At 51.1% G+C, this 57,671-nt stretch carries 43 protein-coding genes (2 of these 43 running past the window's edge); 18 read left to right on the top strand and 25 right to left on the bottom strand.

What is annotated here, in order from left to right; translation table 11 throughout:
• The 4 genes from AC6B99_RS05315 to AC6B99_RS05330 form a co-directional block, all read right to left on the bottom strand.
• On the bottom strand, positions 1-309 hold the 5' portion of the coding sequence (locus AC6B99_RS05315) for an ABC transporter permease (protein ID WP_496662922.1). 639 nt of this gene lie to the left of the window's left edge; 309 of the gene's 948 nt are visible here — the first part of the coding sequence; the start codon lies at positions 307-309; its stop codon lies off the left edge, out of view.
• Between the two features lie 99 nt (positions 310-408).
• Complete coding sequence (locus tag AC6B99_RS05320; RefSeq protein ID WP_496662923.1) at positions 409-2,016, bottom strand: ABC transporter substrate-binding protein; 1,608 nt, start codon at positions 2,014-2,016, stop codon at positions 409-411.
• A 28-nt stretch (positions 2,017-2,044) separates the two neighbouring features.
• The gene (locus tag AC6B99_RS05325; RefSeq protein ID WP_496662924.1) at positions 2,045-3,238 is read right to left on the bottom strand and encodes an amidohydrolase; all 1,194 of its coding nucleotides are present in this window, start codon (positions 3,236-3,238) and stop codon (positions 2,045-2,047) included.
• A gap of 69 nt (positions 3,239-3,307) precedes the next feature.
• Positions 3,308-3,967 (bottom strand): carboxymuconolactone decarboxylase family protein, encoded by a 660-nt coding sequence (locus tag AC6B99_RS05330; protein ID WP_496662925.1) that lies wholly within the window; start codon positions 3,965-3,967, stop codon positions 3,308-3,310.
• A gap of 154 nt (positions 3,968-4,121) precedes the next feature.
• On the opposite strand from AC6B99_RS05330, the gene AC6B99_RS05335 reads away from it, so the two are divergent.
• A complete protein-coding gene (locus AC6B99_RS05335) occupies positions 4,122-5,018 on the top strand; it encodes a LysR family transcriptional regulator (RefSeq protein WP_056033665.1) in 897 nt (298 codons plus the stop codon).
• A gap of 143 nt (positions 5,019-5,161) precedes the next feature.
• Positions 5,162-6,523 (top strand): LLM class flavin-dependent oxidoreductase, encoded by a 1,362-nt coding sequence (locus AC6B99_RS05340; RefSeq protein ID WP_056033657.1) that lies wholly within the window; start codon positions 5,162-5,164, stop codon positions 6,521-6,523.
• 92 nt (positions 6,524-6,615) lie between these two features.
• Here the strand turns inward: AC6B99_RS05340 and AC6B99_RS05345 are convergent, their stop codons facing one another.
• A complete protein-coding gene (locus AC6B99_RS05345; protein ID WP_056033654.1) occupies positions 6,616-6,840 on the bottom strand; it encodes a hypothetical protein in 225 nt (74 codons plus the stop codon).
• Between the two features lie 328 nt (positions 6,841-7,168).
• On the opposite strand from AC6B99_RS05345, the gene AC6B99_RS05350 reads away from it, so the two are divergent.
• The 3 genes from AC6B99_RS05350 to AC6B99_RS05360 all read left to right on the top strand — a co-directional run bounded on the left by AC6B99_RS05350 (position 7,169) and on the right by AC6B99_RS05360 (position 11,434).
• A complete protein-coding gene (locus AC6B99_RS05350; RefSeq protein WP_494862545.1) occupies positions 7,169-8,053 on the top strand; it encodes a YhjD/YihY/BrkB family envelope integrity protein in 885 nt (294 codons plus the stop codon).
• Positions 8,054-8,164: 111 nt separating this feature from the next.
• A complete protein-coding gene (locus AC6B99_RS05355) occupies positions 8,165-8,401 on the top strand; it encodes a hypothetical protein (RefSeq protein ID WP_056033648.1) in 237 nt (78 codons plus the stop codon).
• 129 nt (positions 8,402-8,530) lie between these two features.
• A complete protein-coding gene (locus AC6B99_RS05360) occupies positions 8,531-11,434 on the top strand; it encodes an S-layer homology domain-containing protein (RefSeq protein WP_496662926.1) in 2,904 nt (967 codons plus the stop codon).
• Positions 11,435-11,590: 156 nt separating this feature from the next.
• On the opposite strand, the gene AC6B99_RS05365 is transcribed toward AC6B99_RS05360, so the two are convergent.
• A complete protein-coding gene (locus AC6B99_RS05365) occupies positions 11,591-12,232 on the bottom strand; it encodes an NAD(P)-dependent oxidoreductase (RefSeq protein WP_056033642.1) in 642 nt (213 codons plus the stop codon).
• Between the two features lie 226 nt (positions 12,233-12,458).
• Between AC6B99_RS05365 and AC6B99_RS05370 the strand changes: the two genes are divergently transcribed.
• Positions 12,459-12,872: a chemotaxis protein CheW gene (locus AC6B99_RS05370; RefSeq protein WP_056033639.1), complete on the top strand. Its 414-nt coding sequence runs from the start codon at positions 12,459-12,461 to the stop codon at positions 12,870-12,872.
• 73 nt (positions 12,873-12,945) lie between these two features.
• Here the strand turns inward: AC6B99_RS05370 and AC6B99_RS05375 are convergent, their stop codons facing one another.
• From AC6B99_RS05375 to AC6B99_RS05395, 5 genes are all read right to left on the bottom strand, one after another.
• The gene (locus AC6B99_RS05375) at positions 12,946-14,031 is read right to left on the bottom strand and encodes a substrate-binding domain-containing protein (protein ID WP_494862551.1); all 1,086 of its coding nucleotides are present in this window, start codon (positions 14,029-14,031) and stop codon (positions 12,946-12,948) included.
• Positions 14,032-14,198: 167 nt separating this feature from the next.
• Positions 14,199-15,164 (bottom strand): galactofuranose ABC transporter, permease protein YjfF, encoded by a 966-nt coding sequence (gene yjfF, locus AC6B99_RS05380; protein ID WP_056033636.1) that lies wholly within the window; start codon positions 15,162-15,164, stop codon positions 14,199-14,201.
• On the bottom strand, positions 15,157-16,185 hold the full coding sequence (locus tag AC6B99_RS05385; RefSeq protein WP_496662927.1) for an ABC transporter permease: 1,029 nt from the start codon (positions 16,183-16,185) through the stop codon (positions 15,157-15,159). The genes yjfF and AC6B99_RS05385 overlap by 8 nt, the downstream gene beginning before the upstream one ends.
• Positions 16,186-16,191: 6 nt before the next feature.
• Positions 16,192-17,712, bottom strand: coding sequence for an ATP-binding cassette domain-containing protein (locus AC6B99_RS05390; protein WP_494862560.1), 1,521 nt, complete (start codon positions 17,710-17,712; stop codon positions 16,192-16,194).
• A 126-nt stretch (positions 17,713-17,838) separates the two neighbouring features.
• Positions 17,839-18,888: an ABC transporter substrate-binding protein gene (locus AC6B99_RS05395; RefSeq protein WP_056033628.1), complete on the bottom strand. Its 1,050-nt coding sequence runs from the start codon at positions 18,886-18,888 to the stop codon at positions 17,839-17,841.
• 276 nt (positions 18,889-19,164) lie between these two features.
• On the opposite strand from AC6B99_RS05395, the gene AC6B99_RS05400 reads away from it, so the two are divergent.
• The 4 genes from AC6B99_RS05400 to AC6B99_RS05415 all read left to right on the top strand — a co-directional run bounded on the left by AC6B99_RS05400 (position 19,165) and on the right by AC6B99_RS05415 (position 27,018).
• The gene (locus tag AC6B99_RS05400; RefSeq protein ID WP_056033625.1) at positions 19,165-20,994 is read left to right on the top strand and encodes a sensor histidine kinase; all 1,830 of its coding nucleotides are present in this window, start codon (positions 19,165-19,167) and stop codon (positions 20,992-20,994) included.
• Positions 20,972-22,630 (top strand): response regulator, encoded by a 1,659-nt coding sequence (locus AC6B99_RS05405; RefSeq protein ID WP_494881827.1) that lies wholly within the window; start codon positions 20,972-20,974, stop codon positions 22,628-22,630. Before AC6B99_RS05400 ends, AC6B99_RS05405 begins: the two co-directional genes overlap by 23 nt.
• The gene (locus AC6B99_RS05410; RefSeq protein ID WP_496662928.1) at positions 22,599-23,714 is read left to right on the top strand and encodes a sugar ABC transporter substrate-binding protein; all 1,116 of its coding nucleotides are present in this window, start codon (positions 22,599-22,601) and stop codon (positions 23,712-23,714) included. Before AC6B99_RS05405 ends, AC6B99_RS05410 begins: the two co-directional genes overlap by 32 nt.
• Before the next feature lie 163 nt (positions 23,715-23,877).
• Positions 23,878-27,018, top strand: coding sequence for a hybrid sensor histidine kinase/response regulator (locus AC6B99_RS05415; protein ID WP_496662929.1), 3,141 nt, complete (start codon positions 23,878-23,880; stop codon positions 27,016-27,018).
• Positions 27,019-27,027: 9 nt separating this feature from the next.
• Here AC6B99_RS05415 and AC6B99_RS05420 read toward each other — a convergent pair whose 3' ends face one another.
• Positions 27,028-27,897 (bottom strand): alpha/beta fold hydrolase, encoded by an 870-nt coding sequence (locus tag AC6B99_RS05420; RefSeq protein WP_494881833.1) that lies wholly within the window; start codon positions 27,895-27,897, stop codon positions 27,028-27,030.
• Positions 27,898-28,047: 150 nt separating this feature from the next.
• On the opposite strand from AC6B99_RS05420, the gene AC6B99_RS05425 reads away from it, so the two are divergent.
• On the top strand, positions 28,048-28,770 hold the full coding sequence (locus AC6B99_RS05425; RefSeq protein ID WP_496662930.1) for a MerR family DNA-binding transcriptional regulator: 723 nt from the start codon (positions 28,048-28,050) through the stop codon (positions 28,768-28,770).
• Positions 28,761-29,234 carry a Cys-tRNA(Pro) deacylase gene (ybaK, locus tag AC6B99_RS05430; protein ID WP_494862573.1) on the top strand — a complete coding sequence of 158 codons (474 nt, stop codon included), beginning with the start codon at positions 28,761-28,763 and terminating at the stop codon, positions 29,232-29,234. Before AC6B99_RS05425 ends, ybaK begins: the two co-directional genes overlap by 10 nt.
• Before the next feature lie 72 nt (positions 29,235-29,306).
• Here the strand turns inward: ybaK and AC6B99_RS05435 are convergent, their stop codons facing one another.
• Together AC6B99_RS05435 and AC6B99_RS05440 are read right to left on the bottom strand one after the other, a co-directional pair.
• Positions 29,307-29,804 carry a DinB family protein gene (locus tag AC6B99_RS05435; protein WP_494881837.1) on the bottom strand — a complete coding sequence of 166 codons (498 nt, stop codon included), beginning with the start codon at positions 29,802-29,804 and terminating at the stop codon, positions 29,307-29,309.
• A gap of 252 nt (positions 29,805-30,056) precedes the next feature.
• The gene (locus AC6B99_RS05440) at positions 30,057-36,545 is read right to left on the bottom strand and encodes an immunoglobulin-like domain-containing protein (protein ID WP_496662931.1); all 6,489 of its coding nucleotides are present in this window, start codon (positions 36,543-36,545) and stop codon (positions 30,057-30,059) included.
• A gap of 340 nt (positions 36,546-36,885) precedes the next feature.
• Here AC6B99_RS05440 and AC6B99_RS05445 point away from each other — a divergent pair, with 340 nt between their 5' ends.
• Positions 36,886-39,279 carry a transglutaminase domain-containing protein gene (locus AC6B99_RS05445; RefSeq protein WP_496662932.1) on the top strand — a complete coding sequence of 798 codons (2,394 nt, stop codon included), beginning with the start codon at positions 36,886-36,888 and terminating at the stop codon, positions 39,277-39,279.
• Positions 39,280-39,402: 123 nt separating this feature from the next.
• Here the strand turns inward: AC6B99_RS05445 and AC6B99_RS05450 are convergent, their stop codons facing one another.
• The 11 genes from AC6B99_RS05450 to AC6B99_RS05500 all read right to left on the bottom strand — a co-directional run bounded on the left by AC6B99_RS05450 (position 39,403) and on the right by AC6B99_RS05500 (position 51,444).
• Positions 39,403-40,239, bottom strand: coding sequence for a GNAT family N-acetyltransferase (locus tag AC6B99_RS05450; protein ID WP_494862581.1), 837 nt, complete (start codon positions 40,237-40,239; stop codon positions 39,403-39,405).
• A 58-nt stretch (positions 40,240-40,297) separates the two neighbouring features.
• Entirely contained in the window at positions 40,298-41,041 is a 744-nt protein-coding gene (locus AC6B99_RS05455; RefSeq protein ID WP_496662933.1) for an SDR family oxidoreductase, read from the bottom strand.
• Positions 41,042-41,224: 183 nt separating this feature from the next.
• Entirely contained in the window at positions 41,225-41,812 is a 588-nt protein-coding gene (locus AC6B99_RS05460) for a TetR/AcrR family transcriptional regulator (protein ID WP_496662934.1), read from the bottom strand.
• Between the two features lie 209 nt (positions 41,813-42,021).
• The gene (locus AC6B99_RS05465) at positions 42,022-43,467 is read right to left on the bottom strand and encodes a DEAD/DEAH box helicase (protein WP_056033597.1); all 1,446 of its coding nucleotides are present in this window, start codon (positions 43,465-43,467) and stop codon (positions 42,022-42,024) included.
• 31 nt (positions 43,468-43,498) lie between these two features.
• Complete coding sequence (locus AC6B99_RS05470) at positions 43,499-44,017, bottom strand: DinB family protein (RefSeq protein WP_496662935.1); 519 nt, start codon at positions 44,015-44,017, stop codon at positions 43,499-43,501.
• 325 nt (positions 44,018-44,342) lie between these two features.
• Positions 44,343-46,187: an oligopeptide ABC transporter substrate-binding protein gene (locus tag AC6B99_RS05475; protein ID WP_496662936.1), complete on the bottom strand. Its 1,845-nt coding sequence runs from the start codon at positions 46,185-46,187 to the stop codon at positions 44,343-44,345.
• A 20-nt stretch (positions 46,188-46,207) separates the two neighbouring features.
• Positions 46,208-47,098: an ABC transporter permease gene (locus tag AC6B99_RS05480; protein ID WP_056033588.1), complete on the bottom strand. Its 891-nt coding sequence runs from the start codon at positions 47,096-47,098 to the stop codon at positions 46,208-46,210.
• A 21-nt stretch (positions 47,099-47,119) separates the two neighbouring features.
• Positions 47,120-48,082 carry an oligopeptide ABC transporter permease gene (gene opp4B, locus AC6B99_RS05485; protein ID WP_496662937.1) on the bottom strand — a complete coding sequence of 321 codons (963 nt, stop codon included), beginning with the start codon at positions 48,080-48,082 and terminating at the stop codon, positions 47,120-47,122.
• A gap of 2 nt (positions 48,083-48,084) precedes the next feature.
• Positions 48,085-49,023 carry an ABC transporter ATP-binding protein gene (locus tag AC6B99_RS05490; protein WP_056033583.1) on the bottom strand — a complete coding sequence of 313 codons (939 nt, stop codon included), beginning with the start codon at positions 49,021-49,023 and terminating at the stop codon, positions 48,085-48,087.
• Positions 49,010-50,026 (bottom strand): oligopeptide/dipeptide ABC transporter ATP-binding protein, encoded by a 1,017-nt coding sequence (locus tag AC6B99_RS05495; RefSeq protein WP_494862592.1) that lies wholly within the window; start codon positions 50,024-50,026, stop codon positions 49,010-49,012. Before AC6B99_RS05495 ends, AC6B99_RS05490 begins: the two co-directional genes overlap by 14 nt.
• Before the next feature lie 605 nt (positions 50,027-50,631).
• Positions 50,632-51,444, bottom strand: a complete 813-nt coding sequence (locus tag AC6B99_RS05500) for an undecaprenyl-diphosphate phosphatase (RefSeq protein WP_496662938.1) — start codon at positions 51,442-51,444, stop codon at positions 50,632-50,634.
• Positions 51,445-51,613: 169 nt separating this feature from the next.
• Between AC6B99_RS05500 and AC6B99_RS05505 the strand changes: the two genes are divergently transcribed.
• The 5 genes from AC6B99_RS05505 to AC6B99_RS05525 all read left to right on the top strand — a co-directional run.
• Entirely contained in the window at positions 51,614-52,411 is a 798-nt protein-coding gene (locus AC6B99_RS05505) for a metallophosphoesterase (protein ID WP_494881847.1), read from the top strand.
• 57 nt (positions 52,412-52,468) lie between these two features.
• Positions 52,469-53,224 carry an exodeoxyribonuclease III gene (locus AC6B99_RS05510; RefSeq protein WP_496662939.1) on the top strand — a complete coding sequence of 252 codons (756 nt, stop codon included), beginning with the start codon at positions 52,469-52,471 and terminating at the stop codon, positions 53,222-53,224.
• 202 nt (positions 53,225-53,426) lie between these two features.
• Positions 53,427-54,761 carry an Ig-like domain-containing protein gene (locus AC6B99_RS05515; protein WP_496662940.1) on the top strand — a complete coding sequence of 445 codons (1,335 nt, stop codon included), beginning with the start codon at positions 53,427-53,429 and terminating at the stop codon, positions 54,759-54,761.
• 72 nt (positions 54,762-54,833) lie between these two features.
• Positions 54,834-56,762 (top strand): S-layer homology domain-containing protein, encoded by a 1,929-nt coding sequence (locus AC6B99_RS05520; RefSeq protein ID WP_496662941.1) that lies wholly within the window; start codon positions 54,834-54,836, stop codon positions 56,760-56,762.
• Between the two features lie 115 nt (positions 56,763-56,877).
• On the top strand, positions 56,878-57,671 hold the 5' portion of the coding sequence (locus AC6B99_RS05525) for an Ig-like domain-containing protein (protein WP_494862604.1). 547 nt of this gene lie beyond the right edge of the window; only the first 794 of its 1,341 coding nucleotides appear in the window; the start codon lies at positions 56,878-56,880; the stop codon falls past the right edge of the window.

Consider the following 57,671-nt stretch of genomic DNA (forward strand, 5'->3'; position numbering starts at 1 on the left):
CAGCGCGAGCGACAGGGTAGGCTGAAGATGCTCGCCTATGACGGCAGACACCGATTTTTTCAAAAAATAAGAATCGCCTAAATCCCCGCGCAGCGCCGATCCGATCCACTGGCCATATTGCATGATAAGCGGCTGATCAAGCCCCATATTGGCACGCAGCTGCTGAATCGTCGCTTCGTCTGCTCCATCACCCAGCATGACGCGCGCGGGATCACCCGGAATGAGGTAAATGATCAGAAAGACAATAACCGACATAATGAAAAGAATAGGGATCAACGATAGCACCCGTTTTACAATAAAAGCGGTCAAACCGTTTACCTCCCTCCAAAGTGAAATTCCGCACGGCGTACAGTTGCTGTATGCCTGCTTTAGGCCCGCTCCAATGCTGTATAGTGCTGTGCAATGCTATTATTCAACCAGCTTCGTATTTGCCAAATTCGGAATGTTGCTGAGGTACGTCAAGCCGACGAGATTTTTGCGAACCGCATTGTAGTTGTAAATATCGCCGATTTTAATCGCCGCCAAATACTCCCACTCATAGGCTTGCAGCGCATCATTCGCCGCTTTTATCGCATCGTCGCTAATAGCCGAGGTAGAAGCTTCAAGCAGCTCCGCAAGCTTGGCATCATCAGCAAAGCCATAGGTCGGGTTCAAATAAAGCAGCTGTGAAGGCGTTGAAGGCACGAGGAATGGACCGACATAAATATCCCAGCCATTCGGGTCAGCCCGCTTCGTCAGCATCGTGGCGTAATCGGAAATGTCGATTTTCGTCTTGATGCCGATTTGCTCCAGCTGTGCCTGCACCATCAACGTTGCATTATAGAAGGTGCCTGTATCCTTGGTCGTCAGAAGGGTAACTTCCTCGCCATTGTAGCCCGCTTCCTGGAGAAGCTGCTTCGCCTTGTCCGGATTTTTCTGGTTATAGGCTTCGCTGCCTGCCTCGCTGTACCATTTCGCATTTTCCTTGTACATGTAGCTCGGATTCAAGCGGTACAGCTCCGGTGTGGAGACGATGCCAAGCAAAACCTGGTCAACATCGAGCACCGATGCGACAGCCTGGCGGTATTTCAGCTGCGAGAACAGCGGACCTTTTTTATTGAAAACCAAATTGAAATCAGTGGACAGGTTTTTGATGATTTCCACGTCAGGGTCATTTTCAACCTGCGGCAAATTATCCAGACTGACATCGACATTGTTAAAGTCCTTCGCGAGGAAAGAGGAGAAACGCGTCGCATTATCCGTAGCCAAAGTGAAATACAAATCGTTCACGAGCGCTTCCTTCTTGCCGGAAAAACCGTCAGCTGGCGCATCGACAGGCTGGTAATCCGCAAATTTTTGCAGATGCACGTATTGGTCGGTTTTGTACTCCACAAACTTGAACGGCCCGGTTCCAATATACTCGGTTACGCCATCCGGACCAGCCGCATCCACGACCTCCTTCGGCATTATCGCTGCAAAATTAAGCACATGGCTAAGCTGCGCCAATGTATCATTTCTCGGCACGTCCGAGCTGAGCACGACCGTATAGTCATCCTTCACCTCAAACTCGCGATCGGAAAAAGAGCTTTTCGCGCGCGGCGCCGTATTTTTCCAGCGATTGAGCGAGGCTGCTACATCCTCTGCCTTCATCTCCTTGCCGTTGTGAAACTTGACGCCTTTACGAAGGTGGAAGGTGTACACTTTCCCATCTTCACTCAGCTCATAAGACTCGGCGAGCATAGGAACAGGCTCATACTTGGCATTAAAGGCGAATAGTCCCTCATAAATATTGACCGCTATCGTGGAATTGCTTCCGCCAAGCGACAGATGCGGATCAAGCGTCGGAATCGTTTGCGCGAGCGGATATTTCAGTTCGGTTGCCAGCTTCTCGCCTGCTGCCGTGCCAGCCGCCGCTGATTCGACAGGCGAAGCCGCTCCATTCGAGCTTGCAGGTGCAGAGCTGTTGCTGGAGCAGCCGAAAACGATGAGCAATGCGCCGAGCAATCCGATTATTCCTAACTTTTGATATTGCTTCATAAATAAAGTGCCTCCCTGTTATTGTGCATTATGACTGCCAATCCACTAGCTTTTCTGCTGCTTTCACGAATAAGGCCACTCCGTTTGCCAAGGCATCTTCATCAATCTCAAATCGTGGATGGTGATGCGGATAGACGATGCCTTTCTCGACGTTGCCCGCTCCTATATTAATGAATGTGCCGGGCACCTTGCGCTGGTAGGCGGAGAAATCTTCGCCGCCCATGCCCGGCGGGTTGTGAACGACACGCTCCTTGCCGACGACTTCAATCGCCGCCTCCTCCACGATTCGGGTCAATGCTTCGTCATTAACCACGGGATCATAGCCGTACACATACTGGAACTCGAATTGCGCATTATGTGCCGAAACAATACCTGCGACAATGCGCTGCAGCTGCTCCTCCGCCTGCTTGCGCACCTGCTCGCTGAAGCTCCGCACCGTTCCTTTCAGGGTTACCTTATCAGGTATGACATTATGGGAGGCTCCCGCCGTGAATTGGGTCACAGAGACGACCAGCCGCTCCAACGGATCGGTATAACGCGCCACAATATGCTGAATATTCGTCACGATCTGGGCGCCAATCGCAATCGTATCGACCGAGCGATGAGGGAAGCCGGCATGGCCGCCAACCCCATTAACGGTAATGGTGAAATTATCCGGCGATGCCGACATCTGACCATATACGACGCCAATTTGTCCGACGGGCAATTGGGCGGCCAGATGCTCGCCAACGATCCAATCCACGCCGTCCAGTACGCCAGCTTCGACCAGCTCGCGCGCTCCCCCCGGAGGAAGCTCCTCTGCATGCTGAAAAATAAACCGGATTTCGCCATGCAGCCGCTCCTTCTGCTCTACCAGCAGACGCGCTGTCGCGAGCAGCACAGCGGTATGGCCATCATGCCCGCAGGCATGCATGACGCCCGGATTTTGCGAAACATAATCAAACGTGTTTTCTTCCGCTATCGGCAGGGCATCCATATCCGCCCGCAGCGCCAGCGTTTTGCCCGGATAAGCACCGACAAGCCTCGCCAGCACACTCGTCTTCGTTGGGCGGCTGATGATGAGCCCGCCAAAGCTGCGCAGCGTATCTTCCACAAACTGCGCCGTCTCCGTCTCTTCAAAGGACAGCTCCGGATGCTGATGCAAATGCCTTCGCCATGCGACAACCTGCTCATGAACCCACTCAGGGAGCTGTCCGCTCCAGCCTTTATTTTCATCTGACATGCTTGCTTCCCCCTTCTTCCTCTTCTTATTCATTCGATTATCAGGCTATTAATGGCTAGAAATCGGCTGCTACTCCCGCTCGTAGGCTTGAAGGGCATTCACCCGGTGTGCCATCGCAGAGCCTGCCTTCAACACGGTTGCTACAACGATCGTCTCAGCCAGCTCCTCCAGTGTTGCTCCCGCTTCCTTCGCCTGCCTTGTAAAAATCTCAATGCTGTAAGCACTTCCCGTCACTTGGGCCGAGCCAACTGCGATGAGCAGCTTTTCCTTCGCTTGGATATGCTGCGGCTTAAGCGACTTGTGCAAATATTCGAAGAAAGCATTGTACAGCCCCTCATTTACGTCCTCCAGCTGCTCGACCAGCTCGATATTGCTTCTGCTGTACAAGTCCGTTTCTTTGCTGCCGTTGAACGCATTAAGCGCATTGACCGAATGATAGAAGGCGGAATGAGCATTGACCGCAGCACCGACAGCCGCCGCTTCGAACAATTCCTCGAACGATGCGTTTAGCGCCTTCGCTTTGCCGACATGGGCTTCAATACAATAAGGGCAGCCTGTAACATGGGCAACGGCAACGGCTATAAACTCTTTAACTTTCACTGAAATTACGCCATCAGCAAGTGCTTCCTTGTTAAATTCGCCGAACGCCTTAAAGGCATCAGGGGCATAGCTGAATATTTTGGATGAGAAGCTAGGGGCGTGTCTGGTGTACAAGCTTTCGTTCGACATTAGGGTAAAACCTCCATTTTCCATTTTAAATATGTGTAATCCACTTGATTTAATCGGGTTTATATCTGTTATAATAGGGCATAAAGCTGAACGTGTATAATTGAAAGATTTAAATAGCCAATTTAGTATTTTTTAAGCATAGGGGTGAAATCGCATGGAAATTCGGTTAATTAAAACGTTCCAGACCATTGTTAAGCTCGGTAATTTCCAGCGTGCTGCCGAGGCACTGCAATATTCGCAGCCTACCATTACGATACAAATCAAGAAGCTGGAAGAGGAGCTCGGCATGAAGCTGTTTGAGCGGGGCAAAACGATAACGCTCACCAGCGCCGGACGGCTGTTCCATGAACGGGCCGATATGCTGCTGCGGGAATACGACGAGCTGAACAGCTCCTTAACGGATTTCATTCAAGGGGACGCTGGCGTTGTGCGGGTAGGCGCTTCGGAGCCTTCCGCCAGCAGTCGCCTGCCTGGCATTCTGTCCGCGTATACGCAAAAAAAGCCGAAGGTGCAAATTAAAGTCAAGGTCGGCACGACCAAAGAGCTGATGCAGATGGTCATCGACGATGAAATTGATCTGGCGCTTTGCAATCAGCCTGAACCGCATATCGAGCTTGAATTTCACCGTTTAATGAAGGAACAATTTTCATTGCTGCTCCCTGCTGGGCATCCCTTTGCTGAACGCGCGGAAATACGGATGAAGGATTTGCGGAATGAAAAGTTTCTGTTCACGCCGGGAACCTGCTCGTTTCGGATTCGCATCGAGGAAATGATTACGAAAAAAATCGGCAAGCTGCGGCATAACAGCATTGAGGTCGCCAGCATCTCCGCGCTCAAATATTATGTACAGGCTCAGCTTGGCATTGCCCTGTCGCCCATCGTCGCCATTTCACCGCCGCTGCCGGGGACAATCATTAAGCAGGTTATTGATATGGCCGAGGGGCCTGAGCTCGGCATCCTCATTAAGCGGAACAGCACGACGCTGAGCCAAATTAATAAAGAGCTGATTGCCGATATTAAGCAGGCGCTCACTCCTGATCCAGATTGGTAGCGCGTCGATGCTTTAGGTTTATTAAAGCGGCGCTTTAGCATTTTCAATTGTACAAACGCTGCCCCTTCCGCTATGCTCACTTATAACTATTATTCCGAGTGAATAACTTGATATTTAAATAGTGGAACGGAGCGCTGCTTGCGATGAAAAAAATCCATTTAGGCATTTTCGATATTCATACCCCTAATCAAATGACCCAGGGCTTATGGACCCATCCCGCCAATCAATCTACACGCTACAAGGAGCTGGCTTTCTGGATTGAGCTGGCGCAGGTGCTGGAGCGCGGCAAATTCGATTTTATGTTTTTTGCCGATTCCTATGGCTACCCCCACCATAAGCGCGAGCTTTCGTATCGCGAAGCTGTGTACACACCCTCCAACGATCCGATGCTGGTCATTTCTGCACTCGCTGCCAGCACGAAGCATCTCGCATTCGTCACGACGGCCTCGCCTGTGTATGAGCTGCCATTTCCCAACGCCCGCCGCTTCTCGACGCTTGACCATTTGACAAGCGGCCGCATTGGCTGGAATGTCGTGGCTACAGGCGGCATCAGCGGCGCGGAAAGCTTTGGCCGCAGCGGCATATTGCCGCATGATGAACGCTATGAGCAGGCTGAGGAATTTATGGAAGCCAGCTATAAGCTGCTGGAGGGCAGCTGGGAGGATGACGCTGTCATCGCCGATCGCGAGCGCCGCATTTACGCTGATGCGGACAAGGTTCATGTCATTGAGCACAGCGGCAAATATTATAAAATGAAGGCCTCCCATGCCAGTGAGCCTTCTATTCAACGGACGCCCGTCCTGTTTCAGGCGGGCAGCTCGGATCGTGGGCGAGATTTTGCCGCCAAGCATGCCGAGGGTGTTTTTCTGAAAGCCCCGACTGTAGAAGCGCTGAGGGCTCAGGTGCAGGATATTCGCAAGCGGGCTGTCGCTTATGGCAGAGGAGCCGGGGAAATTAAAATTTTCACGGGACTGTCGGCTGTGGTTGGCCGTACGCGCGAGGAAGCTGAGGGCAAGCTTGCCGAATATAAAGCCCATCGCAGCCGGGAGGCGGCTTTGCTCACCTATGAGAATGCGACGGGCATTGATTTGTCCGCGCTCGATCCCGATGCGCCATTCGAACAGATAAAAACCGAGCAAGGACGCACGCATACCGAGCGCTATACGAAGCATAGCGGCAAAGTTCAGAGCGTCCGAGAAGTGAGCGATAATTTTGCCGAGAAGGAATTTCGCGGTATTGTAATAGCCGGAACAGCTGAGGAAATTGCCGACCAAATGCAATATTGGGTAGAGGAAACCGGTATTGACGGCTTTAATTTGGAGCGTTATGTGCTTCCCGGGACGCATATCGACTTTGTCGATCTCGTTGTGCCAGAGCTTCAGCGGCGCGGCATGTTCAGACAACAATACGAGGAGGATACGCTTCGGGAGCGCCTGTTCGGCAAAGGAAATACACGCCTGCCGGATACTCATGCGGGCGCAGCCTACCGTTTTCCCAATAGCTGACCCAATAGCTGAGCCGCAACCAATAGAAGGGGTTATCGTTAAGTCGCCTTATTCAAGCGCGGCTTAACGATAACCCCTTTGTGCGTCAGTATTCAATGCCCCATCTGATGCACTTCATCGGCGTTATAAGACAACAAGCCGAATACGATCAGCAGCGTTGTGAAAATCACGATACAGGCGCCGATTCGCCGCAGCGTTTTTTGACGCTCGCTCATATGCTCGCCCTGCCCATGACGTTTTTTAGTAGAAGCAATAAACAATAGGCCCACTCCTAGCAGCAGCGCTATGACGACGCTTGCTTGCAAATATACGTCCAAACGATCACTTCCTGTCCGCCCATTTATTCTATAGACGATGATCATTTTGAAAAAGTTGTACCTGCTGCGCGATTAATTGTACGAATCATCTTGCTCCAGCTCCTCTCTCTTCTCTCCATCAATTCATTTCCTTGACACCCACTTCCTTACTAATCCAGTTTGTCTACTAGTTTTTGGAATAGCATACGTCCTATTTCGCTTGAGCTGCCTCCTGTGCGGGTAAGCATAAGCAACAGCATAAACGACAGGCAATGTCGGGGCTTAACCAGCCTGCATGACCATATATGAATAACTTAAAAAAATAGATCATAAACGGAGGTAGCTGCTTATGGCACCTAAATCAAAAACGATGCGATTTTTCCTCGATATGTATGTCCGTTTCCGCGATGATGATGTGCCGGGGGTAGCGGCGCAGCTGACTTTTTATTTGATTTTGGCCTTCTTCCCTTTTCTGCTGTTTGTCGTCAGCCTGCTCGGCTTCGTTCAGTTATCTGGGGACAGCCTCGTGGCCGAGCTTATTCGCCTGCTTCCTGCCGAGACGGGCGAGGCAATCAGCAAGGTGCTTGAAGAAATTACGCAGGGCAGCAATGGGACGCTGCTGTCGGTCGGAATGCTGGCGACGATCTGGTCGGCATCCAATGGCATGAATGCCATTATTAAAGGCCTGAATACAGCCTATGAGGAGCAGGAAAGCCGCCCCCTCTGGAAAATACGCGGCATTGCACTGATCGCCACGCTCGTGCTTGGCCTTGTCATTACGCTCGTCATGCTTATGCTCGTATTTGGCCAGACGATCAGCAGCTATTTGTTCAACCTGCTTCATGTGCCAAGTGAAAGCGAGTGGGTATGGAATTTGGTGAAATATGCGATTCCGCTCGCCGCTATGCTTATCGTATTTACGATGCTGTATTGGATTGCTCCTAACCGCAGGCTGACCATCAATGAAGTGCTGCCCGGCGTGCTGTTTACGACAATTGGCTGGGTTGCAGCCTCGATGCTGTTCCAGTTCTACATTAATAATTTCGGCAACTATTCCAAAACGTACGGCAGCATAGGCGGCATTATTATTTTGCTGGTCTGGTTATTCATTACGTCGCATATCATTATATTAGGCGGGGAAATGAATGCGTGCCTGGCTCGTTCACGCCCAGCTAAGCCCAGTCTGCAAGAGCGCCCGCCGCAAAACCGGACAGGCTCCTTTTTCGTCAAATAAAGGAGAGGGCTAGCTGATATCTGAAATCAATATCACTTAATGCCTGTTTCATATCTGTTTACTAGGGTAAATACAAAGTAATTCGATACACATTTCGAGGAGGAATATAGGATGGACTATATAATAAACAAACGCTTTGACGGGGAGCATATTTGCTTCGATGGAAACCACTACATTGGCTGCACGTTCAACAACTGCACCATTACAATATCGTCCCTGCATTTCAACTATGACCGCTGCACCTTCAAGGGCTCCAGCTTCAAGCTTAGCCCGCGCGTATTTCACCTGCAAAACGTTTATTCGCTGCTACCTTCGTCCATGAACGGAAAAAACGTACAGCTTGCCTAAAATAGATGTTGTTTTTCGCTAAATCCCCCTATAGGGGGATTTTTTTTGCTGCTAAAATAAGTAAAATATAGATAGTAGAATATAGATTACAGCCTTTCCAATCAGGGAAACGAATAGGAGGATTATCGGATGCTTAGCAAAATACAGCACCAAATCTTGGTATGTCTCGCCGCTCTGCTGCTGACATCAGGCTTCTGGCCAGCAGCCACGTCAACAGCGGCATCAGGAGCCGCGGCAACCGCTCTCGGCCCCGCTATCGAGATAGCGGCTTACGAGCTGCCAAGCGACGTGAGCCTGAACTACACGCTTTTTGCAGGCGGTGCTTCGGACGGCCAAGCCATATGGATGGCCCCGCAAGAAACGGATAAGGTAGTCAAGCTGGATCCTGTAACGGGAGCCATGACCAGCTATAACAATTGGCCAGCAGGCTTCACGAAGGGGTACGGGGCATTCAGCGACATCGTATTTGACGGGCAATCGCTATGGATGATTCCGGCATTAGCTGACCGGATTATTAAACTTGACCCGGCAAGCGGGGTCATGACCGGCTACAGCAGCTGGCCAGCCGGCTTTAACAACACTTCTCCCCGATTCAGTGGAGGCATTTTTGACGGGCAATATATTTGGCTCGTTCCTTCCAGTGCCAATGCCCTGATTCGCCTCGATCCGGCAACTGGCAGCATGGCCAGCTATAATGATTGGCCCAGCGGCTTTACGCTGCCGAATTATGCTTTTACCGACGGTATTTTTGACGGGCAAAATTTGTGGCTCGTTCCTAATACGGCGAGCAGTGTCATCAAGGTCGATACAGCTACGGGAGATATGACCGCCTACGACAACTGGCCTAGCGGCTTCGCGAAAGGGTTTTATGCATTCAACGGAGGCATATTTGACGGACGCAGCATGTGGATGATACCCTATAACGCAAATCAGGTCGTGAAGCTGGATACGAGCACTGGCGAAATGACCGGTTATGACGATTGGCCGGCTGGCTTCAATAAATCCGGAAGCCTATTGGGCAAAAGCACCTTTGACGGGCGATATATTTGGGTAAAGGCTAGCTCCTTCAGCCCATTATTCAGAATTGACACAACGACTGGCGAAATGGAGAGCTTCTCGAATTGGCCAGCAGGCGTTAATGCCAATCCCATGTATTCCGCCATGTTTGACGGCCTCAACGTTTGGCTTATTCCTACGGCTTCCACTCAAGTCATTCGGGTGTCCAGTGTGCCTGTTATGCAGCCTGCTATAGCCGGAGATATGCAGGCTGATTTGGCCTGGGAGCCGGTAAACGGTGCAATCGGTTATAAAATTTATCAGAGCCAGACGCTGGGGAGCAGCGGAGCCGAGGTCGCTACTGTCGGCAGCTCCGTCTATTCCCGAACAGTAACCGGATTGACCAACGGCATGACCTATTATTATTCAGTTAAAGCCGCTTTTGCCGGACGGGACAGCTCCGCGTCCAATGAAGTGAGCGCTGTTCCACTGTCCACCGACGCGAACCTTAGCCATCTTGCGTTGTCAGACGGCTCTCTTAATCCATTGTTTGAAGAGAGTACGACGGTTTATACAGCAGCTGTAGGCAGCAATGTGAGCGAGATTACGGTTACGCCAGAGGTATCGACCAGCGCAGCAACGGTCACGATTAACGGTGCGGCTGCCGCCAGCGGCTCGCCTTTCGGCCCGCTGCCCTTGACTGACGGCAATAATATTATTGAAGTAAAAGTGACTGCGCAAATTGGAACAACGAAGACGTACACTGTAACTGTGACCAGAGCAGCGGCCACGCCAAGTCCAACAGCTAGCCCTACTCCAACTGCTAGTCCCACTCCAACAGTTACTCCTGCGCCCACCCCTTCACCGATAAGCGGAGGCGGCAGCAGCGGGGGCACGTCCTCACCTGCTGCCGTGGCAGGCATCAACCTGAACGGTACTCTCGTTCCAGCGAGCACCATCGACACGACGAAGCCGATTGCTGTGCTGGAGGCTTCGCCGCATACTGGCAGCAGCGCCGTCTATGCCAGCATTCCGGCAAGCGTGCTTGCAGGTTTTGCGAGCAAAAATGGAGCTATCCTTCTTGAGATTAAGGCGCCATACGGCAGCTACCGCATCCCGGTTCAGCTCGCTTCGCTAATACCGGGACTGCAGGAGTTGCTTGCTGAAAGCAAGCTTGGCGCTAATGATATTAGCTTTAAACTTACTTTGACCGATAAATCCGGCGATCCTTCGCTGCGGGATGCACTTACGAGCGGCTTGCCTGACGGCAAGGTAATCGGAGCTCCCGTCCATGCACGCGTTGACATTGTCAATGCCGGGACTGGTGCGGTGTTGCGATCAGTGGACACATATAGCTCTGAAATGACAAAGCTTATTCCGCTATCAGCCGAACCGAAGGCGATACCGAAGTATTGGGGGGCCTTCCGCTTTGACGAAGCAACTAAGCAGCTCGCATTCGTTCCTGCCCGCAAGCTTAATATCGGCGGCGTCTGGTTCGCAGCGATCCGTTCTGCGGCGGACGGCACGTATGTCATTGCGGAGAATAAAGTCGTCTTCAGTGACATGTCTAAGCATTGGGGTGAACCGCTTGCCCGGCTGGCCGCAGCGAAGGGGCTGGTAAACGGCATCGGCGGCGGCAAGTTTGCTCCGGAGCGGACTGTAACGCGAGCGGAATTCGCAGCGATGCTGACTCGGGCGCTCGGCGCAAATGCGCTGCCGGCGTCCTATGCCGTGGTCAGCCAGCCGCTTACACGCGAGCAAATGGCGGGCATGGTTGCGGCAGCTATTTCGAAAACTGAGGAGCTCCCTGCCGGCCATGCAGACGGCGGCTTTATCAATGTCAACGGCTACAAAGATATTGCCAGCGTGAAGCCGGCGTATTTGGAGGCGGTACGCAGCATGGCCGAGCTTGGCATTATGACAGGCACTGGCGGCAGCCGCTACGAGCCGCAGCGAGAAACCTCGCGTGCGCAAGCGGCGGCTGTGCTCATTCGAACGCTGATCGTGCTCGGAAAAATCGACGATCTCGAAGACTAGCCGCGGAGCGTCAATCTGCTATCGCAGCTGCTAGAGACATGCAAACAGCCCGAACGGATGCGTCCGTTCGGGCTGTTTTTTCTAGAGAAGCTATTACCTATTAAAATGTCGGAATGGTCTATTCCTTTTGCCTATTCAAGCTATAACGACTCTTGCTTATTCCGCTTCCGCTACAACTGCGAAACGCTCATTTACATGGTTTGCCTGCTCAGCCTCATCCACAATTGCAATCGCATAATCCGCATAGCTTACATAGCTGTCGCCTTTGGCGTTAAAGAAGAAGTTGTCTTTGCCTTTTGTGTAAGAGCCTGTGCGTTTGCCATCCGGGTTGAAAAAGGCCGCCGGGCTAACGAACGTCCATTTGATGCCGGTCGAGCTTTCCAGGTCATTCAAGTTGCTGCCTTGGTTGAAGGCTGTCGCATAATATTCTTTCGGGAACTGCTCCGTTTCGAACAAACGCGTTGTCTTCGCTTCATCCACGAACAGGCTGCCCGCACCGCCGACTACGATCAAGCGGGTTTCTGTTGCGCCTTTGAGTGCTTCAATCAGCACTTTGCCGAGCTCTACATGCTTTGTTTCCTCGCCTTGCGGTGCGCCGAATGCGTTGACGACGATGTCAAAAGCTTTCAAATCTGCTGCTGTCAGCTGGAACGCATCTTTCTCCAATACGGCTGCATCGGACTGTGCAAACTTCGATGCCGTTCTGACAATTGCCGTCACCTCATGTCCTCTTGCTGCCGCCTCTTGAATAATCAAGCTTCCTGCTTTGCCTGTTGCGCCAATAACTGCTATTTTCATTGTCTATTCCTCCTGAATATAAAATAAGGTGAGAAAGGATAGCGTTAGGATATCCTTTCCTATATTTCCGAAAAAGCGATCCGCTTAATGTAACTATTATAGTTACAGGTTGCCCGTAATGTCAAATCATTATTTTGAAAGCTATATGCAGCTTGTCGAACGATATAATATAATAGAGATAGGAATTGCTCGAAGCATACCAAACACGGCAAGGAGACCATCTCTAATGAGCGACTTTATTATTTTCAACGTGGCCAACAAATCTTTTGCTGTCCATTTTTCGGAAATTGATGAAATTCAAGCAGCCGTAGAAGGAACACCACTTCCTTTCGCCGAGCCGTGGCATGGTGGCGTGGCCAACATTCGTGGCGGCCTCTACACTATTATTAACTTGCGCAAAAAATTTAATCTGTTTGGACAGGCCCCAGACAGCTATCAAAAAATCATTTTGCTCAGGCAAGCCAAAGTAGCCCTGCTCGTCGATGATATCGAAAATACCGCTTCGATTGAAGAAGCCGACATTGAACCTGTGCCGGATTCTTCCGAGAAGGACATTTTCCACCAAGCTTTCAGGCTGGATAACCGGGTTATTCCGATTCTGCATGTAAAGCTGTTCCTCGCCTCTACCAAAACCATATAGGGAAAAGGGCACAAGGCAGTTTCCGCGCAGCTTTTACGCTGACGGGAACTGCCTTGTGCTGTATATGATAGATCTAATATTTCCGAAACGGGGTTTCCTTCTTCGCCATTTGCTCGGTATAGACGCTTTCCTGGGGCACGATTCGCTTCGGCAGCGTGCGCCCGGCAACGAGCTCCTGCACCGCCTGCATCATGTTCGGGCCAAGCAGCGGATTGCATTCAACGATGCAGTTAATTTTACCCTCCCCCAGCATCATGAACGCCCGCCGCGTCCCATCCACTGAAATAATGACAATATCGACGCCTGGCCGCAGTCCATATTCCTCAATCGCTTCAATTGCGCCAAGCGCCATATCATCGTTTTGGGCGAACAGCACGTCCATTTCACCGCCATATTGTTCAAGAAGCGTGCCCATCGCTTCCTTGCCCCGTTCAAAAGTAAAATCAGCGTCGACGCTGGCCATAATTTTATAGCCCGGCTGCTTCAGCACAATATCCCGAAAGCCCTGTCCGCGCTGAATCGAGGGGGATGAGCCTTCCGTTCCCCGCAGCTCGACAATTTGAACCGTCTCGGCAGCATCCCGCATTTTATCGACCAAATATTTGCCCGCTTTGCGTCCTTCTTCATATAAATCCGCCCCAATATGCGTCACATAAAGCGAGGTATCGCCCACATCAACGGATCGGTCGGATATTATAAGCGGAATACCCGCCTGCTTCACCTCGGTTAAAATCTCATCCCAGCCCGAATGCACGACCGGAGCAATGGCAATGACATCGACCTTGCGCTTAATGAAGGAACGAATCGCTTCAAACTGCTTTTCCTGTGATTGCTCCGCATTTTCGAACAACAGCTCGATTCCGGCCTCTTTTGCCGCCTCTTTGACCGAATTGGTGTTGGCCATTCGCCATTCGCTCTCTGAACCAAGCTGGGAGAAACCCAGAACAATCGGCCTCACTGGCTGAATGAGCTCGATTCCCGTTGCTTCAGGCAGCGTGCCGCCTTCTGCTATCGCGCCCTCTCCTATACCTGTTCCAGACTGGAGCGAATGGCCTATCCCCGAGGATGAAGGAGCTGGGGCTGAAAGCTGGCAGCTGCTTAACAGCAATAAGAAAGCGATTGCATAAATCATTTTCACAAATACAGCTTGTCTTCGCATAAGGCTCCCTCCGGTTCAGCCAGTAAAAGCGTCCATGCCCTTCCAGCTTGCTGATCGTATTGTAATGGATACAGGGCGCTTTGTCATGATCGTAACGACTCAGGGGGTGCCGCGAACAACGTCGAATCGTTGCGCTGCACCCTTGAACCGCGTTCTATTACGGACTATTAAGCTTTTTGCATTTGCCGCCTTGCACTGAGCAGGCGCTGCAGGACGATGAACAGCAGCAGCAGCAGGCCGATGACGATTTTGGTCCACCACGAGCTGAGCGTGCCTTCAAAGCTGATAATCGTTTGGATAACCCCTTGAATCAATACGCCGAAAAAGGTGCCGAGGATGTAGCCGACGCCGCCAGTCAGCAGCGTGCCGCCAATGACGACCGCCGCGATGGCATCCAGCTCCAAGCCTACCGCATGCAGGCCGTAGCCCGACAGCATATAGAATGTAAAGACGACGCCCGCAAGCGCGGAGCAAAGTCCGCTAAAGGTGTACACGAGAATTTTCGTGCGGGCGACGGGCAGCCCCATTAACAGCGCGGACGATTCGCTGCCGCCAAGCGCATACGTATTGCGGCCGAAGCGGGTGTAATGCGCCAAATAAATTGCTGCGGCCACTACAACCAATGCGATAATGACGCTGATCGAGATGAAAAAGCCGCCCGGCAGCTTGATTTTCGTCTGCGCCATGCTCGTATAGAACGGGTGGTCAATCGTAATCGTATTGATGCTAATGACGTAGCATAGTCCCCGCGCCAGAAACATGCCGGCGAGCGTGACGATGAACGGCTGGATTTTAAAATAATGGATGATGGCTCCCATCAGCCAGCCAAAGGCGGCGCCAAGCACGAGCACCAGCGGAATGACGACGGCGGGCGGCCAGCCCTGCTGCTGGACAAGGCTTGCCGAAATCATCGTCGTCAGCGCAATGACCGAGCCGACCGACAGGTCAATGCCGCCGGAAACGAGGACGAAGGTCATGCCGACCGCGACGATAAGCAGAAAAGCGTTGTCAATGAGCAGATTGAGCAGCACCTGCAGCGAGAAAAAGCCGGTGTAGCGGAACGAGCCAGCCGCAAACATGAAAGCGAGCAGCGCAGCCGTTACTACGATCGGGATATACTGCCGTTTAAGCATGGCGTTTAACCTCCCTCTCTGCCGGATAGCGGCGAGTTTTAAAGCGATGTACCAGCGTCTTGCGGAACGTCTCCGATTGAATAAGGCAGACGAGCAGCACGACAAACGCTTTGACCACAAGCGTAATTTCCGGCGGAACGCCGATCATGTAGATCGTCGTCGTCAGCGTCTGAATAATGAGTGCGCCGACGACCGTACCGAGCAAATAAAAGCGTCCGCCGCTGAGCGAGGTGCCCCCAATGACGACGGCAAGAATCGCGTCAAGCTCATACCACAGCCCGGCGTTGTTGCCGTCGGCGCTGGATACATTTGCGCTGAGCAGCAAACCGGCGATGCCGGCACATAAGCCGCAAAACATATAAACGGCGATCATGACAACTCGCGAGCGAATGCCGGCCAGGCGGCTCGCTTCGGGGTTGCAGCCGACGGACTCAATGAACAGGCCGAGGGCGGTTTTGCGCGTCAGCAGCGCTGCGATCAGCAGCACGGCGCCAGCGATAAAGATGGAGAAGGGCAGCGTGAGCAGCGAGCCTGCGCCGATGAATTTATAGGCGCTGCTCGATACGGTAATAATCTGCCCGCCCGTAATGAGCTGGGCGACGCCGCGCCCGGCGACCATTAGAATAAGCGTGGCAATAATCGGCTGAATGCCGAAGGCCGCCACAAGCATCCCGTTCCATAGGCCCAGCACAAGCGCCAGCACAAGAGCAATGCCGACTGCGCTGAGCACAAGGCCCAGCATGTTCTGATCCGTGCCTTGGGCGAGCGTCATGCAGGCCATAGCTCCTGCGATAGCCACGATTGAGCCGACCGACAGATCGATGCCCTTCGTGGCAATGACGAGCGTCATGCCGATAGCAACGAGAATAAGCGGCGCGCCAAAATTCAAAATATCAATCAAGCTGCCGTACAGCTTGCCAGCCCGCATCTGCACGGAGAAAAAATCCGGCTCATACAGCAAATTAAATAATAACAGCGCCCCCAGCATCACCAGCGGCCAAAATAAATGGTGCTTCACCATGCTTGCTCACTCCCCTGCCATCGCCTGCATAAGCTGCTGCTGGCTCATTTCATCTTCTTCTATTTCCTTGACTACGACATGGTCCCGCAGCACGGCGATCCGGTCGCTGACCCGCAGCACCTCCTCCAGCTCCGAGGAGACGAACAGCACCGACATGCCTTGGCCCGACAGCTTCAGCACAAGCTTCTGAATTTCCGCCTTTGCTCCGACGTCAATGCCGCGCGTCGGCTCATCAAGAATGAGCAGCTTCGGCTGCGTCAGCAGCCAGCGGCCAAGAATGACCTTCTGCTGGTTGCCGCCGCTAAGGTTTTTAATCAACTGCTCCGGGTTCGGCGGATTAATGTTGAGCGCCTTGATATATTCATCAGCCAGCTCATCCTGCCGCTTGCGGGGAATGGCGCGGAACCAGCCGCGCGTCGCCTGCAGGGCGAGAATCATATTTTCACGCACCGTCAGCTCGTCGATTATGCCTTCTGTTTTGCGGTTTTCCGGGCAAAAGGCAATTCCCTGGTCGATCGCCTCGCGCGGCGAAGCGATGCCCTCCTTCACTCCGTTCACCCGCAGCGCGCCCTCATCAGGCTTATCTGCGCCGAAGAACAGCCGCGCCAGCTCCGTCCTTCCCGAGCCAAGCAAGCCTGCAAGGCCAACGACCTCTCCCTTGCGAATATGGAGGTCGAACGGCTCAATTGCCCCTTTGCGGCCAAGCGCCTTCGCTTCAATAACCAATTGCTGCGAAGACTCGGCTGCCGCAGCCGCCTCTTTCTCACGCGGCAGCGCATCAAGCTGCTGCAGCTCCTTGCCGATCATTTTCGATACGAGCTCTATCCGGGGAAGCTCCTTCGCCAAATACTCCCCTACAAATTCTCCGCCCCGGAGAATGGTTATTCGATCGGACACCTCATATACCTGATCCAGAAAATGCGTGACGAACAAAATGGCCAGCCCTTCCACCTTCAGCTTGTTCATGACCTCAAACAGCTGCTTCACCTCATTGCGGTCCAAACTCGACGTCGGCTCATCCAAGATGAGCACCTTCGCCGAAATATTCAGCGCCCGAGCAATCGCAACAAGCTGCTGAATGGCGACGGAATAAGCCGATAACGGCAGCTTTACATCCAAGCGAATTTGCAAGCGTTCGAGCAGCAGCTTCTCGGCTGCCGCATTCATTTCTTTCCATAAAATACGGCCAAAACGGCGCGGCTCGCGGCCGATAAAAATATTTTCAGCAACCGTCAAATTCGGACATAAATTTACTTCCTGATAAACCGTACTAATACCGGCCGTTTGCGCCGCTTGAGGACTATCAATAGCCATACGCTGATGCGCAAGCTCCACCGTGCCGTGATCAATGGAATACACGCCAGTCAGCACCTTAATCAAGGTTGACTTGCCCGCCCCATTTTCGCCCATCAGCGCATGGATCTCGCCGGGAAAGAGGCGAAAGCTCACGCCGGATAAAGCCTTTACGCCTGGAAAGCCTTTATGGATATTGCTCATTTGCAGGATAGGTTCGCGTTCCCGCTCCATCTTCTTCTCCCCTTTGGTTTGGAATTTCGCCTGTGCGATGAACGATAAAAGATGAAAAAGGAAGCCGTCCGCCTGGTACGTGGACCAGCCTTGTTCGGCTTCCTTCGCTGGCTTTAAGCTCTGCTTCTAGTATTTCCGGTCAGGCAGCGCGGCCTTCGCCTGCTCCGAAGTAAAGACGCCTTCCTCCGTCACGATACGCTTCTCAATCGTTTTGCCATCCAGTACATCCTGTACCGCCTGCATCAATTGCGGCCCGAGCAGCGGATTGCATTCGACGATAAAGTTGATTTTGCCTTCGCTTGCCGCAACAAAGCCGTCTTTAACGCCATCGACTGAAATGATGACAATGTCCTCGCCCGGCTTGAGGCCTGCTGCTTCAATCGCTTGAATCGCGCCTAGCGCCATGTCGTCATTATGAGCATACAGAACGTCGATTTTCTTATTCGCTTTTAAGAAGGATTGCATAACCTCATTGCCTTTCGCACGGGTGAAATCGCCCGTTTGGGAAGCGATAACCTTCAGGTTGGCATGGTCTTTAATGATTTCCTCAAAGCCTGTTTTGCGATCAATCGCTGGCGCCGAGCCGGTTGTGCCCTGAAGCTCGACAATGTTAATTTCGTCAGTCGAATCCTTATATTTATCTACTAGCCATTGTCCAGCGCGGCGGCCCTCTTCTACGAAGTCGGAGCCAATAAACGTCTCGTACAGCGACGTATCCGACGAATCAACGGCGCGGTCTGTCAATATAACCGGAATGCCCGCATCCTTCGCTTCCTTCAATACCGTATCCCAGCCGGATTCCACAACCGGGGAAAACGCGATCACGTCCACCTTTTGCTGAATGTAGGAGCGGATCGCTTTAATTTGATTTTCTTGTTTTTGCTGGGCATCGGAAAACTTCAAGTCATAGCCGACCGCTGCCGCCGATTCCTTAATCGAATTCGTATTCGCTGTACGCCAGCCGCTTTCTGCACCAACCTGTGCGAAGCCGAGCGTCACTTTTTTATCCGCCGGCGCTGCCGCTGGCTCACTGCTCGCCGCTGCCGGAGCACTCGTCCCACCGGTATTGCCAGCTCCTGCCGTATTCGTTCCTCCATTGCCGCTTCCACAAGCGGATGTGACGAGCAGCATCGTCGCCATCAACAGCGACATGCCTAGTTTTCCTGCTTTTTTCATCTTTGTATTACCTCCCCTGTCATTCACCAACTTTGGCGTGCCCTCATTATAGAACGCTTTCAAAAGACCGGGATACGGAATCCGATAGCCGTTCGATTTGATTTTTTGGGTAATTTTCCAGCAACGGCGGCAAATGGTTTGATTTTTTGTGCGAAAGGTGGAAATTTCGTCGATCCTTCATCTGTGCGTAGCGAGGTTTGGGGCAATTTGGTATAGTGAAGGTTGGATAGATTTGAAATCGCATACATTTCCAATTTGAAAGGTTCCTATAAACCTATGAAGCTGATGCGCTGGATTTTCTCAAGCCTTCGGGCCAAGCTGCTGCTGATGTTCATTATTTTGACCTCCGTCCCGCTGATTGCCGTTGGCCTCATTTCCTATCAAAAATCGTACAATGCCGTATCCGATCACAGCAAAGCAGCGACCATGCTCGTCGTGGGCCAGCTTGGCAATGACATTGATGCGCTGCTTGAGGATACGGGAAGGCTGCTGGAGCTGGAAAACAACCCGCAGGTGCTGCATTATTTATTTTCGCAAACGGATACGTATGAGGATGCCAAAGCCATTATTCAAACGATGAATTTGTACCGGGAAACGTATAAATACGAAAGCGTGCTCAACATTACGGTCGTCAACCTGTATGGACGGGGCTTAAGCGAGCGTAAAGGCGTGTTCCAACTAGATAGGAATCCGCTGCGCAATCCGCATTTTCAATATTTGCTGAACCATCCGGATGAGGTATTGAACATTCCCCCGCCGGACGCCTCACCGCTGGACCGTCTCGATGGCTTTCATTATTCGCAGCATAACGTCATCTCCATCATGGCAACGGTCAAGCAGCAAATTACCCATGAGGTGATCGGTTTTATCGTCATAGATTTGGATGATTCCATCATCGAGCGTTACTGTGAAAATATTACGCTTGGCGAAAGCGGCTACGTCTATGTCCTTGATCAGGCGGGAAATCCCATCTTCCTCCCCTCGGCCATGACGAGTTTGGCGAAGGTACAGCCGCCAGCCGACCTAAGCGCGCAGCTCGCTCTGCAGCAAAACAGCTTTGTGGATTATAGCATCGGCAGGCCGAAGTTCGTCGCCTTCACAACCTCGTCCACAACGGGCTGGAAAATCGTCGGCTCCGTGCCGCTGCAGGAAATTGTTGCCGAGGCGAATGAAATTCGCCAGCTAATCATTATCAGCGTGCTGCTCAGCATCGTGTTTGCGATTACGCTGCATTATTTCATTACAGCCCGCCTGACGCGGCCGATTCAGCTGCTGAAGAGCAAGATGCGGCTGGCAGCAGGCGGCTTTCTTGAGGTCAAGGTACAGCCGAGCGGCCATGACGAAATTGCCGATTTGGGCAACAGCTTCAACATAATGCTGGAGAAAATCAAGCAGCTGCTCAAGCAAAGCATTGAGGAGCAGGAGCATGTGCAGAAGGCAGAGCTGCGGACGCTGCAAGCGCAAATTAATCCGCATTTTCTCTATAATACGCTCGATTCCATCGTCTGGATGGCGGAAGCCGGGCGCAGCGCGCAGGTTATCCAGCTCGTACAGGCGCTGTCGCGCTTTTTCCGCATTAGCCTCAATCGGGGGCGGGACTGGATTGCCCTGAGGGATGAGCTGGAGCATGTGCAAAGCTATTTGATCATCCAGCAGATGCGCTATCGCGACATTTTGGAATATGAGCTGGATGTGCCGGAGGAGCTGAAGGACTTGCCGATCTTGAAAATGACGCTCCAGCCCATCGTTGAAAATGCCTTGTATCACGGCATTAAAAATAAACGCGGTAAAGGTTTAATCCGCATACATGCTTATGCCAGCCAAGATTCGGACTTGTATTTGATGATTGAGGACAATGGCATCGGCATGAAGCCGGAGCGCCTTGCCGAGCTGCGCGAGGCGCTGCGCATGCAGCATATTCCCGAGGAGACAGGCTCGGAGGTATCCGGCGGCTTCGGCCTGCATAACGTCCAGCAGCGGCTGCGCCTCTATTACGGGGAAGCCTATACCGTTATCGTAGAAAGCGAAGACCAGCTCGGAACCAAGGTTACGATCCGCATTCCAATGGAGAGGATGAAGCCGAATGAAAAAGGTTATGCTCGTTGACGACGAAATTCTTGTCAGGGAAAGCATTCGGGACTGTATCAATTGGGAGCAAGAAGGCTTTATGTTTTGCGGGGACGCCTCTGATGGCGAGCTGGCGCTGCCGCTCATTGAGCAGCGCCAGCCGGATATCCTCATTACCGATATCAAGATGCCGTTTATGGATGGCTTGGAGCTGAGCGCCATCGTCCGCGAGCGGATGCCGGACATCAAAATCATTATTCTCAGCGGGCATGACGAATTTGAATATGCAAGAGCCGCTCTCCGCGTCGGCGTAGAGGAATATTGCCTCAAGCCGGTCAGCGCTGCCGATATCGTGCGGACGCTGCATGACGTCAGCCGCAGCATTGACCGCGAGCGTTATGAGCGCGAGCTGCTGGAGAAGAAGCAGCTCGCCCAAGGCGGTAGCGCAGAACAGATGCGGCATAAGCTGCTCAGCGATTTATGCAGCGGCTTTATTACAACGGCCGAAGCGATCCATCAGGCCGGCTCGCTTTCGATTGGACTGACGGCCAGCTATTACGCAGCCGCCATCTCGGACATTCGCTGCCCGGAAGGCTCCGTCAGCGTTCATATGGCGACCCAGCAGCAGACGGAGCTGCTGCTGCACGAAGCGGTCAGCTCCCTTCTGCCGGGCACGCTGTCCTATAAGCGCAGCCAGACGGAGACGATCTGGCTGCTCAAGAGCGATTCGCTGCCGCAGCTGCAAGAGGTGCTGGCGCGGTTCGCCTCCAGCTGGAAGGAGCAGGCGGAGCGCAGTGCCAGCTGCACGATAGCCGTCGGCATCGGCAGCATTCAGGATCGCCTGCAAGGTATCCATTCCTCCTATCTGGAGGCGGAGGATGACAAGCATTGGCGCAGGCTCTCCGGGCAAAACCGCAAAGCGCTGCGCGATGCCGCCTCCGGCTTATCCGAGCAATCGGTGGTCGCCCAGCGCCAGCGCTTCATCGACTTCCTCAAGCTTGGCACGCCCGCCAAGACGGAGTCTTTCATTGCCAGCTTTGCAGCTGGGCTTCAGCAGCTTGACTGGCGCGGCGCTTTTTACGGCTATTATTTGCTCAATGACTTGACGATTGAAGCAGTTCATATCGCCAAATCCATTCAGCGGAATCCGGATATGCCGAAGGAGCAGCTGGATAAGCTGCAGCGGGCCATGAGCGAGGTACGCAGCCAAGAGGATGCCTGCTGTTATCTCCAAACGCTGCTGGCACAGTTCTGGCAATGGCGTGCTGGAGCCGCGGATAAATACGCCGAAATGCTGAGCCAGGTGAAGGACTACATTTTGAAGTATTATGGCGATGATCATTTGTCGCTGAATGATGCGGCGGAGCATGTGCGCGTCAGCCCCAGCCATCTTAGCAAAGTGTTCAGCCAAGAGACGGGGCAAACCTTTATTGAATTTCTAACCCACACGCGCATCCGCAAAGCGATGGAGCTGCTGCAGGCGTCGAATGCAAAGTCGTATGAAATCGCCCATCAGGTCGGCTATAATGATGCCCATTATTTTTCCAATTTGTTCAAGCGGGTAACCGGCATGACGACAACGCAGTTTCGCAAGCAGCAAGAACAGGATGGCAGCGCGCAAGCGGCAGGAGGGGTGCATCACCATGCGAGCTCAGACATCATTGTTTTCCCATAGGCTGGCGGCTTTGCGGCAAAGGCCCCTGCTCGCTATTTTGCTTGCAGCCCTGCTCGTGCTCACCTTGCTACTGACAGGCTGTACAAATCATGAGGCAGCTGGCACTGCCGCTGGAAGCTCTAGCAGCGGCGATAGTCGTAAAGAGACCGCAGGCGATACCCGCATCGTCTCATCCAGCAGCCAGGATGGCGGCTCTCCCTCACCCTCCCCTTTTGCTTCAAGTGCTTCAACAGCAGCACCCGACATCGCTACCTTTGGCATTATATATCCGATGGCGCATCCGTATTATGAGACGGTGACGGAATCCGCCAAAGCAGCAGCAGCTCTGCACGGCGTCAAGCTCATTGTGAAAGCGCCGGATGAAGCGAATCTGGAGCAGCAAATACGCATGATGGAAACAATGATTGCCTCGCAGGTTGACGGCATAGCGCTTGATCCGATTGATGAGGAAGCGCTCGTTCCTGTCATTAACAAGGCCGTACAGGCGGGCATTACGGTCATTTGCTTCGAATCCGATTCACCAACAAGCAAGCGCGCTGCCTTCATTGGAACGGATCATGCTGCTGCGGGTGCCCAAATGGGGCATATGCTGTCCGAGCTGCTGGGCGGGCGGGGAATGGTTATTGTCGAGAACGGAATGGCGCGGATGAAAAGCTTAAGCGAGCGCCTCGAAGGCATGCTGACCTATATTAATGAGCAGACCGACATTCAAGTGCTCGATGTGTTGTATAACGAAGGCAACGAAACCCGCGTGCTGGCGCAGCTGGAAAAAATGATCGATGACCATCCGCATTTTGACGCGCTCGTATCGATGGATGCCCTCTCCGGCTCCGCCTCGGTGCTCGTCTGGAAAGCGCAAGGTCTAAACCGCTATTCCCTAACGTTCGGCATGATGCCGGAAATTCAGGAAGCGATTCAGAATGGACAAATTACAGCGTCACTGTCGCAAAATGAGCAATTATGGGGTACACGCATTATCGAGCGGCTGCTGCAAGCATTCGCTGGCGAGACGCTACCTCTGTTCGATGACACAGGCACGCTGGAAATTACGCAGGAGGACATCTCCCTTTTAAACGCCCCTTAGCATAGCACTGGCAAACCTTCACAGGTCCCCAATGTTTATTCTAAGGGCTTTTTGCTAATCGTTACCTGCTCTCTTTAGCAGCCAAGCAAGAGAATGGCTAAATCCTATGCTATAATGTAAAGGATTAACAATAAAGAGCGGTCAAAAGAGGTTTTATACATTTATGACAAAATTGATGAACGTCCTGCAGGCAAAACATATTACACGTTTTAAATATATAACGATCATGCTTCTAATTTTTGCTGCATTAGTCAGCATGAGATGGGCATGGTCTGTCCTCTTTCCCATGTCAGACCAGCAACCGCATGCCGTTGGCGGTGTACTTGACCTCCGCGGTATCGATTTAGAAAATTCCCCCGTGCTTAATTTGAATGGAGAATGGCAGTTTTATCCTGAAAAATTTCTAACGGGCAGCGAGCTTTTGGAGACGGAATCTGATGCAAGCTACGTTGTCGTTCCAGGCGATTGGAGCAGCGCGTTGCCGCACCAATCTAGCAACTCGTACGGATATGGAACGTATCGTCTTCGCATTTTGATCGATCCGCTTCAGACTCCTGTTTCATTTTGGTTTAGAACCATTCAGGCGGCATCAGAAATTGAACTTAACGGAAAAGATAATGGGGGCATGGGCAAGCTTGCCGACTCTGCCTATGAATATACGCCGAAAAGCGCCTCTTTCACCTCTACTTATGGCATTGAAGGAGCGACAGAGATCGAATTGGTCATTCATGCGGCCAATTTCGACAGCCCTTATAAGGGCGGTATTGTAACGCCGATTCGCTTTGGCACTGCGGCCACTATTGATTTTGTACGCTGGTACTCGATTGGGTTTCAGATGCTCATTTTTCTTATTCTGCTGCTTCATTGCGTATATGCTTGCATTCTCTACCTATTCAGTCCGCAAGAGAAGAGATTGTTGATCGCAGCGCTGTTAACGTTATCCGTGGGCATTACAATTCTAATAGGCCACGACAATGTACTCTTATTGTGGCTGCCGATCAACTATACTTGGAGTTTCAAGATTAGAATGATTTCTCTGCTGTGGCAAAATGTGCTCCTGCTTCTGCTATTCAAAAGCTTCAACGCGACTCCTCTGCGGGAAAACTGGTTCCGAACGCACAATGCGGCCATTGTAGTTTTTACCGTCATTTTTCTGATTTCGCCAGTCTATATGGCTTATGGGCTTATTCATTACAATATATTGAATACGATAAATTTCATCTCATTCGCCTGGTTTATATACATAGTCGGAACGATGATTTTGCAAAAAAATAAAGATAATGACATCATTTTCTTGCTGTTGTCCGCAGCAGGCATCCTTTCCAACTTATTATGGAGTATTGCTGAGAATGCAAGAGATGTTACCACCGTCTACTATCCTATTGACATTATTTTTGCCATTATTGGTTTTTCGGCCTATTGGTTTAAAAAGTATTTTCGAAATGCGAGGGAAAACAGAGATTTGAACAAGCAGTTACAAAAAGCCGATAAAATTAAAGACCAGTTTTTAGCAAATACGTCTCATGAGCTCCGTACGCCGCTGCACGGTATTATGAATATCGCTTATAACGTTGTCACCAAAGAGAAGACCAGGCTTGCGAAAAGCAGTCTTGAGGATATGCAGCTCCTCATTACGATCAGCAGGCGAATGTCACAGCTGCTTGGCGATCTTCTCGATGTTGCCCGGCTTCAGGAACAACGCATCGTTTTGCAGCGGGAGCCCCTGAGCATTCAGGCTATTGCACCCGGTGTTATCGCGATGCTGCAATTCATGAAGGAGCACAAGCCAATCAACCTGCATATGGATATATCCGAATCGCTGCCCTTGGTTTTGGCCGATGAGAAAAGGCTCGTTCAAATTTTATATAACCTGCTACATAATGCCCTCAAGTATACGGAGGAAGGAAGCATTACCGTCTCGGCCGAAATGAGAGACAAGCAAGCGATTATTCATATTTCCGATACGGGACTCGGTATAGATAAAGAAACGCAGGAGAAAATTTTTCTCCCTTATGAGCAAGGTTCTTTTGGAATAAGCGATGGGCAAGGCATTGGACTGGGCTTAAGCATTTGCAAGCAGCTTGTCGAGCTGCACGGCGGAGCATTGACGGTTCGCTCTGAATTGGGCAAAGGCTCTGTATTCAGCTTTAATCTGCCTTTGGCAGATGAGGCCAAGCTTCCGCTAGCAAAGTTCCCGAAAACTTCTGGACAAGTGCCAGAAATCATCGAGGAGACGCCCGCTGGCTTCCTACTCCCGCATCATTTCTCAGGGGAAATGGAGGCTGCCGCCACCCTTGCGCCGCTGCTTAAGGAAGAGTACGCCCATATTCTTGCCGTTGATGACGATCCGATCAATCTGAATGTCCTCACGAGCATTCTTTCGACCGAGCCGTACACCCTTACAACCGCCCGTTCCGGCCGGGAAGCGCTGCAATTGCTTGGGACACGGCAGTGGGATTTGCTTATCGCTGACGTCATGATGCCACAAATGTCCGGCTATGAATTAACGCAGAAAGTAAGAGAGCAGTTTTCCATGTCGGAGCTGCCCGTATTGCTTCTAACCGCACGCAGCCAGCAAGCCGACATTTACACCGGATTTTCAGCGGGAGCAAGCGACTACGTGACGAAGCCCGTAGATGCTCTGGAGTTAAAATATCGGATCAGAGCATTGATAGCGCTAAAGCTATCCATTAATGAGCGTCTGCGTATGGAGGCCGCCTATTTGCAGGCGCAAATCCAGCCCCACTTCCTATTCAACACCCTTAATTCGTTAATGGCGTTAAGTGATATTGATACGGAAAGCATGCGCAAGCTGGGTCAGGCCTTCTCGTCCTTTTTACGAATTAGCTTTGATTATCTGAATACAGGAGAGTTGGTAGAGCTGTCTCATGAGCTCGCGCTCGTTGAAGCCTATCTCTATATTGAAAAAACGCGGTTCGGGAATCGGTTGTCGATTGAATGGGAGGTGGAGCCGGGCATTAGCCTGCTGCTGCCCCCGCTCTCTATTCAGCCGCTGATCGAAAATGCCGTCAAGCACGGTCTCCTCAGCCGAAACGCAGGCGGTACGATTCAGCTTTCCATCACTCGCCGGGAGGGCTTCACCCTGATTGAAGTAAAAGATAATGGCAAGGGAATGGATCAGGAGAAGGTCGCTCAATTGCAAAATGCTGCTTTGAGTGAAAAAGCTGGAATTGGCATCCCTAATACGAATCGACGATTACAGCAGCTGTACGGCCAGGGCTTGTCGATTGTGAGCAGCGTTAATGAAGGAACAACCGTGTCGTTTGTTATTCCAGATCGGTAGATAGATCATTTACAAATGCTCCATCAACCAGGGTTTAATCAAGGGCAGAACAGCATTAGGCTGCATCGCTTGGGTATGGTCCATTCCTCCTCCTTCGAGGATAGCCACATCCCAGCCCCATTGTTCTAGCTGCTGTTTATTCTTTTGCAATATACCAATCATATCAACCGTTACACTGCCGAAGCTTTCGCCGTAAACAATCGTATCCTGTTCTCCAGCGAAGGCTAGTTTAGGAAAGTCCAAAGCTTTATGAATGGACGTATCATCAAAATCCATTAAATTTTGATACAAGGTGAAAAATTGTTGGGTTTGCTTTGGATCGAGAGTGATTTGGACATGATCCCAATCGATTTCATCAGGAGTCGTATTTTCTTCATATTTAGCAGCCTTAGAGCTGCTTGGATCTTTTAAAGCTTGCCCATGAGTCTTTTCCGTTACGATCATCATTTCTTTATAAGGCCCTTCGTATGGCGGGAATCCACCCATCATCAAGCTTTCCAATCTGGGAGTTCGAATTGCCAGTTGCAAGCCAGCTAATGCAAGCCATGAGTAGCCATAATAACTAAAGGTATCCACCTTCATTTCATCGGCTATGAGCAGAAAATCCTTTGTCATATGGTCAGGCGTGAGCTGATCCGGCTGAGGATTTTCAAAAAGATGGCCTTCATAATCAAAATACAAAACCTGAAACTGATCGGATAGTCCATCGATAAAATGCTCCCCCAGCTCGGGGTCTACCCCCCACCTTTTCAAGCTTTCAGCCTGCTGGCCATAAACCGATTTTTTGGCTATTGGCAGCATGATGACTTTACCGGTAGGGTTCCCGGTTAGACCCGCCTCCATTTTTGAACCGTCATTTAAAGTTACGATTTTTTTCATGATTACCACTCCTAATCCGCTTATATGAATACCATACAACATTCATGCAATATTCCGGTTTTTCATCATGAGACAGCGGCAGGATTTCGATGCAGGCATTTTTATGTTATCGTAGCACTTGAAGGTTTTACTTTAATGAGGAGCAGGCGCATGACAAATACATTTACCCCTGTACAAATTGCCAATGAGCTGAACATAAGTACGACTACTTTAAGAAGATATGAGGAGCAGGGCTTGCTCCCGGATGTACCGAGAACAATAGGCAACCATAGGTCTTATTTGCCCATCCATTTTCAAGCTTTTATAACGATTCGCTCGTTGCTGCAAGGCTATGATATACCAACCGTTTATGAGGTCATGCGAAAAATAAAAAACGGCGATCAGGTACAGGCGCTTTGGCTGGTGAACAACCAGTTGTACCTCAACCAAGTAGAAAAACAAAGAGTTGAAGAAATCCTTATGCTGATTAAAAATACTGATTTTAGCAAATATCGAAATGTTAAAATGACGAATGCCATGACGATTGGCAAAGTTGCCGAAATGGCTGGGGTGAACACCTCCGCAATAAGGCATTGGGAAAAAGAGGGATTGATCGTTTCCGAAAGGGATAAAGAAAATGGCTATCGCATTTTCAACGTACCGGAATTAAGAAAAATTTTAGTCATTAGCAGCTTAAGAAAAACGATCTATTATATCGAAAATATGAAGGAGCTCTTAAAAGCCTTCGAGCTGCAAAGCTATTCAAAAATCGATCAGGCGTTTCACCTTGCCCTTCAAAACTTAAACGAAAAGCTGATCACACAATTTAAAGGAGCTGCCCAGCTTATGAAATACGTCGATTTCTACACAGAGGAGGACCACACATGCAAGTAACCAAAACGAATGCCATGCGAATGCTGGATGCCGACCATATTTCTTATGAGGTGCACACCTATGATAACGAGGATGGGAAAATCCACGGCAGTGCTGTAGCTGAGAAAATTGGAAAAGCGCCGGATTGCGTGTTCAAAACGCTGGTCACGCATAGCGGAAACAGCCTCTACATTTTTGTCATTCCCGTTGGGGCTGAGCTGGATATGAAGAAAGCGGCCAAAGCGGCCGGGGAGAAGAAGCTTGAAATGCTTCCAGTGAAGGATTTGCAAAAGTGGACGGGCTACATACGCGGCGGCTGTTCTCCAATTGGCATGAAAAAGCGGTATCCTACCTTTATCGACAGCAGCGCTGAGCTGCAGGAGACGATCGTCGTCAGCGCCGGGAAAGTTGGTCTGCAGCTGGAGCTTCCCCCTGAACAGCTCGCCGCTACTGTCGCTGCATTATTTACTGAGGTCATAAAATAAAGGGCTAGGGGCTGCTAATATTAATAGCGGTTGCCCCTATGCCCCTAAGCAACTGTAAAGGGTGTCTATCCGTTACGCCGGAAATCCGCCTCCTGGAGGAGGCCAAGCACCGTAAAAGCGGCGCAGCAGCACAATTTCGCCCAGATGGTACGAATTGTGGGACGCAATATTGCGCAGCAGCCCCGCCTTGGTCTCGCCGGGAAAATACAGAAGCGGCTCATCCAGCTGCGCGGTTTCGGCAATAGCTACCGCTTGGTCGACTCCAGCTAGAAAGGCCTGAATATCCGCCTGCCAGGACAGCTCGTCTTGCGGGGCAGTCTCTTCTGGCCAGCTTTCCATAACGTTTGCAGGAAGCTGCGGCTTCCGTCCTTCCAAATGCTCCAGCATGAAATGCTGCCAGTAATGCATATGTTTCAACAGCTGATAAATGCTGTAAGGCATAGCTTGATGAATACGTCCCGCCAACTCGGCATCCATGTCGGGCAAAGCACGGGCGATGCGAATATGACCGCGTTCCCCCACCAGCGATTTGACAAGGGCTTGTCCAAATAAATGATTTGAATTTGGCATGTGTCGTCATCCTCTCTTGTAGACCGTTATGCTGCAAGCATAAAGGATCTGTTTTAAATTGTACCTCTTTGTGAAAAGCGATGTCTAGCAGCGGAAGTTTCGCCTTAGTCGTAATATATTGAACTCTACAATCATGCGAGGAATTTTCAGCGATAGCACTTTTGAAAATAAAACGGCGGAGGCTCCCGGGCAAACATTCGGGAGCTTCCGCCGTATTTTTATTTCGCTGGTTTTTCAGCTAGCATCCATTGCTCATTCTACGAATGCCGCCAAAATCGTCGCGACTTCCGCTCGAGTAATGCTGCCCTTCGGTTTGAGCGTGCCATCATCGTAGCCGCTCAGTACATTTGCTGCGGACAAAGCAGCTATCGCCTCCTTCGCCCAGTCTGAAATCGCTGCATCGTCAGTGAATAAAGGTTCATCGCTATCACCACTGAGCGCAAGCTTTTCCTTCACAATGCGGTATACGAGCACAAAAGCTTCCTCCCGCGTAATGGAATCGTTAGGCCTGAATGTGCCTGCGGCATCGCCGCTAACGACTCCCGCTTCACGCAAGGCATGAACCGCCCCGCTGTACCAAGCATCTGTCGAAACATCGCTGAAGTTTTTGCTAGCTCCTCCAACTGAATCCATGCCAAGCATGCGATAGATGACCGTCACAAATTCAGCGCGGCTCATCGCGGCATTCGGCTTGAAGCTGTCGTCCGGATAACCCTTCATCAGTCCTTTTTCCGTCAGCTTTGCAATCGAAGCGCTCGCCCAATGGTTCGCTGTATCGCTAAAAGCGCCAGACGGTGTTGGGCTAGGCTCCGTACTCGGTTTTGGACTCGGTGTCGTTGGCGTTGTACCCGGTGCCATCGACGGAATCGATATGACCGGCGTCGGTGTTGGACCTGTCGTCGAGCCCGGTATGGTCGGTGTTGGACTTGGGCTTGGTACGGTCGGTGTCGGTTGTGCTGGTGTTGGGCTAGGTGTCGATGTTGGCGTAGTACCTGGTGTCGGTGATGGCGTCGTACCTGGCGTTGGTGTCGGTGTCGGTGTCGGTTCACCACCGTTATCTTCACCTGCGCTTACCGTCACTGCTGATACGGCGATAAATCCGCCATCTACGGTTGTCACACTAATATAGGCGGCACCTTTTCCAACCCCGCGCACATAACCTGCTGCATCCACCATTGCCACAGCCGTATTGCTGCTTGACCAGACGACAGACTTATTCGTCGCAGCCAGAGGCGTGACATTCGCTGACATTTGCGCTCCTTCCCCTGTTTTCAGTGCAAGTGCTGAAGGCGCAAGCTGCACACCGGTTACTTTCGTTCCAGACTCGGACTGCCCAGCCTTCGGTACGCTTACAAGCAGGCGGTCATATTCCGCTTGTGTCACTGGAATGACCGTGCCGTGGCGCGGCCGTGACGGCAGCTCATAATTCGTCGATATTTTCCACTCGCCCGAATCGAGATCCGTTGTCTCAAACGGCACATAACCTCTGCCGCCAAATTCATCAATGAACATATACCATTTTTCCTCGGTGTTGGACTTAAATACGGTCGGCCCTTCGCCTTGTGAAATTTGTCCGCGCCCGATGCCCTCCTTGATTACCTTAAAGCTGCTGTCAAAGACACTGCTGCCTGACTCCTGAAAAATAAACTTTCCATTCGGCGTCGCACTGTTATTGCTGCGCTCATCCTTCGTAAAACGATAAACTTTGCCATCATGTCCAATCATCGTCGTATCAATAATCGAGTAGCCATCGTTCATATACTCGACCGGCTCCGAGAACGTATAGAAGTCGCGTGTTTTCGCCACCATCATGCGCTGATGCGTACCTGTGCTGTGGCTTTCGTCGGCATACATTTTCGATGCCCAAAATACGGCATATTCACCGGTCTCCTCGTCATAGAACGCTTCCGGAGCCCAAGTATTCCCGGCCTCCGGCGGAGAGACCTCTACCATTCGCTGGTTCGACCAATTTACAAGGTCAGTCGATTCCCATACCATAATCGAGCGGCTTCCGCTCGTCTGGGCAGCGCCCCAATCGCCATTGCCGTAAATTTTCAAATCGGTTGCGATCAGATAAAATTTGTCGCCCTCTGGGGAACGGATAATGAACGGATCACGCAGACCCTTTTCACCCAAATTCGACGTAATCGCTGGTTGCCCGCCATTCAGCTCCTGCCAGTGCAAGGCATCATTGCCTTTGCTGAGTGCAAAATAAATTTGCTCGCCGCTCGCCGAGCCTTCCCCCGTAAAATAGGTGAACGCATAGCCTTTATAGTCGGCTGGCGCAGGCAGCGGCTTCACCGTCGCTAGAAACGCTTTCGAAATCGAGGTTTCGCCATTCGTAATGATGGCGGTCAGCTTAACGGTTACGCTCTCTGCGCCATGCGCGGGACGTGTAACCTCGCCTGTCGCCGTTATAACATGAGGCTGCTCGCTGGCCCAGGCAATGGCCGATCCATTCGCGCCCTTCACTTGCAGCGTCAAATGTCCGCGAACATCGGCCAAGTTATGGACGATTAGGCTTTGCGCATCCAGCAGCGCTTTCTCCATGAGGCTCGCATCCTTCTCCACGATGACCGTGAAGCTGCGAGTCACCGATTTGGCTCCATCCGTAATCGTAGCTGTCAGCGTGACGCTCTGGTTGCCTGCTTCGTTGGCAGGACGCGTGACAGCACCCGTATTCGATATGACGCTCGGCGTGCCAGACACCCAAGTAATCGTTGTGCCATGTCCGCCGCTTGCCGGAAGCTTCAAATTCGTGCGAATGCTGTCCTTGCTCGCATTGCCGTTCAGAAAAGCGCTGTAATCCAGCTGGTTAGCCGCATATTCCAGCGTTAGCCCGTCAAGCGCAGCGATCTTCGCCGCAGCCTCCCGCTGTAGAGCCCCAACCTCTGCCCCGCTCAAAGCGCCATTGAACAGTTTAAAATCAGCGACCATGCCGCCGAAATAGGGATCGGACGTATAAAAGGATTTGCCGATATAGCCGCTGATGCCGCCTGCATTTTGAATCTGGGCCATGGTTTTGCCGCCCGTTGCGGTTGCTCCTACCATTACGCCGTCAATATAAAGCGTTAGCGTCTGCTCCTTTTCAGATAAAACCGCTGTTACCAGCTTCCACTGATTGGTCGTCAGACCAGCTGTGTGCTGCGCCGCTACCTCGTTGTTCCATGAATTTGTCGCAATGCCCGCCCGCGCATTCGCCGCCGATGTGTTATAGCGTGGTGTAAAATACATATATTTGGTGCTGTTCTGCCCTAATGCGAAAGCCCATTCGGCCCCAGCCTTGCCACTCCAGTTCATCAGTATGGATACCGTCGTATCGGTCAGGCCATCGGTCACCCCTTTTGGCAGCTCAATATAGGAGCTGGTCGTGCCGCCTGTGAAGCTGATAACGCCCGTCTGCCCGGCATGTATCCACTCTGCATTTTGCGAATTGACCCATGTGCCATTAAAGCTTCCAGCCAAATCCTTCACCGTCGTGCCGTCGACTTGGCCCATATCATAATGGACGATCGCCTTCGGCGTTTCCGGCTGCTCGCCGCCTCCCGGCGTTTCCGGCAAGTCCGCTGCAAGCGCAGCAATCTGCTCCTTCGTCAGCGCCCGATTGTAAATGCGGAAGTCGTCCAGCCTGCCGTCAAACAAGCCGTGGCTCGCATTTCGGGATTTGCCAATATCGTTCATCGAAGTTTGCAGCAGCATGCGTGGTTCTACGTTAAAGGTGCTGCTGCGCGACACTTCTTTCCCGTCCACATACATGACCGCCTCGAAGCCGTCGATGGATACGGCTACATGATGCCAAGCATTTGCCGCTGGCGTCGCTGCGCGAAGCGCATATTTATAGCTCGCGCCAAGCAGCGTCGAATCGCTTGCGAATTTCTCCGTGAATGGCGTAACGATAGCGAATTCAAGACCGCCAGTATCGCCTGTAGTGCTCAAATACATCGTATTGCGGTTAGCCGCTCTGCCCGTATCCGAAGCAAAGTCGAAAATCCGCTGGTTCAGCTTGTTCTGATCAGTCTTCACCCAAGTGGCGATCGTCGTCTTCTCCAAATTCAAGTCGCGCACCAGATTGTCTGGCAGCTTTACATAGCCTGTTGCGCCGTCCAGCTCCACCGAGCTGCCAGAGCTGCCTATTTTATCCGACTCGTTAATGGTAGCTCCGCCAACGAGCGTCGCATTGTGCCCCTGCCCGGACATATCCTTCACAAGCGTGCCGGTTACGCTGCTGCTGTCGAACGTATAATGCACAACTGGCTGCTCCTTTTCCGCTGGACCAGGCAAGCCGTATTTCGCTTGCAGCGCATCATATTCCGTCCGCGTTACCGGAATGACCGTGCCATGGCGCGGCCCTGGCGGAAGGGCATATTGATCAGCAGCGAGCAGATTATCCCTAAACTGCGCTCCGTCCTCCAGATTGGTTGATACACGTACATGATAAGGCCAAGAATCGAGGAACATATACCATTTGTCCTCCCGAATATCCTTGAATACGGTTGGCCCTTCATTGTTGCTGCCATGGCCGATGCGTCCCTGGCTGCCATTTTTCGTACCGGCAATCGCCGTAAACTGGTAGCCATTAGCCGCAATGCCGTCAACATCGGCAAAGACATTAGCTGCCTTCTCATAAAACACTTTGTAGCCGATTTCCGATTTCGTAAAACGATACAGGTCTGTGCCCTCCTGAAGCATCGTCGTATCGATCGTCGGGAACGCTTCATCCATATACACCTTTGGCTCCGAAAACGTATAAAAATCCCGCGTCGTCGCGTAATACATAACGTTGTACTGCCCCAATGGGCGGCCGCTGGCGTATTTGCCATACGTATCGGCAACCTTCATGGAAGAAGCCCAGAATACGACGTATTGTCCGGTTTTCTCGTCATAGATTGCCTCAGGCGCCCACGTGTTGCCGCCGTTTTTCGGCGCGACCTCGACCATCCGCTGTTCGCTCCAGTTGACGAGATCGTCAGATTCCCAAATCATAATCGAATGGCTGCCCGTTATTTGCGCCTGGTCAAAATTTGTGCTTTCGCCCATGCGCAAATCCGTCGCCAGCAAATAAAACTTATCGCCCTCATGCGAGCGCATAATGAACGGGTCGCGCAGCCCCTTCTCACCCAGCGTCGATTGAATAATTGACTGGCCGTTATTCAGCGCCCGCCATTTGAGCGGGTCTTCGGCTGTCGCAAAGGAAATCTCTTCTCCGCCCTCATACTCCCCGGTAAAATAAGCAAAGAAATAAGCGTCATAATCGAGGCTCGGCGGAGCCTGCTTCACGGTCAGCTGGAACAGCCGCTGTGTGCTTGCGCTGCCTTTTTTCACCGTGGCCTTGAGCGTAACGACGGCATTCTTATCTGCGGGACGCAGCACTCTGCCCAGCTGCGCCGCATCGCCTGCCGCCTGCGCTGAGCCTTTCACAACCGCCGGATCACTCGATTCCCACTCGATGCTGGAGCCGTTCCCTCCAAGCTGAGGCAGCGTCAAATGTCCCTTAACCTGATCTAGATTATGGATGATTAGCGCCGCCGCATCCGCCTCTGCGATAGCGCTTTCAGAAAATTCCTTTAATACTTTAAAGCTCAGTACCCGCTGCATGGAAAGCCCCTGATACGTCAGGCTCGCGGTTAGCTGCACCGACTTATCCGCTTCTGACGCCGCTGGACGCGTCACCTTTCCATCTGCGGCAATGACCGCCGCATCGCTGGAGCTCCATGCAATCGCTACGCCATTGCGGCCAGCTGCCGGCAGCGTCAAATTTTTCGTAACCGCATCAGCGCTCGAATCGCCTGAGGCAAGCATAGTCGCTGGAGCGAGTGCATCCGCTGCCGCTGTCAGCACAAGCTGCTTGAGGTCCGTGATTGTGCCGGAAGCCTGCGTATACAGATCAGCCGCCTGCTGATCGTTCAGCGCATAATTGTAGACGCGGAAGTCGCCTACCAAGCCGCGATAGAACGCATCGCCCGCGAAAATAGATTTGCCGATATAGCCGGAGTAGTTCGTCCCCGTATTAATAATATCGGCAAGCTTAATGCCCTTCGCCGAGCCGGAGGATGCCTTCACGCCGTCAATATACAGCGTTATCGTATCCGCTGCACCGGAAAAAACGACCGTCACCTGCTTCCAAGCTCCCGCTGCAAGTGTAGCAGCCCCTTTCCACAGCGCTTCATTGCGCCAGCCGCTTTTCGATATGCCGGCAGCCGCATAATTACCCGTGCTGCCATGACGCGGCGTGGCAAACAAATATTTGTTGCCATTCTCGGGATCGCTTGTCGTGGCACCGAATCCGAATATCCAGCGATTCGTGCCGTCGTTTTCCCAATTGACAAGCGAGGAAATCGTGACATCGGTTAAGCCGCTCAGCAGATCCTCGCCGCCTGCGCCTTTCGGTATTTCAATATAGCCGCTGTTCGCGGAAGCTGCGCCTCCGTTAAAGCCAGCAAAACCAGCAGTGCCATTCGCCACAAGCTGGCCATTCGATGGATTGCGGAAAATGCCGTCATATACGGCTGTTCCGCCAGCTACATTTTTCACAATGGTCTGCCCTGCATCGGTTGCCGTCGTCTTCATATCATAGTGTAAAATCAGGCCGGGCTGGTACACCGACTCCGCTGCCGACACCCCTTCATCCAAATAAGCAGGCTCCTCCTCCGTTGCCCAAACCGCTCGTGGCGCAAGCCCCGTCAGCGTGCTGAGCAGCATAGCTGCAACCAGCAGCACCGCTGCTATTTTTCTTCGCTTCATGTTCCCCCTCCTAAATGTATGCGTTTTCATTGGTTCGTAATAATTAAATAGCATAGCGCCCCGCTACACAATGGGATTATTTATGCCAGTCGTTTAATTTTTTGTTCAATTCCGGCCTCGCGATATCAAAAATAGAATAAGCAGGCTGAAAAGTACGTTTTTCACCTTTTCTCACGGCTAACACTGCGTATAGGGCCCATCAATATGCTGCGTTTGGCACAAATGGGATCAGCCCTTTTTGTCATGACTATGAAATGAATTGAATAATTTAATTTAACAAGGTAAAATTTTCATATTGCTAACTATACGATTTCATCACTTCCCGGAGGAGACCTGCGCAATGAAAAAAATGCTGCTCAGCCTGCTGCTCATGAGCCTGCTGCTGACGGGCTGCATGTCAGATGCGGCAAATGGCTTCAATTCCAGCATTAAGCTGCTTAAATATGCTTGGCAGACGCCGGAGAAGCTTTCCGTGCAGCAATTAAAGCAAAAATACGGCGAAACGAGCAATAAGCCGATTATGCCGCTCTACAATGTAGCCAAAGATATGAAATTCGATTTTCATTTTCAATCCGATTTGACGCAGCTCGATAATTTAAAGTGGGAAGAAACGATTACGGTTCATACAGACCGGCAGGCGCTGCCCTCCAGCCAAATGGCTTCATTCAACCGGGTCACCCCTGTGGAAGGCAGCAAAAGCATAATCACGGTCGAGCCGCTGGATTCAGGTGTGCTGCCGCTTCCTTCCGCTTCCTCCTCTGATCCATTAGGCTGGGGAAATGCGCCGATTTATTATCTCCGCATTGATTATGACATGGCTTCCACTACGCCCAAAAAGCTGGAGGAGCCGCTCATTATCCCATTCACGGTGGAGTCCAAGCTGCCCGTTCCGAATCTCACCTATGAAATAAGCGAGGATGGCAGGCTAAAGCTCTTATGGGATAAAATAACCGGGGTCAGCGAATACAAGGTGTACCAGACCTTCCCCAAAGCTCGGAAAACGGATGGAACGACAAGCGCTCCGGGCAAAAAATCCGCCTTTTATTTGGAGACCCCTGTCCTGATTGAGCGGGTCAAAGGAACGGAGCTCGAAGATTTTGGCGATACCACTTACGACCAATTAGAGCTGGATACGGGCGAGAGCTTTACACTCGCGCAAAATACCGGGGTACAGGGCAACTTTTATGTCACAGCCGTTTCCAACGGCAAGGAATCCAACTTCAGCGCCCCCGTCGTGACGGCCGATTTGTCAAGCCAGCTTCCGACGGAGGTTACCGACGAATATGAAGGAGAATTGTTCGGCAATACCTATGAATACGTAGATGATCTGCCATACAGCGTCGAGGTCAAGCATACGGATGGCTCTATCAGCTTTAAGGACATCGTGTATGAAACGGATGCGCTTGTCCTTGAGCCGTCCAGCCCCCTGCGCATTCCTTATTCCATTAAAGGTACAGCGCTGACAGGCGTCGTCTGGGTCGAAGACGTCACCCTTGAGGATATTGATTATGTAGCCTCCTGGTATGAGGACGAGGATGACGAAGCCGATAATACAGCTAATACCGGCTACGTCCAGCCGGAAAATACGACCTATTTTATACCGGATGCCAATGTGCCGACTATTATTACCCGCTACACCAAAGCGGCTTCGACTACCGACAACCTGATTGATCGGCAAATCGAAAATACGCGCCTCGTCGTCGCCAAGGGCGATAAAGCAAAGGTTCCAACCGACAAGCTGCTGGAGAAGCTAAATATTTCTGCCGACTCGGCGCTAGAGGAATATTTGGCCCGCAACTTGATGACCGGAGAGGAAGACATTTCGCTTATGTCCTTTCCCGAAGCGCAAAATACCGAGGTTCTCATTGATGTCGTCGAGAAGGTCATGTACCAAAACCCATATATTATCGGGCTTGCAAGCTACGGCTACGATTACCGCACACTTTCGCTTTATGTGTCCTACGAGAATCCGGTCAAGGAGATGCGCGCGAAGCAGCGGGAAATTATGCAGGAGGCCGAACGCATTATTGCAGCCACGATTACGCCAGATATGAACGACGAGGAAAAACGGCTGGCGATCTATGATTATTTGAACGATACGACGGTATACGATGATGATGCGCTGGATAATGCGTATAAATATGATTTTCGCAAGGTGGACCCGGAGTTTTATGATGCTTACAGCACCTACGGCATAATGGTCAATAAACTCGGCGTCTGTATGAGCTATGCCTACACCTACAAGCTGCTGAACGAGCTCGCTGGCGTGGAGACGATTGTCGTAACCGGCTATTTGGATGGCGTTCCCCATGCGTGGAACAAGGTCAAAATTGGCGAAGAATGGCTGAACGTCGATCCGACCAACAATGCGACCAATTCAGATGTTCCTTATATGCTCTATAACGCGAGCGATGCGACCGCCATTAACGAGGAATATGTAGAGGATGTTTCTTATTGGCTGGACGATGAGCTCGACCAATATACCGGCGATAGCAATAAATACGACTACTATGTGAAAAATGGTCTCGAGGTCACCTCCAATAAGCAATATCGCATGGAGCTGACGAAGCTCGTGCAAAGCGGGCAGGATCAAATTATTTTGCGCCTTTCCCCTGAGGTCGATTATTCGGAAATGCTGGATGACACTTGGGATATCGTATGGGAAGAGGTACCTGATCAATATGACGATGCTGAATTGTTCTATATGGGCAGCTACGTGCTGCTGGAATTATAAGGTTTGACGAAGCACAAGTACGGTAAGAGAAAGGATGGAAAAATTATATACTTTCCTATATTTGCAGCAAAGCCCGCCCTTCAGCTAGCGTTGAAGGGCGGGCTTTTGTTGATTCGCCTAAATTTACTGCGGTATCGCGGCGGGGCTTCGCATCGTATGATGCGTCAGCTTCATGAAGGGGTGGAGGCCTAGCGACTCGGCGAGCCCGATTGAGGCGGCATTCGTCTCCAGCACATGGTATCTAGGCCTCAGCCCTCTCTGCCTCAAATGCTCCAACGCGGCAGCTACAAGCTGCCTTGCCAAGCCTTGCCCACGCCAGCGCTCCCGGGTATGGACGCCTGCAATTTCCCAAATGTCTTTATAATTGCAAAAAATAAAGCAGCCGGCAGCAGCCTCGCCGTCCCGGTAAATCACGAAGGCATAGGCGCGTTCGGCAAAATAGCCTCGCAGCTCCTCCGGCGTATAGCCGTTGCTGCAAAGCAGCGGCAGCAGTTCCTCTGTCAGCGTCTCTTGCTTCACAACGTCTTCATTATTAATCGCCTTATGCTGCTTATGCTGCTGCACGTTGCTGCTGGTAAGCTCGTCTTGGCTCGTATAGGAAATATATGCTCTGGCCTGCTCCAACTCGTAGTATTGGGCAAGCTGTTCCCGATACTCATCCTTCTGGAGCTTGAATACGAGGCGGGCACCTGTGGGAACAGCTGTGAGCAGTTCGGGCAGCAGCGACTGCTCCGTATACGCGACAAAAGCGATATAGTCAGCTTCGGGATACGTTTGCTGATCATAAGGATACGCTTCAATTGGAAGCAGCAGGAGCAACCCCCATCGCGATGGTTCAGAGCCCTCGATGAGCTTGCTGCTGATGGCCCCCTCATAAGCCTCGATCATTTTCAGCAGCGTAATGTTCGTAAGCGTGTCCTGTTCCAGAAGCGGCACTATTTGATTCAGATGCTGCATCATCTTCCTCTCCTTTTATACGAACCATAACATAGCTGCGAGAGGGCTTCAAACCATCCTTTTAAATAAATCCGCCATTCACGCGCAGCGTTTGCCCGGTTACCCACTGCGACTCCTTGCTTGCCAGAAACAGCACTACCTGTGAAATGTCCTCCGGCTCGCCCAGCCGTCCAAAGGAATTGGCATTGCTGATCGCCGTTATCTGCTCCTCCGTCTTCCCTGCCTTGAACAGCTCCGTGTTTACAGGTCCCGGTGCAATGGCATTGATCGTAATGCCTTTCGGACCAAGCTCCTTCGCAAGCTGGCGGGTAAACTGCTCCACCGCGCCTTTCGTTCCTGCGTAGGTGCTGTAAGCCTTGAACATATGGCCCGCCACCGACGTTGAGAAATTAATGATGCGCCCGTTTTCCTTCATATGCAGCGCTGCCTGCTGAATGGCAAAAAAGGTGCCTTTGACATTAATCTCAAACTGCTTGTCAAAATCCTCTTCCGTTATGCTTGCGAGCGGCTTGTTAATCATAATGCCTGCGTTGTTGACCAAAATGTCTATCTGACCATAGGCTTCCAAGGTTTTGTGGAATAGCTCTTCGATCTCCGCCACCTTGCTGATATTCGCTCCTATTGCTGTCGCTTCCCCGCCATTGCGTTTAATTCCGGCGACAACTTCGTCCGCCTTTGCCGGGCTGCTTGCATAATTGACAACTACCTTGGCTCCATGCCGTGCCAAATCCTCAGCGATTTTCTGCCCAATGCCTCTCGATGCGCCCGTAACTAATGCCACTTTGCCCGTTAAACTTTTCTCCATCTGTGGTCCCATCCTTTGTCGCGAGGAATCGTTCCTCGTTGTTGTTGATTTGAGTATATGCTGACACCTATCAAATGTCAAATAACAAATTTTATTTTTTGTCATTTATACGATTTGAGTGCAAAAAAATACGCCTTTTAGAAACGGCTCCCGGAGTAATCCGATCTGTTTCTAAAGGCGTAATTATTGTAATCCGGCAAGCAGCAATCTCCATACCGCATCAAAGTCCTGAGCTATTTCCTTGCTCGACCATTCGCGCACAAAAGCCGGATGATGAAATTTCGTCGTCGCCAGAAAAATAGCCCTTGCCGTCGCATGCGCATCACCCGGCTTAAACTCGCCGCTGTGCATGCCGCGTTCTACAATGATGGCAATCTGCTTGACCAAGTGATCGACATGCGCCGCAATTAAATCAACGGCTTCCAGCGTTACCGCTGAGTACATTGCAAACATCTCCGCATCCTCAAGCGCATACATCTGCTTCTTCTGCATAAGCGCGTCAAGCCATGAGCGCAATTGCATAGCAGCGCTGCCGTCCGTTGCAGTCGCAATCCCTTCTAGAGGCTCGGATACGCTTTTATCCAGCCATCTCTCGGTAACTGTCTCTCGAAGCGCAGCCTTGCTCGCAAAATGCCGATATAAGGTGCCATGACTAACCTGGAGAAACTTCGCGATGTCCGTAACCGACGTTTTATCGGGGCCATATCTCCGAAGCACCTGTTCCGCTGCGTCCAATATGGCTTCCTTCGTTAACGGCGTTTCATTTGCCATTGTTATCCCCTCTTTGTTCGTTTTGCTGCTTCAACCATATCATATGGTCCAGCCCAATACAAATGTCAAAAGCTCAACTTTGTCAGTCCAGGCTTTTTGCTTTCTCCATAAAAAAACCGATAACGATGCAGCACAGAGGTTGGGAGAAACGCGTTGCTTAGTACGCCCTTCCCGCTACCTTCGCTGCTTATCGCCATCGATTTTACCTGTTATTTCCGAGCAGGCTGTACTTTAAGCAGCTTGCCTTTAACCGTCGTGTTTTTCATCGCTTGCAGCACGAGGCTGCCTTTGCCATTCAAAATTTCCACATACGTCTTATTGTCCTCAATGGTAATGATGCCGATATCTACGGCCGTCATGCCCTCGATTTTCGCAATGGTGCCGACGAAATCAACCGCTCTGAGCTTATTTTTCTTGCCTCCGTTGAAATGAAGCTTGAGGATGTCTGCGCTGAGCTGTGACTTCTTGTCCTGCTTCAATTCTGGACTTGCTTTCAGCTTCAGCTCAAAGCTTTCCCTGCGGCTGTCCACGACATCTTCAGGCGGAGCTTCCGCCTGCCGGATTTTAAACCCGATGTACGCCTCAACATTAGCGAGAAAAGAATCCTCATTTGGCGTCACGAACGAGATCGCCTTGCCTTTGTTGCCTGCTCGTCCAGTTCGGCCTGCGCGGTGGACAAAGCTTTCCTTCTCCATCGGAAAATCGTAGTTGATCACATGGGTAATCCGATCAATATCAATGCCTCGCGCCGCTACATCAGTCGCCACCAAATAACGGAACTCGCCTCTGCGGTATTCGCCCATTACGCGATTGCGATCATCCTGTTCCATGCCGCCATGAATTTTGCCAATCGGATAACCGAGCTGGGTCAGCTCATGATGCACCTCATCGACATTCACCTGCGTCCGGCAAAAAATGATGCAGCTGTCCGGGTTTTCCATCACCGTCACGTCCTGCAGCAATTGCAGCTTGCGGTTATCCCGCACGATATACAACGAATGATCGATTTCGGCTTTCGCGGCGCCCTCAGCTTTAATCGCAATATCCACCGGATCATTCATATAGCGATGGCACAGCCGCTCTACATCCTTCGGCAGCGTAGCGGAAAATAGCAGCGTCACCCGATCCTTCGGCAGCTCCTGAATAATCATTTCCAGCTGCTCGATGAAGCCCATGCTCAGCATTTCGTCCGCCTCGTCAATGACGAGGAAGCGCAGCTTCTCCAGATCGATCGTATCTTTTTCGATATGATCCATAATGCGGCCAGGCGTACCAACAACCACATGGTTCTTTTGTGTTAGCTGCATGCGCTGCGGGGCAAAGGGCTGCTTGCCATAAATCGCCGTCGCTTTAATTCTTTTGTAACGGCCTATATTGGTGATGTCCTCGGTTACTTGATCAGCAAGCTCGCGTGTCGGTGTTAGAATGAGCGCCTGCGGGCGATTTTCGTCCCAATCCACCATTTCGCAAATGGGAATGCCATAGGCCGCCGTCTTGCCGCTTCCGGTATGCGACTTGACCGTAAGATCGCGCTTGCTCAGCGCAATCGGAATGACTTCGCGTTGTACAATGGTCGGCTGCTTGTAGCCTAAGCTGTCCAGCGCCCGGGTAATGTCTTCACTTAATTGATAATCCTTAAAGCTTGCTTCACTCATCATAGAGCTCCTTTGGTGACTGTTATATTAGCTAGTCAATTAAATATCGTTCTTTCAATACGTTCAAATGGTGCAGCTCGTGACCGGCGATAATGTAGGCCAGCGCCAATGCCGTTACCTCGGAATCGCTTGCGTTGCCGCGACGTGAAAGCTCCTCATCGGAAAGCTTGTCGATCAGCTTAAGCGTCGATTGCCTAATCGCCCGATACTCTTCAGCAAGCTCCTCGATCGTATACTCATTAAACCGCGCACCCGCTACAAACACATCCTGCTCAAAACCAGGCAGCGGCGTCGAATCGCCCCGTGAAATCCGCAGCAGGCGATAACTCATCACGCGCTCGGTATCATTAATATGGCCAATAACTTCCTTAATGCTCCATTTGCCTTCTGCGTATTTAAAACTGCCGCGCTCCTCCGGAATGCTTGCCAGCAGCTCGCTTGTCGCCTGCTGCGCCTCAAGTAGCACATCCTTAATGCTGCCTTCCGGCACTTTTTCAATATACGTTTCATAGTAAGGATTAAAGTCATTTCTAGAAGGTCGATTGCTCATAATCGTTTCCTGCCTTTCCCCATTTTCAAAGCTATAGTTTCAGAGATTGTAGCATTCCCGCCCCCGTTTGAAAAGAGCGCAGCCGCGTCCTACCCGCTGCAACCGCAAAGCGGGCTGTTCCCCAAGGCGAAGTCCTCCGCCCTAGTGAACAGCCCTTGTCTAACGGGTGGGCAACTGAGGCCCGCCGATTATCTTGTTTGCTACTCTAAGGAGCTGCGAGGAATTTAGTACCCGCTTTTGTTGACAAAATCTCCACGGTTTTGGGAGTTTTGTCAATAAATTAGCGGTACTTTATTTCGTCACAGTCTCTAAGCTCTATTATACGCTATTTCGCTGCTACAAACGGTTTATCTTGCGATACAGCCAGCTGATACAAATAAATGCCGGTGCCATCGCCGATTGCATAGTTCATAATGCGCTTATTCACCGGAACAAGCTCGGAGCGGTATAGAGTCGGGAATACCGGAACCTGATCGACCATATACTGCTGCCATTCTTTATAAATGCCTTTGCGTACCTCTACATCAAAGGCTTTCTCCGAGACGCCCTCGGCAAGCAGCCTGCTATTCTCCTCCGTCTCAAAACGCGGGAAGTTATAAATCGCATCTTTGCCATATAGACCAGCTGGGTCTACATCGATGCCAACAGACCACGCCGCCTGGTAAACATCAACCGCAGGATCGTCGTCGCCATTGTTGCCTACACGGTCATAGAAGGAATTGAACTCGACCATTTCCAGGTTGACATTAAGGCCGATTGCCGCCCATGATTGCACATAATAACGGGCCAGCGGCTCAGCAATATCTCCGCCTGTCATCGAAATAAAGTTGATGACCAGCTCGCTGCCATCTGGATTGGTGCGGAATTCGCCGTTTAATTTGTAGCCCGCGTCGTCCAGCAGCTTTTTCGCCGCTTCCGGATCATAGGTTACGCCTTTGTTGGTGGAGTCATGGAACTCGGGGTGGGACGGCGGAATAAGTGTCGTCGCATTCCAGCGCAGGCCGTGATAGAACTTTTTGCCGACCGCATCATTGTCCACTGCCTGCCACATCGCCTTGCGCAAATTCACATCGCCCATTTTCGCCTTGTCATTCGGCTTAACGACTTTTGCTTCTTTATCCCATGTACCAAGCTTAAAGCCGACATACGTATACGCGCGATCGATCGTGCCGAGGAATTCGACGTTCGACATGCCCGCATTGTCCGGATATTGGTCAACCGGGAAGGAATCGACGAGATCAACGCCGCCGCTCTCAAGCTGCTGCACAACCGTCGTCTGGTTGATAACCTTCAGCACAACCTCATCAAGAGCGGGCTCCCCGCGCCAGTAATCGGTATTTTTCTCAAATACAACCGACTCGCCTGGTACAATTGATTTCACTTTAAAAGGTCCGAAGCCGATCGGCTTCTCGCGCACTTCCTTGGACGCGGAAATTTTCGCTACATCCATATCGCCAAAAATATGCTTCGCCAGCGGATAATTCCATACACCGCCCGTTAACAGGGACGGGGTGGATTGAATGTACGTAATTTGCAATTGTTTTTCACTCAGCACCTTAATGCCGGAAATTGTCTTTGCCTTGCCATCATGAAACTCCGTCATGCCTTCGATATTCGTAAAATTGGAATCGTAACGCGGGCCATCATAGGCTTTATTTCCGATTACTTCATGCGCAAACAACCAATCCTCCGCCGTCACCGGCTTGCCATCCTGCCAATTGACATTGTCGCGAATGGTGAAGGTGAACGTGCGCCCATCCTCGGAAACCTCATAGGTTGCCGCGCCGTCATTCGTATAGACGTAGTTGGCATCCCAAGTCAGCAGCCCTTCATCGAACCACTGCAAAACCATCGCATCCGGGTTGCCCGAATAGAAATTGTAGTTCAGCGTACCTTCAAATGGCGTATCGGACACCAAGCCGTAAGTGACGGAGCCGCCCTTCAGCGCCGTTCCTTCATTAATTTTCACCTTGTTAAAATCCTCAATGGAATAAAGACCGTCATCTTCAGCTGGTGCTGCACTTGCACTAGCCGCAGGATCGGCGCTCGCTCCAGGACTTGCGCTCTCGGCTGCCCCACTTCCGCCATTTGATGTACATGCCCCCAGCATTAGCGCGAGCACAAGCATCAGCGAAACGAATACATACTTTGTCCCCTTACCCTTTCCCATTACACCATCTCCTCCTTTTATTAACCTTTTCTTTGCCTTGCGTCCGTCGCACGCTTTAGCGCTTGACCAACATTATTTATACTCAACATCAATACCAAGATCAGCACTGACGCGGGTAACCAGATCCACCATCTGCTCTCCAGGGTTTGCGGGTTTCTCGCATAGCTGACTAAGGTACCGAGGCTCGGCGTACTTTCAGGAAAGCCAAAGCCAAGAAAGGAAAGGCCGGATTCAAGACCGATGTTCGCTGCCAGATTCAGCGTCATCGTCACAATAATGATGGAGCTGAGATTTGGCAGCAGCTGCGTAAACATGATTTTCAAATGGGAGGAACCGAGCGTTCTGGACGCTTGAATGTAATCCAGCTCCCGCTCCTGCAGAGCCTTCGACCGAATCAGCCGGGCAATGCCCATCCACAGAAATGCCGTCATAATGAGCGAAAACGAAACAATGCTGTATTTGGGCACAGCGGTCACGAACGCAATCACGATCATGAGTGTCGGCAAAATCATAAAGAAATCGACGAAGCGCATAAACACATTGTCCACGCTGCCGCCAAAATAACCTGACAGCAGCCCAATCAGGATGCCGATAATCCCCGTCATCAGCGTCACAATAATGCCGATGGACAAGGAGTTGCGCGTGCCGATAATCAGCTGCCCGAATACATCCCGCCCGCCATAGTCCGTCCCCAGCCAAAAATCGGCGGAAGGCGGCTTGTACAGCGAGAACAAATCGACGGTTACGATCTGCTTCTGATCCAGCACAAGTGAAATGCCGTACACAAAGACGATAACGAGTCCTAGAAAAAGAAAGGAAGCAAACGCCACCTTGTCGCGGACAATTTCCCGCCAGATGATTTTCCAGCCGGAGGGGCTTCGGTCCGCCTCGGCGGTTGCAAGCTTGCTCATAGTTTAAGCCTCCCAACGCGCTTATTTGATCCGAATCCGGGGATCGACGATGCTCAAAATCAAATCCGAAATTAAAGCTCCCAAAATCGATGCGAGCCCATACAGCAGCACCAGCGCCGTCACGACGCTGAAATCCCGCAAGGAGATGGAGCTTAGAAACAGCTGGCCCATGCCGGGATAGCTGAAGATGCTCTCGATAAATACAGTGCCGCCGATCAAGCCCGTAATCTCATAGCCGAAAAAGGCGGCAATCGGCAGCAGCGAGTTGCGCAAAATATGGCGGTTGTAGACGCGGGACTCCGAAGCCCCCTTAGCCCTTGCGGTCAAAATAAAATCGCGCTGCTTCGTATCAATAATTTCGCTGCGCAGCAGCTGCACCGTCGTCACGGTCGTAATCAGCGCCATCGATAGAGCCGGGAGCAGCAAATGATAAATTTTGCTAAATACATAAGCAGCTGTGCCAGGCTCTACTCCCGGCTTAACGCTGCCGCCTGTAGGGAACCAGTCAAAGTGGAAGCCGAACAGCCACAGCATAACCAAGCCAAAAATAAACAGCGGCGCAGCAAAGCCCAAATAGGTATAGCCCGTAATGAGGCGGTCCGCCCAAGTATCGTTGTAGCGGCCGCTGGTAATACCAAGCGGAATCGCGATTAGATAAGTCAAAATCAGCGTCGCGACCGACAGCCAGATCGTATTGAAAATGCGCTGGCCAATGAGCTCGGACACGGGCATTTTGAAGCGGAACGATTGTCCAAAGTCGCCCTGGAGCGCATGGACCATCCAGTTCCAGTACTGCACATGCCACGGATCGTTCAGACCAAGCCGCTCGCGCTGCGCTTCCAGCGCCGCAGGATCAAGGCTCGGATCAACAAGGCCTGTGAGCGCATCGCCGGGCATCGCTTTAGCGAGCAAAAAAACGAGAATGCTAAGTAAAAATAATTGCGGAATCATAATGAATATACGGCGAACAATCGTTTTCCACATCGCTATCCACCTTTCCCAGGCAGAGCTACTAGATGCGTGCTTGAGATCGGCCTTAATGAATAGGCCAGGCCCTCTTCGTCGAAATAGTCTCTGTAGGCTTGATCATATTCGGCTTTTACCTCTGCTCTAAACTGTCGCTGTTTCTCTCTTTGTGTAGGGTCGATATCAGGAATGGCTGCAAGGAGCCTCTTGGTGTAAATATGCTGAGGGTTATGAAAAATATCTGAGGTTGTGCCTTGCTCAACATGTCTGCCCTTGTACATAATGCCGATGTGATCGCACATATGCCGGATAATGCCAAGGTCATGGCTGATAAACAAGTACGTGAGGTTTAATTGCTTCTGGATGTCCTGCATAAAATTAAGCACCTGCGCCTGTACGGATACGTCCAGCGCCGATACGGGCTCGTCGGCAATGATCAGCTTCGGCTTTAAGGCAATCGCCCTGGCGATGCCGATCCGCTGCCGCTGGCCGCCGGAAAACTCATGCGGATATTTGTAGATCGTCTCTGCGCTTAAGCCCACTTGCTCCAGCAGCTCGCGCACGCGCCGCTTCTCCTCCTGCTCAGACAGCCGCTCGAAGTTGCGCAGCGGCTCCGCCACAATGTCGATGACGCGCTTCTTCGGGTTAAGCGAGGAATACGGATCTTGAAAAATCATTTGAATATCGCGGCGGGCATTCAGCAAGCCGCGCTTGCCGCCTTCGTTCAAGTCCTTGCCTTCGAATATGACGCTGCCGGACGTAATCGCATTCAGGCCGATAACCGCCCGCCCCGTCGTCGTCTTGCCCGAGCCGGACTCGCCAACGAGACCGTAGGTGCTGCCCTGCTCAATGGACAAGCTTACGCCATCTACCGCTTTGACCTCGCCAACCGTTCTGCCGAATAAGCCGCCGCGAATCGGAAAATGCACCTTTAAATCCTTAATATCAAGAAGCGCCATAGTCAGCCCCCTTCCCGTCCACTTTAGGAAAATAAAAAGTCCGATAGCAGGTGCAGCGGACGAAATGACCGGGACTTACTTCGTGCATCGCAGGCTCCGCCTCATGTGCCGCCTCCTCCATCCATGGAATGCGGGAGCGGAAGCGGCAGCCCTCGCGGGGCAGCTTCTGCAAGGAGGGCACAATGCCCTGAATGACATGCAGCCGAGACTTCTCAGCACTGGCCGCCGGGATCGAGCTGAGCAGCGACTTCGTATAGGGATGCTGCGCATTTGAAATGAGCGTATAAATATCGGCGATTTCCACGATCTGTCCCGCATACATAACGGCTACGCGATCCGCCATTTCCGCCACAACTCCAAGATCATGGGTGATGAGGATAATGCCTGCGCCAATATCACTCTTCAGCTTGCGGATCAGCTCCAAAATTTGCAGCTGGATCGTCACATCAAGCGCCGTCGTCGGCTCATCGGCAATGAGCAGCTTCGGCTCATTGGCAATCGCAATCGCAATGACGACGCGCTGCCTCATTCCGCCGGACAACTCATGCGGATATTGCTGATACGTGTGCTCAGGGCGGGGAATGCCTACCTTATCAAGCAATTCCAGCACCTTCGCCTTGCGCTGCTCCGCCGTCAGCTTGTCGTTATGGAGCAGCAAAGCCTCCTCAATCTGGCTGCCAACAATCATGAGCGGATTGAGGGCAGACAGCGGGTCCTGAAAAATCATGCCCATCTCCTTGCCCCGCAGCTTGTTTAATTTGCTTGGAGGCAGATGAGCCAAGTCCTGCCCCTTATAATAAATATGCCCTTCGATTTTCGCCCGCGTATGGAGACCCATAATCGAAAAGGCCAATGCGCTTTTCCCCGAGCCGGATTCGCCAACAATCGCTAAAATTTCATTTTTTCTGACCGTTAACGTAACGTCATCCACTGCTGCATAATAGCGGTCAGCGATCCGAAAGGACGTCGTTAAATGCTCCATTCTCAGCAATTCCTCACTCACATTTAATCACCCTAACGAATTATAATTTCGAGCGTTAATTAAATTGATAATTCTGAAAATAATGACGGGCTTAGCTCGGCATTATCAGGCGAATCTAGCTGTTCGAATGTGACATCATGGGACTCAATCTATGTCACATTTTATATCATTAAGAATAGAGTTACAATACTTTTTATTTATCTTTCTCTCTTTTTTTAACATCTAGTTCGGTTTACGAGAAAAAGTTAGTCAAGTATTAACATATTAGAGGGGATAATATTTATTTAAACCCTTAAATAAATATTCACACCTATAAATTAATTATATAATTAATTCAATATATTTTTTAATTATAATTCTTCCTGAATTTAGATATTGTGCGTTTTTCATAAAGAAATAACGAAATTCCACTTCGCGACGACAGGAAAAAGTTGTAAATTTAGCTGAAAAGATCATATTTTATCAATTACGGCTTCCTGATCTTTATTCGCAAACATGCATAAATGCAGCAAGCCCGCTCAGCCCGCACAGAAAAAGGCTGGCATCCACCTCGGGATGCCAGCCTGCTAAAATTCTATTTTGTTCATTCTGCACCTTGTTTGCCTATCTCTCACTCCAGGCAGAGCCTAGAGAAAAATGAGCAGCAGGATACCGGCGACAAAGCAATAATAGGAGAAATATTTCAAATTGCCGCGCGCCATAATGTTCATGAACCAGCGCATAGAGAAATAGGTCACGATTAAGGTCGCGATAAAGGCAATGAGATAAGGAATCATCAGCGAAGTACGGTTAGGATCATTCGCGATATCCGAGATGCCCAGCACCAAGCCGCCCAAGCTAATCGGTATGTACAGCATAAATGAAAACCGCAGCGCCGTCTCCTGCTTCATGCCGACAGCAATCGAAGTAATGACCGTTGAGCCGGAGCGGCTAATACCGGGAATGAGCGCGACCGCCTGCGCCAAGCCTACAATTAAAGCGTCCTTGAACGTCAGGTCGCCATCCCGCTTGCGTCCTCGCAAATTGCGGATAAGCCAGAGCGCCACACCCGTTACGAGCAGCGATATCGCCACCGTACGGACAGAGGAGAAATAAGACTCAATTTGATCCTTGAACAGCAGCCCGATAATGACGGCAGGCACCGTCCCAATGACGACATACACAGCGAACAGGAAGTCGCTTTTGTAAGCCTTGTCCCGTGTTCTCATATATTTGATAGTGTTAACAACTAGCCGATTAATATCCTGGCGAAAAATGTAGCCAATCGCAATCAGCGATGCCGTGTTCGTTAAAATTTCAAATGCCAGCCCTCGCTGTTCAACGCCGAGCAACTGCTGGGCAATAATTAAATGTCCGCTTGATGATACAGGGATAGGCTCTGTAAAGCCCTGAATAATACCGAGAATCAAATACTTCAGCCATAATACGAAATTGTCCATACCGTCTCCTTTTTTGCTTGTATTTACCTCCCCTATCATAACGCACCCTAGTAAAAATGATCAAATCTCCTAAGTTGCCCGCTACTCGCAATCATGGTATATTGACCCTAATTTCCAATGAAACGGCATGAGTCATTTTTAGTTGCAAAAGGGGGCAGCCTCAACGACTATGAAAATCGAGCGAATACTTCCCGAGCCTATTGAAAGCTTTCCCTATCAAACAGCGGCGGCTGGCGGCGGGACCTTCCCTGCGCTGCTGCCCGTCTATCAGGGCTTTGTATCTGGACTGCCAGAGCGTATAGATGCCCTGATAGTCACCTCCGATTTGCAGGGCGTTGCCATCGATGATGGATGCGAGGTTCAGCTGGGCGAGCTGCTGCCCGAATATTTAGCGCTATTAATGGCGATTGAATTTCCCCATCTTTCCCTACAGCGTATGGTCGCTCTGTTGTGCGGCGATTTATATGGAGATGCTGGCAAAAGGGGCAGCAGCGGCAACCCCCTTCCCGTCTGGCTCGCTTTCGGTGAAACATTCGGCTGGGTCGCAGGTGTACCCGGCAACCATGATATAATGGAGTCTGCGCATATGAATATGCTCGCCGCTAGCGATTGCATGCATCTCATGGACCTGCCAGCTTTGACCGAAATATTAGGACTCCGCCTTGCCGGTCTAGGCGGCATTATCGGACGAGCGGACAAGCCTAATCGCATGTCCCAGCACGATTATGTGAAGTGGCTTCGCAAGCTTATTATGAAGCAGCCCCACGCTTTGCTTTTGCATCAGGGACCGGATGAGCCGGCACTTGGACTTGAGGGGAACAGCGCCATTCGCGCTGCGCTTGAACAACTGCCAGAGACGCTCGTTTTTTGCGGGCATTCGCACTGGGAGCTTCCCTATGCCACGCTTAGCAATGGAAGCCAGATTTTGAATGCGGATGGCAAGGTTTTCATCCTGCTGCCCGCTTAGTTGAAGCACTGCTTTTAGCTATTCTTATATATACGCCAACAGAGGAGAGGTTTCGCATTGAAGCTGGTTTCATGGAATGTTAACGGGCTGAGAGCCTGTGTGAATAAAGGGTTTAATGATTATTTTGCCGAGATGGACGCGGATATTTTCTGCCTGCAGGAGACGAAGCTTCAGGAGGGGCAAATTTCGCTGGAGCTTGGCGAGGCGTATTCGGACTACTGGAACTATGCCGTGAAGAAGGGCTATTCCGGTACGGCTGTGTTTACGAAAAAACCGCCGCTTTCCGTCCGCTACGGCATTGAAGAAAACGAAGAGCCGGAAGGCCGCATTTTGACGCTGGAATTTGAAGGCTTCTATTTAGTTAATGTATATACGCCTAATGCCAAGCGCGATTTGCTGCGGCTGGACTATCGACTGGAATGGGAGGATCGCTTCCGCACTTATTTGCAGCAGCTTGATGCGGTGAAGCCCGTCATTGTCTGCGGCGATCTCAACGTCGCCCATCAGGAAATCGATCTCAAAAACGCCAAAGCCAACCACGGCAATTCCGGCTTTACCCCGGAAGAACGCGGCAAAATGACCGAGCTGCTGGCGGCCGGTTTTATCGACAGCTTTCGCCACCTCTACCCAGACCGTACCGATGCCTATACATGGTGGTCCTACATGCCCAAGGTTCGCGAACGGAACGTCGGCTGGCGGATTGACTATTTTCTGATCTCAGAGCGACTAGCTCCGCTGCTGAAGGATGCGGCTATTGATTCCGCTATTTTGGGTAGCGATCATTGTCCGGTACTGCTAAGCATTGACCTTTAATGAAGAAATAATAGTTTGAGCCGTCAAATTCTGCTTGCAGATATTGACGGTTTTTTTGTGTTTTTCTTTTTTATTTCAACATTATTCGACGTTTTGCTACTTCATTCTTTTCAATTAGACACATCCGTTCAGAATCGGTTCAGCCCTAAAAAGTAAAATGAAGCTAAGCATCTTACTATTCGTAACAAGGAGACTCGGACAAATGAACGATAATTGGCGCAAAATGACCGCATTATCCCTGAAAAAGGGCCCCACTCTTTTTGTTTGTGCTGCAGTATTGGGAACCACCTTGTCACTATCTGCTCCGGCATATGCAATTCCAGAACCTTCGAACTACTTTCTTCCTGTAGTAAACAATGATCTGCACTGGGTTAAAAATGATTCCAATGCGAATGCGGGAATGGGATCAACCATTAACGTTTATGGCAGCTACTTCTCATTGGATTCACAGAAGCTCTTCCCCCCATCAACCGTCATAACGATGTTAACTGCTACTTCCAGCGATACAAGCGTCGCGTCTGCGAACGCTTATTTGCCCAACTTTGAGATGGAAATATTCGGCCCGGGAACGACTGAAATCAGGGTTGAAGGCGTTACCTCTGAAAATGAAAAGCTGACCGAACACTTTCGCGTGACGGTAGACCTCTTCGCCGATACGAATAAAGACGGCATGATTACGTCAGCGGATGCCTTTCACATCTTTCGGGAGCTCAATAGAAATTCCACCCTTACTCCCGGAGACTTCAATTTATATGATATCGACCGCGACAGATCCGTAACGGCAGCGGACGCTTCCGCCTTAATGGACCTCTACACTGGCAAAACCGTTCTAGACTCGTCTAAAAAATATATCGTCACCTTAAGCGCCATTGACGATGCTCCAGCTATATATAACGGCTCTTTAAGCGCGGATACATGGGCACCAGGCCAAACGGTGACCGCGGAATACAGTTATTTTGATCCTGAAAATGACTTCGAAGGCAATAGCCGCTTTAAATGGTTCCGCGGCCTGCAAGCAGATGGCTCGGACCGTACGGAAATCATAGGCGCAACGTCGAACAGCTATACTCTTCAGCAAACCGATCTCAATTATTATGTTTTCGCAGAAGTGACGCCAGTTGCCGAATCCGGCGATCTGCTGACGGGCGAAACTGTCCTATTGAAGCCCGATTCTATCGTATTGAGTGCTACTCCTATCATTGTTAGCCTTACACCCGAAAATTACAGTGTAAATGTCGATAGAAATGCTGATATTGTCTTCACTTTTGATAGAGAGGTTACGGCTGTTCCTGGTAAGCACATTCGTTTTTATCATTCTGGAATAGACAGCTTTGTATTAGACTATCTTGCCAATGATGATTACAATATTGAGGTTGTTGGGAAAACCGTCACTATTAAACACCTAGCTGGAAAACTGTCATACGGTACGCACTTTGTTCTTTTCATTGATCATGGTGCCTTTAAAGATGCAAACGGTAATGATTATGCAGGCTTCGATCAAGGAGAATGGGAATTCACTACCAACTACCCGAGCTAACTCTGCATTAGCCATTGATTTTTCAACAAATAATCAAGTTTCATCCATCTACTTACTTTCATGGAGGTTATTATGCAACCATTCTTGAGACAAGCTCCTGCTAAACGCTTTCTGCTGCTCATGCTGAGCTGCCTGCTCGTATTGCCAGCTTTTTTTGTCCCTTCTGCCGCACATGCTGCATCAGACGCCCCTACTAAGGTTACGATTACGAATACCAATGTGACAGCCGGACAATCAGCAACCGTGCCCGTCATGCTCACAGATCCAGGAGACGGCGTCGGCGCTTACAATATGCAAATCGACTTCGATCCTACCGTGTTAAGCATCGTCAGCATTACGCCTACACATGGTGAAGTGGCGCCAGAAAACGGCGCTCCATCAGCTACTGGCTATTTTCAGTCCAACTTTGACAATACGGCGGGCTGGGCACGCGCCATCTGGATAGACTCTACGGGCGGAGACTCGCGCATTAACGATCCTGTCCAACTGTTCGCTATTGAGGTTAAATCGCTCAGCAGCGAAACGACAGGAACGTATCACCTGACTGTAGATACGACGAACGCTGAGAAATGGGCGTTCTACCGCAGCCCATCGTATACGACGCCTTCTACCGTTGATGGCGGAGAAATCGTCATTTCGAAGGCCAACTCAGGATCTGGTTCAGGTTCAGGTTCAGGCTCTTCAGGCGGAGGTTCCACTACGACTCCTGCTACAAGCACGCCAGCTCCGACAACTACAACAACTCCGGTTATTGTATACATCGACGGCAAGGAGCAGCAATATGCAACGGCTCAAACCTCTGTGCAGAACGGCCGCAAAACGGTACAGCTGGACGTAGACAATGACAAGGTTCTTAAGCAAATCGACACAGCAGGCATTAAAGAGCTCGTGCTTCCGATTCAAGACAGCACAGTCGCTGTCGTCAACGGAGGCTTGAACGGCCAACTGGTGAAGGAGCTGGAGAAACGCGGCGCAACCGTTAAAATCGAGACGCCAGCAGCAACCTACACCTTGCCTGCGAGCGACATCAACATTGATGCGATTTCCGCACAGGTCGGTACAACGGTGAAGCTGTCCGATATTAAAATCATCATCTCTATTACCGCAGCAGACAATGCAACCATCAATACTGTACAAAGCCAAGCGTCCAAGCAAGGCGTAAGCGTCGTTGGCGCTCCGGTAAACTTTGAAGTCATTGCGCAGTACAATGGACAAAACATCAGCATTGGCCAATTTAATCATTATGTAGAACGCTCGATCGCTCTGCCTGCCGGCGCAGGCGGCTCGAAGATGACAACGGGCGTCGTGCTTGGCGAAGATGGTACGCTGCGTCATGTGCCAACCTATATTTCCGTAACGGGCAGCACGTATTTTGCAAACATCAACAGCTTGACGAACAGCAGCTATGCGGTCGTCTATGCGCCTGCTTCGTTCAAGGATGTTGAAAATCACTGGAGCAAAAATGACGTCAACGATCTCGGCTCCCGCCTGATCATGAAGGGCGTATCGAGCACGGAGTTCGCACCGAATGCTTCCATTACACGCGCTGAGTTTACAGCAACCCTGCTGCGCGCACTTGGTATTCACAAGGCTTCCGGCAGCACTTCGGTTTCCTTCTCCGATGTAAAGGCAGGCAGCTGGTATGAAAATGAAGTGAAGCTTGCTGTAGCAAACAAGCTGATCAGCGGCTATTCGGACGGAACCTTCCGTCCAAACGGTTTGATTACCCGTGAAGAAGCGATGATTATTTTAAACCGCGCTCTTGCGATTACAACTTTGCCAACCGTCAGCGATGCTGCTGAAATCGACAGCCTGCTGGCTGTTTACGAGGACAGCTCCTCGGTGTCGGGATATGCGAAAGCCGCTGTTGCCAGCGCTTTGAAAAACGGCATTGTGCAGGGAGCTGACGGTTCCCTGAACCCAGATTCCAACGTGACCCGTGCCGAAACGGCTGCTATTGTGAAGCGCCTGCTCGTCAAGGCTGGCCTGATTAACGGCTAAGTTGCTAGCAAGCTTGTTATAAAGCTGTAAGATTCTGAGCTTGGAATCTTACAGCTTTTCAAACTCAGCTGCTTGAATTAGACAAGCTATTCGGAATAAAGGAGACTTAAGACAAATGAAGCATTCTTTGCGTAAAATGGCTGGTTTTTCACGAAGCAAAGGTCCCTCGCTATTGTTGTGCACCGCTGTACTAGGAACAAGCTTGTCATTGTCAACCCTGGCGCATGCAGCATCTGGACCATCGAACTACTTCCTACCTGTTGTAAACAACGATATTCAATGGGTCAAGCCTACTTCTAATTACAGTCCTGTCCCTAGCTCGGGATCGCAGATTATTACGTACGACTCCTCCATTATGCTGGATACGACGAAGCTGTTCCCTCAGGCAGCCATCATCACTACGTTAACCGCTTGGTCCAGTGATACAAATGTCGCATCGGTTAATGTGCAGTTGCCTTATATAGACGTTGAAATTTTAGCTGCTGGAACGACTGAAATCAGAATTGAAGGCGTTACAGCCGGAAATGAAAAGCTGACCGAGCATTTCCGCGTGACGGTAGACCGCTTTGCGGATACGAACAAGGATGGCATGGTTACAGCAGCGGATGCGTTCCTGATCGCTAGAGAGATAGACCGGAATACCGTCCTGACCCCAGGCGACGCCAATCTGTACGATATCGACCGCGATGGCAGCATCTCCATGGCAGATGTCGCGGCTCTGATGAATCTCTACACCGGGAAAACCGCCCTTAACTCAACTGAAAAATATATCGTCACTTTAAGCGCCATTGACGATGCTCCTGCTGTGTACAACACTTCCTTAAGTGTCGACTCATGGGTGTCTGGCAAGACGGCTACTGCGCAATACAGTTATTTTGACGCCGAAAATGATGCCGAGGGCAATACCCG

This window comes from Paenibacillus liaoningensis, from assembly GCF_059609455.1.

Bases quoted from the DNA above. Each gene is read 5' to 3' on its own strand.
- AC6B99_RS05465 (WP_056033597.1), bottom strand. From the start codon at position 43,467: ATGAGTGAAGCAAGCTTTAAGGATTATCAATTAAGTGAAGACATTACC.
- AC6B99_RS05340 (WP_056033657.1), top strand. From the start codon at position 5,162: ATGAAAAAAATCCATTTAGGCATTTTCGATATTCATACCCCTAATCAA.
- ybaK (WP_494862573.1), top strand. From the start codon at position 28,761: ATGCAAGTAACCAAAACGAATGCCATGCGAATGCTGGATGCCGACCAT.
- AC6B99_RS05515 (WP_496662940.1), top strand. From the start codon at position 53,427: ATGAACGATAATTGGCGCAAAATGACCGCATTATCCCTGAAAAAGGGC.
- AC6B99_RS05325 (WP_496662924.1), bottom strand. From the start codon at position 3,238: ATGTCAGATGAAAATAAAGGCTGGAGCGGACAGCTCCCTGAGTGGGTT.
- AC6B99_RS05385 (WP_496662927.1), bottom strand. From the start codon at position 16,185: ATGGTGAAGCACCATTTATTTTGGCCGCTGGTGATGCTGGGGGCGCTG.
- AC6B99_RS05410 (WP_496662928.1), top strand. From the start codon at position 22,599: ATGCGAGCTCAGACATCATTGTTTTCCCATAGGCTGGCGGCTTTGCGG.
- yjfF (WP_056033636.1), bottom strand. From the start codon at position 15,164: ATGCTTAAACGGCAGTATATCCCGATCGTAGTAACGGCTGCGCTGCTC.
- AC6B99_RS05450 (WP_494862581.1), bottom strand. From the start codon at position 40,239: ATGATGCAGCATCTGAATCAAATAGTGCCGCTTCTGGAACAGGACACG.
- AC6B99_RS05370 (WP_056033639.1), top strand. From the start codon at position 12,459: ATGAGCGACTTTATTATTTTCAACGTGGCCAACAAATCTTTTGCTGTC.
- AC6B99_RS05490 (WP_056033583.1), bottom strand. From the start codon at position 49,023: ATGGCGCTTCTTGATATTAAGGATTTAAAGGTGCATTTTCCGATTCGC.
- AC6B99_RS05460 (WP_496662934.1), bottom strand. From the start codon at position 41,812: ATGGCAAATGAAACGCCGTTAACGAAGGAAGCCATATTGGACGCAGCG.
- AC6B99_RS05500 (WP_496662938.1), bottom strand. From the start codon at position 51,444: ATGGACAATTTCGTATTATGGCTGAAGTATTTGATTCTCGGTATTATT.
- AC6B99_RS05415 (WP_496662929.1), top strand. From the start codon at position 23,878: ATGACAAAATTGATGAACGTCCTGCAGGCAAAACATATTACACGTTTT.
- AC6B99_RS05375 (WP_494862551.1), bottom strand. From the start codon at position 14,031: ATGCGAAGACAAGCTGTATTTGTGAAAATGATTTATGCAATCGCTTTC.
- AC6B99_RS05435 (WP_494881837.1), bottom strand. From the start codon at position 29,804: ATGCCAAATTCAAATCATTTATTTGGACAAGCCCTTGTCAAATCGCTG.
- AC6B99_RS05350 (WP_494862545.1), top strand. From the start codon at position 7,169: ATGGCACCTAAATCAAAAACGATGCGATTTTTCCTCGATATGTATGTC.
- AC6B99_RS05470 (WP_496662935.1), bottom strand. From the start codon at position 44,017: ATGAGCAATCGACCTTCTAGAAATGACTTTAATCCTTACTATGAAACG.
- AC6B99_RS05475 (WP_496662936.1), bottom strand. From the start codon at position 46,187: ATGGGAAAGGGTAAGGGGACAAAGTATGTATTCGTTTCGCTGATGCTT.
- AC6B99_RS05405 (WP_494881827.1), top strand. From the start codon at position 20,972: ATGAAAAAGGTTATGCTCGTTGACGACGAAATTCTTGTCAGGGAAAGC.
- AC6B99_RS05440 (WP_496662931.1), bottom strand. From the start codon at position 36,545: ATGAAGCGAAGAAAAATAGCAGCGGTGCTGCTGGTTGCAGCTATGCTG.
- AC6B99_RS05335 (WP_056033665.1), top strand. From the start codon at position 4,122: ATGGAAATTCGGTTAATTAAAACGTTCCAGACCATTGTTAAGCTCGGT.
- AC6B99_RS05480 (WP_056033588.1), bottom strand. From the start codon at position 47,098: ATGAGCAAGCTTGCAACCGCCGAGGCGGACCGAAGCCCCTCCGGCTGG.
- AC6B99_RS05360 (WP_496662926.1), top strand. From the start codon at position 8,531: ATGCTTAGCAAAATACAGCACCAAATCTTGGTATGTCTCGCCGCTCTG.
- AC6B99_RS05365 (WP_056033642.1), bottom strand. From the start codon at position 12,232: ATGAAAATAGCAGTTATTGGCGCAACAGGCAAAGCAGGAAGCTTGATT.
- opp4B (WP_496662937.1), bottom strand. From the start codon at position 48,082: ATGTGGAAAACGATTGTTCGCCGTATATTCATTATGATTCCGCAATTA.
- AC6B99_RS05395 (WP_056033628.1), bottom strand. From the start codon at position 18,888: ATGAAAAAAGCAGGAAAACTAGGCATGTCGCTGTTGATGGCGACGATG.
- AC6B99_RS05320 (WP_496662923.1), bottom strand. From the start codon at position 2,016: ATGAAGCAATATCAAAAGTTAGGAATAATCGGATTGCTCGGCGCATTG.
- AC6B99_RS05520 (WP_496662941.1), top strand. From the start codon at position 54,834: ATGCAACCATTCTTGAGACAAGCTCCTGCTAAACGCTTTCTGCTGCTC.
- AC6B99_RS05330 (WP_496662925.1), bottom strand. From the start codon at position 3,967: ATGTCGAACGAAAGCTTGTACACCAGACACGCCCCTAGCTTCTCATCC.
- AC6B99_RS05425 (WP_496662930.1), top strand. From the start codon at position 28,048: ATGACAAATACATTTACCCCTGTACAAATTGCCAATGAGCTGAACATA.
- AC6B99_RS05455 (WP_496662933.1), bottom strand. From the start codon at position 41,041: ATGGAGAAAAGTTTAACGGGCAAAGTGGCATTAGTTACGGGCGCATCG.
- AC6B99_RS05400 (WP_056033625.1), top strand. From the start codon at position 19,165: ATGAAGCTGATGCGCTGGATTTTCTCAAGCCTTCGGGCCAAGCTGCTG.
- AC6B99_RS05355 (WP_056033648.1), top strand. From the start codon at position 8,165: ATGGACTATATAATAAACAAACGCTTTGACGGGGAGCATATTTGCTTC.
- AC6B99_RS05445 (WP_496662932.1), top strand. From the start codon at position 36,886: ATGAAAAAAATGCTGCTCAGCCTGCTGCTCATGAGCCTGCTGCTGACG.
- AC6B99_RS05505 (WP_494881847.1), top strand. From the start codon at position 51,614: ATGAAAATCGAGCGAATACTTCCCGAGCCTATTGAAAGCTTTCCCTAT.
- AC6B99_RS05420 (WP_494881833.1), bottom strand. From the start codon at position 27,897: ATGAAAAAAATCGTAACTTTAAATGACGGTTCAAAAATGGAGGCGGGT.
- AC6B99_RS05390 (WP_494862560.1), bottom strand. From the start codon at position 17,712: ATGGAGCGGGAACGCGAACCTATCCTGCAAATGAGCAATATCCATAAA.